We start from the raw sequence: 57,544 nt of genomic DNA, 5'->3' as shown, positions 1-57,544 counted from the left end.
GCGTTGGCGGCGGAGAGGATCGTCTGCGAGGAGCGGTAGTTCTGCTCCAGCAGAATCGTCGTCGCGTCCGGGTAGTCCTCCTCGAACTGGAGGATGTTGCGGATCGTGGCGCCGCGGAAGGCGTAGATCGACTGGTCGGCGTCACCGACGACGCACAGCTCGGCGGCGGATTCGGCGGGGCCGACCAGCTCGCGGACGAGGGTGTACTGGGCGTGGTTGGTGTCCTGGTACTCGTCGACGAGGACGTGGCGGAAGCGGCGGCGGTAGTGGTCGGCGACATCGGGGAAGGCCTGGAGCAGGTTGACCGTCGTCATGATGATGTCGTCGAAGTCCAGGGCGTTGGCCTCGCGCAGCCGCGCCTGGTACATGGCATACGCCTCGGCCAAGGTCTTCTCGAAACCGTCGGCGGCCGTCCCGGCGAAGGTCTCCTCGTCGATGAGCTCGTTCTTGAGGTTGGAGATCTTCGCGCTGAAGGACTTGGGCGGGTAGCGCTTGGGGTCCAGATCCAGATCACGGCAGACCAGGGCCATCAGGCGCTTGGAGTCGGCGGCGTCGTAGATCGAGAAGGAGGACGTGAAGCCCAGCTTCTTGGACTCGCGGCGCAGGATGCGGACGCAGGCGCTGTGGAAGGTGGAGACCCACATGGCGTTGGCGCGCGGGCCGACGAGCTCCTCGACACGCTCCTTCATCTCACCGGCGGCCTTGTTCGTGAACGTGATCGCGAGGATCTGGCCGGGGTGGACATGGCGCTCGGCGAGCAGATGCGCGATGCGGTGGGTCAGCACCCGGGTCTTGCCGGAGCCGGCGCCGGCGACGATCAGCAGCGGGCCGCCGGTATGCACCACGGCGGCCTTCTGCTCGTCGTTGAGCCCCTCCAGCAGCGTCGCCGGGTCGAGGGCGGGACGGGCGGCGCCGTCGCGGTAGAACGCCTCTCTGGGGGCGGGCGCGTCGAACCGCCCGCCGAAGAGGTCGGCGGGGATCTCCTCCGGGGCCGGGCCGTGCTCGTCCTCGGGAGGCGGCTGGTGCTCCTCCTCGCCCTTGTGGCCGAGGTCCGCCAGGAAGCTGTCGTCAAAGAGGCTGCTCATCGCCCACCGAGTCTAGGCTGCCGCACTGACAGCCCGCCGCGGAGTAGGCAATTGCGGGACGCATACGGAGCGGGCCGTGGCGCCGCGGCAGGTCAGGAGGCCGGGCCCTTCACAGACCGGGCACCGCGTCGTCTACCCGAATCCGACATCTGCCACAACAACCCCCGCATCGCGTTCAGGTCACGAAAAGGTTTCGGGCATATCGAACATCAGCCTTCACAGGAGCCACACGAGTTGGCTAACGTCCTCGCTCAGGCAGCCCGCCTCCCCGTGGACGACAGCGTCCGCACGGGCCGCCCACGCCGAGTCCGGCCCTGCCCTGAGGCATCCGGAGCCGGGGACCCACCAGCACCACCGGGGTGAATCGATCCGGGCAGCCGCCGTCGGCGGAGGTCCGGACCGTAGGGCAAGCCTTCCGTCAGCGACACCGCCCGAACCCGACAGCTAACCCGGTAGGCGGTCCACGGAAGGAGTCGCCGGCCTTGGCGTCGCATCGCAAGCCGCGCACCAGCATTCTCGCCTCACCCGGAGGCCGTCGTACGGCGGTCGGACTCACCACCGCCGCCCTCGCCTCGGCCACGCTGCTCTCGCAGTCCGCCAACGCGGCACCCCGGGCGCCCAAGCCCGGCATCGAAGAGGTCAAGCAGAAGGTCGACGGCCTCTACCACGAGGCCGAGGTGGCCACCCAGAAGTACAACGCCGTCAAGGAGCGCGCCGACGCCCAGCGCGACACCGTGGACGGCCTGCTCGACGCCGCCGCCAAGCGCGCCGAGAAGATGAACGAGTCCCGGCGCATGCTGGGCACCTTCGCCTCCGCGCAGTACCGCACCGGCGGCCTGAACCCGACGGCGCAGCTGATGCTCGCCAAGGACCCGCAGCAGTTCTTCGACCGCAGCCACCTCATGGAGCGGATGACCGGCCGGCAGAAGCAGGCCGTCTCCGACTACCAGGAGCAGCAGGCGGCGGCCGCCCGGCAGCGCGCGGAGGCGTCCCGCAGCCTGGAGCGGCTCCAGACGTCGCAGGCCTCCCTCAAGGAGTCCAAGCGGTCCGTGCAGGGCAAGCTGGCCGAGGCCCGGCAGCTGCTGTCCCGGCTGACCGCCCAGGAGAAGGCGCGGATGGCGGAGCTGGAGCGCCGCAAGGAGGCGGCTGCCAAGCGCAAGGCCGAGGAGGAGGCGCGCAAGCAGCAGGAGCGGGAGCGACAGCGGCAGCACGACGGCGGTGGCCCGTCCGGCGGGCAGACCGGTGGCGGCACCGACGACGGCTCCACCGGAGGTTCGTCCTCCGCCAAGGCCGAGAAGGCGCTCGCCTTCGCCCGCGCCCAGACGGGCAAGCCGTACGTCTGGGGCGCCACCGGCCCCAGCTCCTACGACTGCTCGGGGCTGACCCAGGCGGCGTGGAAGGCGGCCGGCGTCGATCTGCCGCGGACCACCTGGGACCAGGTCAAGGTCGGCCAGCGGATCGCCACCAAGGATCTCAAGCCCGGTGACCTGGTCTTCTTCTACGACGACATCAGCCACGTGGGCATGTACATAGGCGGCGGCAAGATGATCCACGCCCCGCACCCGGGCGCCAACGTCCGGGAGGAGTCGATCTACTACATGCCGATCTACGGGAGCGTCCGCCCGGGCTGAGGCCCCGCTCCCCCTCAGGCCACCCCCCACGGTCACCCCCCACACGCCACCGCGCGGCCGTCGCCTCCCGAAACGGAGTGCGAGGACCGCGCGGTGTGCTGTGGAGGGGCGTTCTTCCCGGGTGCCGCGGAGGGGTGTTCATCCCGGAGCGCGGGGCCCTGTTACCGCGCCGCCGGCCGCTCCGCTCAGGTCCAGAGCACCGCGATGAAGATGTTGGCCACCGTCAGCGCGCCGACCGCGCCGAAGACCGGCTTGGCGACGCTCTCCTCGTCCCGCTTGACGTAGACCAGCGCCAGGATGACCACCAGAACGGCCATCTTGATGCCGAGCTTGATGTTGTTGAGGCTGTGGTCCTGGGCCTGGTTGAGGCCGACCAGCACGATGCCGGTGACCAGCATCGTCAGCGCACCGTGCAGCATCGCGGGCACAAAGCGGGCGGTGCCCGCGCTCATCGCCTTCATCTGGGTCAGAAAGCCGCCCAGCAGGGAGGCGATGCCGATGATGTGCAGGCCGACGAAGATATTGATTACTACGTCCATAGTGCTGGATCGTAGCCGCCGCATAGCACGGCCCTTCCGGCAGGGCGCCCACAATCGCCGCTTCGGTCAGGCCGGGCCCGGTCCCGGCCGTGCGGCCTCGGTGCCATGGTCACCCGTGCACCGGTCACGGTCGAAAGCGAACAATCCCGGGCAAGCGGACTCCTTGCCGTGACGCACAGGCTTAGCGTCCTCCTCCAGGCGGCCGACTCCCCGCCATCGCCGGCCTCCCACCGGCGTCCTGTCGGCCGTCCCGCCGAGAGGTGCGGCGGCGGTCCGTTCCCTCGTTACGGACCGCCGCCGGGCCCGCGGCTCGAAGGGAAGGAAGTGACGGCCACCGTGGCCTCGCACCGCAAGCCGCGGCAGCATCCGCTCGCCGCGCTCACCGGCGGCTCGCGCAGCGCGCGCACCGCCCGTACGGCCGCCACCCTGGCCCTGGCCGGTGCGGCCACCGCCGCCGGCCTCGACGGCACCGGCCAGGCCGCACCCCAGCCCACCCCCGCCCAGGTCAAGAACCGGGTCGACGTGCTGTACCAGGAGGCAGAGGTGGCCACGCAGAGCTACAACGGCGCGAAGGAAGCCGCCGAGAAGGCACGCGAGGAGCTGAGCAGGCTTCAGGACGAGGCCGCCCGCAGGACCGAGAACCTGAACGCCGCCCGCAGCGAACTGGGCACCATGGCCGCGAGCCAGTACCGCTCCGGCGGCATCGACCCGACCGTACGGCTGCTGCTGTCCGCGGACCCGCAGCGCTACCTGGACGGCGCCGCGGTCCTCCAGCGCACGGGCAGCCACCAGGCGACCGCGGTGGCCGGCTACGCGCGCCGGCTCGGCAGCGTACGGCAGATCCAGCGGCGGGCCGAGGAGACCGCGGAGCGGCTGGCGGACACCGAGGCGGCGCTGAAGAAGCACCGGGTCACGGTCGTCCACAAGCTGGGCGCCGCCGAGCAGTTGCTCAGCCGGCTGACCGCGGAGCAGCGGCAGCGGATGGCGGGCCGGGGCGGTGCGCACGCCGGCGCCGGCGAGGGCCGCGCGGACCGCGGGACCGGGCGCGGGGACGGCCTTCGCGCCGACACCGGCCCGGAAGCCGCCGCGGCCGCGGCGCGGGCCGCCGACCCCCGTGCCGCGCGGGCCGTCGCCTTCGCCTACGCCGCCCTCGGCAAGCCGTACGTCTGGGGCGCGACGGGACCCTCCGCGTTCGACTGCTCGGGGCTGACCCAGGCCGCCTGGAAGGCCGGCGGGGTCGCGCTGCCCCGTACGACCTACACCCAGATCAGCTCCGGACCACGCATCGACAGGTCCCAACTCGCCCCTGGTGACCTGGTGTTCTTCTACTCCGGGATCAGCCATGTGGGGCTCTACGTCGGGGACGGCAAGATGATCCACGCGCCGCACCCGGGGGCGCCGGTGCGGATCGCGCCGATTGACCAGATGCCGTTCGCGGCGGCGACCCGGCCGGCGTAGGGGCGACGAGGGCGGTGCCGCCCGCTCACGCCCTGAGCTGCGTCCCCAGCCACTGGAAGATCCGCGGTACCTGGTTCTTCCACACCACCGTGGTGTGGCCGCCCGCGCCCGACGAGATCTGCTGCACGGTCACCGTGGTCGGAAGCTGCGCGAACTGCCGCAGCCCGAGACCGGCCTGGTAGCCGTCGCCCGCGGCGCCCGACACATACAGGGCCGTACGCGGCGGCTTCCCCGCCGCGTTGGCGGCCTTGAGGATGTGGATCGGGTTGGAATCGACGCGCAGCTTGGGGTCCTTGCCGGCGAGGGAGTCGCGTTCGAGCGCCGGGTCGTTGTAGCCGGACATGGCGACCGCGGCGCGGTAGCGGTCCGGGTGGGCCAGGGCGAGCTTGGTGGCGCAGTGCGCGCCCGCCGAGTAACCGGCCAGGGCCCAGGAGTCCGGCTTGTCGCCGGCCCGGAAGTTGTCGACGACCATCTTGCGGACATCGACGGTCAGCCAGCTGTCGGCGTTGACCTTCCCGGGGATGTTGACGCAGCCGGTGTCCGCGCCGGGGAGGAGATTGGTACGGGGCGCCACCAGGATGGCCGGCTTGACCTGGCCGGACTGCATCAGCGGCCGGAGCTGCTCGGCCACGCGCAGCGAGCCCAGCCAGGACTTCGCCGAGCCCGGGTAGCCGGGCAGCAGCTCGACCACCGGGAACTTCTTGTTCCGGTAGGCCGGGTCGTCGTACTGCGGCGGCAGCCAGACGTACACCTCGCCCTGGACGCCCGAGATGCGGCCCTTGAGGTCGGTCATCCGGACGCCGGGGCCCACCCTGGGGTCGTCGGCCGGGCGGAACTGCTGGAGCTGCTTGGGCTCGTGCTTGATCTGCCGGCCGCCCATGCCGTCGGGGCCGAGGTCCCGGGCCGCCTCGACATGGCTGCCGGTGCCGAGCAGGTCGTCCCAGGTGTCGTAGAGGCTGTTGGCGTTGTTGACCAGGACGAAGACCACGGTGATGGCCGTTATCTGGGCGAACAGCAGCATCAGCAGCCGGGCGAGGCCGCGCGCGAGGGGCGGCCCGGCTATTCGGCCCCACAGGGCGAGCGGCAGCACAAAGGCGACGATCAACAGCGTGACCGAGGTGAGGAAGAAGGGCGTGCCCGTCAGGCTCATCGGGATCTCGCTTCCAGGACAACTACGCGAAGGACGTGGGGGTGGTTCCGGCCCCGCCTTCGGCAGTGAGCCTCTCCGCGCCTTTAGATGGTGATCAGCGTGGTCCTGGTTGCCCGTCTTTGGTGCTTCTTTACGACCCGGCTCTCCGGCGGCCCGTCACGGCCCCGGAGACGGTTGTGCAGGTCAGACCAGCCGCCGGGCCGCCGCCCAGCGGGTCAGCTCATGGCGGTTGGAGAGCTGGAGCTTGCGCAGCACCGCGGAGACATGGGATTCGACGGTCTTCACGGAGATGAACAGCTGCTTGGCGATCTCCTTGTACGCATAGCCGCGGGCGATCAGCCGCAGGACCTCGCGCTCGCGCTGGGTGAGGCGGTCCAGGTCCTCGTCGACCGGCGGGGCGTCCGTCGAGGCGAAGGCGTCCAGGACGAAGCCGGCCAGCCGCGGGGAGAAGACGGCATCGCCGTCGGCGACCCGGAAGACCGCGTTGACCAGGTCCGTGCCGGTGATCGTCTTGGTGACATAGCCGCGGGCACCGCCGCGGATGACGCCGATGACGTCCTCGGCCGCATCGGAGACGGAGAGCGCGAGGAAGCGGACCGGGCGCTCCGGATCGGCCATCATCGCGGCGCTGCGGCGCAGCACCTCCACGCCTCCGCCCCCGGGGAGATGGACGTCCAGCAGGACGACCTCGGGGCGGGTGGCGGTGATGACCGTGAGCGCCTGGTCGACGTCGGCGGCCTCACCGACCACCTCGACGCCGGTGCGCCCGGTTTCGCCGATCTCGGCCTGGACCCCCGTACGGAACATCCGGTGGTCGTCGACCAGCACGACCCGTACGGTGCGGCCCTCGGCCGCCGCGCCGGTCCCGCCCTGCTGTGCGCCCTCGCTGCTCATCTCTTCCGCCCGTCCCTCGATGTCTGCCCCGCCATCATCCCGTGCTCCGGCCCACGGTGTCGCCACCGGCCGCCCCTCGCCCGTCCCGGTCATGTCTCGCGCTCCTTCGCCGGGCGCTCCATCTCCAGCTCGACGACCGTGCCGCCCTCGGGGGCGGAACGCAGCCGGGCCGTACCGCCGTTGCGCTCCATGCGGCCGATGATGGACTCCCGTACGCCCATCCGGTCCTCGGGGACCGCGTCCAGGTCGAAGCCGGGGCCGCGGTCGCGCACCGAGACAAAGACCGTGAGGCCCTCCACCTCGGCGAACACCTGCACCGCGCCGCCCTCGCCACCGTACTTGGCGGCGTTGACCATCGCCTCGCGTGCGGCCTGCATCTGGGCGCCCAGCGCCTCGTCCAGCGGGCAGTCTCCGACGACCACGACCTCGAGGGGGACACCGTGGTCGTCCTCCACCTCGGCGGCGGACTTGCGGACCGCCTCCGCGACGGTGGCGGGCTCCTCGTCCTCCTCCTTGCCGCGGCCCTCGGGTTTGTAGAGCCAGGCGCGCAGTTCCCGCTCCTGGGCGCGGGCCAGCCGCGCCACCTCCCGGGGGTCCTCGGCGTTGCGCTGGATCAGGGTGAGGGTGTGCAGGACGGAGTCATGGACATGGGCGGCCACTTCGGCGCGCTCCTGGGCGCGGATGCGCATCAGCCGCTCCTCGGAGAGGTCCTGGGTGATCCGCACCAGATAGGGACCCGCCAGCAGCGCGATGCCGACGACGACGGCGAGCGAGGCCTGGAGCACCGAGCCGAGATGACGCACCGATCCCTGGAGCACGACGATGCCGGTCACCCCGATGCCGACCAGCAGCACCCCGGCCGCGCCGCGCAGCACCGGCAGCACGCCCTTGCGGCGGCCGAGTTCGAGCCATTGCGCACGGCGGGAGTTGTCCGCCTGACGCCACACCAGGGCGACACCGGCGCCGATGAGCAGCACCGGCCAGACATAGCCCTTGGCCTGGCCCAGCTGAAATCTGGAGGCGACGATCGCGGTGCCGATGAGCAGCGCGATCAGCGCGAAGACCTGGCCCTTATCGGGCTTGTGCCGCCGCAGCCGCCGTTTCCCGTCGGCCGGGGCGGGGTGCCGGTGGTCCACGCCGCCGACGCCCAGGGGCACGAAGAACCAGAACGCGGCATACAGCAGGGCGCCCATGCCGTCGGCCATGAACAGGGCCACGAACACGATCCGCACCCAGGAGACCGGCAGCCCGAGATGCCCCGCCAGACCGCGCGCGACACCACCGAGCAACCGCCCGTCGGCGCTGCGGTACAGCTTGCGCACGGGCGGCTCGTCAGGGTCCGGCGCCGGGGAGAAGCTCGTCTCGGCGCGGGGCGGAGCGGTGGTCATGCCGTCGATCGTCACACGGCACCCGGGCCCGGGACATCAGGGTCGTCCCTGAACCTGCCCCTGACGTTTCCGAGGGGGCAGCCCGGGGCCGTGCCTCAGCTCTTCGGGTCGGTGCGGCGGAAGCCGTCCTTCAGCACCGAGAAGACCTTCTCGAACTTGGCCCAGTCGGCTTGCGGCGCGGCGACATAGAGCGCGTACTCCTTCGCGCCCTCACGACCGAACCCGAGGTCGACCCCCCGGAAGGTACGGGCCCGGCCTCCGAAGGTGAACTCCCAGATCGCGGCGGGATCGCCCTGGAAGGTCGTCGGCTGCATCCGCAGCCGCGAGTAGACGGGGTAGATCTTCTTGAAGTCTGCCTCGACGGCCTTGAAGTGCTGCACCTGATCGGGCGAGGAGAAGTCCAGAACGCTCAGGGTCAGCTGGGCGCGCTGGGTGTCCTCCGCCTCGCTGGCCCCCGAGGCGTAGATGAGCTGCCGGCCGCCGTCCCTGACAATGCGCCTCCACCCCTTGGGTACGGGGAAGGTCACGCCGAGCGCGTCCTCCTTCACCGTCCGGTAGCCGTCGGGGAGCGGCGGCGGCGGTCCGATGCTGCTGGCGGGGCGGTTGGGAACCGGGGCGCCCTTGCCAGAGGCCTGCTGGGACGCGCCGTCGGCATCGCGGTGCATCAGGTACCAGGCCGCGCCGGCACCGCCGCCGGCGACCAGCACCCCGGTGACGCTCCAGACCATGACCCGCACCGCACGCCGCCCACGGGGCTTGGCCCCGCCCTGCGCCTCCGTACGGTCCCCCACGGCCCGCCCGCCACCGGCCGTGTCCGAGGCAGACATGGGACCGGTCACGGCGCCGATGTCCGTCCCCGAGCCCGTACCCGAGCCGGTGTCGGAGTCCGTGCCCGCGGGAGTCCCGGCACCGGTCCCGGTGCTCGTCGAAGGGCCGCCCGACGCGGTTCCCGTCCCCGTGGTGCGCGGCACCGCTCGGGTCGGCGCCTCCGTCTGCCCGTTCGTGCCGGTCGATTCCGGGTCGCCGTGTCCGACCGTGCCCAGTGCCAGCGTCGGCCAGCCGTACAGCGCCGTCTCCGCCTCGGCCTCGGCGGACCGCAGCGCCTGTTCGACGACCTCGGCCGTCGGGCGGTCGGCCGGTTCCTTGGCGAGCAGCGCCTCGATCAGCGGGGTCAGCACCCCGGCGTTGCGCGGCGCTTCGAGCGGGTCCATGGCGATCGAGTACGCCGTCTCGACCGCGGTGTCCTTCCGGAACGGGGGCCGTCCCTCGACCGCTTGATAGAGCGTCGCGCCCAGCGCCCACAGATCGGAGGCGGGACCCGGTTTGCCGCTTCTGACCCGCTCCGGCGCCAAGTAGTCGATGGAGCCCACCAGCTCGCCCGTCTTGGTGAGCGTGGACGTACCGCTGGCAACCGCGATGCCGAAGTCGGTGAGCACCACCCGGCCGTCCTCACCGAGCAGCACATTGCCCGGCTTGACGTCACGGTGCAGCACACCGGCGGAGTGCGCGGCACGCAGCGCCGCCACCATGCCGCGTCCGATACGGGCGGCCTCGCGCGGCGTGACCGAACTGTCCTTCCGCGCGGCTTCCTTGATGACGTCGCCGAGCGTCAGGGAGGGGACGTACTCCATGACGATGCACGGCATCCCGGCGTCGTCCACGACGTCGTGCACCCCCACCACATTGGGGTGGTTGATGCGTGCGGCGGCCTGCGCCTCGCGGGTGGTGCGCTCGTAACGCCTCGCCAGTTCGTCCGCTTCGAGATGCGGCGCCACATGCAGGCGCTTGACCGCGACCTGACGCCCAAGGACTTCGTCCCGGGCCCGCCAGACGGTTCCCATACCGCCCTGGCCTATCCGCTCGACCAGGCGATACCGCCCGGCGACCAGTCGCCCCTCGTCCACCGACGCCGCCTCCGTCACCGCACGCCCCTCCGGAAACCCGTACGTATTCAAGGCGCAACGATAGTCGCCCACGCCGGCGGAGAACCCTTCGGCCACCACCTGTCCGCACCCGTGTTCCCGCTGGGACCAAAGGGGCGGGGGCATATGCGAACCCACGAGGGGTTTCGGGACCCCCCTGGGGCATATCAGGGCCGCCATCGACAGATCTCAGGGATCTGCCAGGGTTCTCACGGATGCCGGTGCTCGTCCGCCCTTGTCACCATGGCTCCATGAACGATGCAGCCCCCGTCGAGGAGCCGGCGCCCGCCGACCCCGCCGGCCCCACCCCGCCGTCCGTCCCGCTGCGCCGCAGCCGGCGGCACAAGGTCATCGGCGGCGTGTGCGGCGGGCTGGGCCGGCAGTGGGATCTCGACCCGGTGATCTTCCGGATCGTGCTCGCCGTGCTCGCCGTCGGCGGCCTCGGCCTCATCGCCTACGGCTTCGCATGGCTGCTCATCCCCCTCGACGGCGAGGACGAGAACGAGGGCCGCAGGCTGCTCTCCGGCCGCGTCGAGGGCCCCGCGCTGACGGCGCTGCTCTTCGCGCTGGTGGGCTGCGGACTGTTCCTGACGACCCTCGCCAAGGGCAGCATGATGTCGTTCGCCATCATGCTGACGCTGGCGGCGGCCGGTTCCGCCTACTGGTCGCGGCGGCGCCGGGAGGTGGAGACCAAGGGCCCGGAGTCGGTGGACGCCGCCACCGCCCAGGCGGTGGCCGACGCCCCGCCCGAGACCACGGCGCCCCCGGTGCCGACCAGCCCCTCCTGGTGGCGCAACCAGCGCTCCAGGGAGGCAGGTGGTCCGGGCTATCTGTGGGGCCCCGAGAACACCCCGCTCCCGCTCGACATCACCTACCGCTCCGAGCACGGCGCCGCCGCGACGGCTGCCGGCCGGCCTCGCCCCTGGTCCGACGCGGGCGGCCCGCCCCCGCCACCGCACGGCGCCCCTCCCGCCCCCGTCCCGCGCCGAACTCGGCGCACCGGCCGCCCGATCGGCGGCTGGACGTTCCTGCTCGCGCTGCTCGCCGGCGGCGCCACCGCCCTCGCGGTCTCCCGTCACGACGGCTTCGCACCGGCCCTCCAGGCAGGGCTGGCGGGCGCGCTGGTCGTCTTCGGCCTGGGGCTCGTCCTCAGCGCCTGGTTCGGGCGGACGGGCGGCGGCACGGTCTTCATGGTGGTGCTGACGGCGCTGCTGCTGGCGGCCGCGACGGCGCTGCCCGACACCCTCACCACCGACTGGCAGAAGCGCACCTGGACCCCCACCACCCTCGGCGAGGTCCGGCCGCATTACGAGATCGGTTCGGGAGAAGGGAGGTTGGACCTCGGCGCGCTGCCCCTCAAGGGCGGCCGTACGGTCCACACCGGCGCGGAAGTGGGCTTCGGCCGCCTCCAAGTGACGCTGCCCCAGGGCGTCACGACCCGGCTCCATATCTCGCTCGGCCTCGGGGACATCCAGCTGCCCGGTGAATCGCCGCGGGATGTGAGCCTCTCGGGGGGCGGTGAGCGGATCCTCACGCTGCCCGCCGACGGCCTCAAGAAGGGCGAGAAGCCCCGCGGATCGCTGGACCTGGATCTCGAACTCGGCGCGGGACAGGTCGTCATCGAGCGCTCGGCACCGGCCTCCGGCCCGACGCCCTCCGCCCCGGCGCCCCCGGCCCCGCCGTCGCCCGTAGCGCCGACCGCCCCGACCCCTGAGGGAGCCCCCGAGTGAAGCGCCATCGGTTCGTACCGGCCCGTCTGATCGCGGGCCTCACCGCCCTCACCCTCGGCACGGGCTACGGTCTCGACGCCCTCGGCCTCTGGCAGGCCCCCGGCCTCTGGCTCTTCCTCGCCCTCCCTGCCGGTCTGCTGCTCTCCGGTGTCACCGCCGCCGTCTGGGCCACGATCCGCCGCCACCGCGCCCCGGACACAGACGCACCGCCCCTGACGCACTCCTGACCCGGCGCGGTCCTCGCGGCCCAGCGGACCAACGACCGTCCACAAGCCCCGGTCCGAGCCGGCCGGAGTGAACCACTGCTGGGGTGCATCACCGCAGCAGCGAGCACTCACAGCGGCGCACCGCCCCTCGACGTCACGGCGGGAGGGGCCGGTCACGCGCCGACGCGCAATTCAACGGACCCGCACCCGTCTCGTGAGGTTCTCCGCAGGCCAGAGGTGCGAACGGGCACCGCATTACTCAGCAGCCACCGCAAGCGATAAACCATCACTAACCACATTTATTCCCTGAAAGAGTGAAATATTAGCAAATTCTCTCAGCATCAGGCGCTACGCGCCGAAAGAGAGAGGAGAGGAAGCGGCAGTGAGCCGCTTTGGATCGATCGGGAGATTGTTATGTCACGGATCACGCGGGTGACTGCTATGGCAGCTCTTGCGGTAAGTACTGCCCTGGGAGGCGTGTCGGCAGCGTTCGCGGACAGCGGCGCGGGCGGCGGCGCGGCCAATTCACCGGGTGTGGTGTCGGGCAATGCGATTCAGGTCCCGGTCCACATTCCGGTCAATCTGTGCGGCAACACCATTAACGTCGTGGGGCTGCTGAACCCGGCCTTCGGCAACACCTGCTTCAACGGCAACGTGGTGCGCCGGGTGGAGGTCCACCGCGTCGTCAGGCACCACCACCACCACGTCGAGCACAAGCAGAAGCCCGTCAAGAAGAAGCACCACAAGAAGAAGCACCACCACCACTGGCCGTCCGGCGGCGTGCACACCGGCGGCGGCGGCATGCGCTAGGCCGTTTCGTCCGGATCAGCTGACCGTTGGTCCGGACGTGCCGTTTCCTGAAACGCACTGCACGGATCGAGACGGTGGGTCCACCACCTGCCCGAGAAGCAGGGAAGCTGGAGAGGGCCCGCAACCGGCTGCGGATGTGGGCCGCCGGCGGCACCTGGGAGCGCGTGTTCACCGCGCTGATGGCCCGGGCCGACGCCGACCAGGACCTGAACCGGGCGGTTCCGGTGGACGCCACGATCCTCCGCGCTCACCAGCGCCCGGCCGGGGCCCGCACACAAGGGGCCCCGGCCGACGCACGTGGCAGACCAGGCCCTCGGCCGGTCCCGCGACGAAGCGGCCCCTGCTGCCCGGCCGGACCGCGCATCGCAGGCAGCCGCCACTACTGCCCCACCGGTGATCCCCACGCCCCGCCCTAGCCGAACAGCTGCGTCCCATGACGCTTGCGGCGGTGGGCCAGGGCGGCGTCCAGGGAGAACATCGGCGTACCGGCCAGGACGAGCGGGACCCAGGCCATCAGATAGGCGAGGTCGTTGCCGTAGTAGTACGGCGTGGTCGCCCAGCTCACGGTGAGCCACAGGGTCAGCGAGATCAGCGCACCGCCCAGGGCCGCCAGCCGCCCCAGCAGCCCCACGAGAGTCCCGAGGCCCACGGCCAGTTCACCGCCCGCGATGGCATAGCCGAGCCCCACCGGATTCTGCTGAGCGAGCTCCACGAGCTGCGGCAACGCCGCCGCGTCATGCACCTGACGCAGCATCTCACCGAGCGACCCCGGGCCACCGGCCGCCAGGAACGCCGGATCGGTCAGCTTGTCGATCCCCGCGTAGAGGAAAGTGGCCCCCAGAAAGAGCCGCAACGGGAGCAGCGCATGGCGCGCCAGCTGCCCCCGCAACCCGGCGCCGGAGCCCTCAACGGCCACCCCTCCCAATTCGGCACCGATCGTACGATTCGCGTGAACCATGACGTCCGCCTCTCCATTGCCTCCGGGCGCAGACGATTGTGCCCCCGCCCGCGCCTCGTGGGGAGATACGTACGGGCGTGTGCGAGAGGTTCAACGCGGCGACGCACTTCGGGCGACTGTGGCACACAGAATCCTCACGCGACGGCGGCAGGCCGTGCCGCGGCGCTCGCAGTCACCCCTCCGTCGCCCGCTGTGCCGCGGCGCCCATGGCCACCCCGGCGCCGCCCGCCGGGCCCTCAGTCCAGGACGTCGATCGGGTAGCCGTTCGTCTCCACGCCCGCGGCCGTGATCACCCGGACCGTCACCCGGCCCGGCTCGACATCGACCGGCACCGGGACGGTCAGCACCCCGTCCGTCGGATTGGCGAAGCCACCGGCCACCGGAACCAGGGGGACGGGGACGTGAACATCGCCGATCCGTACGACGGTCCGGGCCAGCCGGTCGGGCGTCCCGGCCCCCGGTGGGACGAAGCCGGCGCCGCGGATCTCGATGTCATCGCCGGTACGGACCGGCGCGGCGAGATCGCCCAGCTCACGGGAGCGGACCACCGACAGGATCACCGGGCGCCCGCCCGTCACCGCCTTCCCCCACAGATAGGTCGCCCCGGAGAGCGCGAGGAGCACCACCAACCCCCAGGGCAGCTGCGGAAGGTGTGCCGGCCGGCCGGCCAGCCGCACCAGGGCGCACACCAGCACGGCCGCGTTCACCAGGACGTACTGCACGTCGAGGAAATTGCCCCGCCCCGCGTCGTCCGCCAGCAGATCGGCGGCCCGTGGCCGCTCCGCGGGAACCTTCTGCAACCGCCCCGACCGCACCCGCGCGGTCACCAGCCCGTATGCCAGCACGGCCACGCCGCAACCGACGGCGAGCATCGCCAACAGCGCGCCGGACCGGTCGAGTTCCAGACCCTGGAGCAGACGGCGCCGCTCGTCCGGGCCGGCGGCCACCGCCAGCTGCACGGCCATCGTCAGCACGGCGTACAGCACCGCGCCCGCCCAGCCCGCCGCCACCGTCCGCGAGGTGGACAGCCGCCCGTCCTCGCCGATCAGCGGTGCCAGCGCCCCGCCGTGTGCGCGATGCCACCAGGCGGCCGCCGTCAGCCCCAGCGCCAGGACGACGGCCGCGAGCAGCCCCGCCGTACGGGCCACCGTCCAGCCCGCGCCGATGGCGGTCAGCGCCTGTCCGAGCAGCAGAGCGGTCACCGCGCCCCACACGAGGAGCAGGCTGCGCCACCGTACGGACGCCAGCCAGGCGACCCGTTCCGCGGCGCACCGGTTGGCCACCTCCCGTGCGGACAGCGTCAGTTCGTCGGAGACCCACTGCCGGGCCGCGCCGGCGGAGCGGGCGAGCCCGGCCGGCACCCCGTGCCCGGCCGCGAAGTCCTCGCGCAGCGCGACGAACGCGGCGACCGCCTGCCGGTGCCCCGTACGGGCGCCGTGCGGGCACCGTCCACATCGGCACTCGCCGCCGGTGGCGCGCTCCGCGCCGTCCCCCGGCTCGCCCGTCCCGGCCATCTTGCCCGCCGCATCAACCGACACGTCCGTTACCGCCCCGCCGCCGCTCGCCGCCAACTTGTTGCGTACAGAGGCGAATTGTGCCCCAGATGACCGGGGCGGATGCCAAACGTCCAGCTGGTGGCGGGTGGCGGGCGCATCGGCGCGTTGACGTACGACAAGCGGTGGGTCCGGGCGTCGCACGCGCCCCGCCCATCCGTACCGATGCAACCGGAATCCGCACACCTGACCAGCGGCCGCCCGCGCACCCCCGGCGCGTCCCCTATTCGGGCGAACCGGGGCACGGCGACGGCTGAGGGGTCCGCGCGCTGCGCAAGCTCTCGCCGTGTGCCAAATACACGGACCTCATGGATCGCGCAGCCGCAATGACCTGGACGGACAGGAGGGGGCGAACGGACCGGACGGAAGGGGTGGAGCGGGGGGAGAGGGTGGAGAGGGTGGAGCAGGAGGCCCGGGTGGCCGGCTCGGAACGAGTTGCCGGGACCGGCCCGGCGGACCACCGGAAGCCGGCGGACCACCGGAGGCCGGCGGACCGCCACCCCGCCACCTCACCCACCGGCGCCGAGCCCGGCGCGCCCGCCCTCTCGGCGGCATCCGGCGCCTGGTGGCCGGGCTCCTGGCCGCCACCGCGTTCCTCCTGCTGACCGGGGCCGCCGCGCTGCTCGTCACCGCGCCGTCGGCGACCGCTCACGGCCGGCAGCAACGCCCGGCCGACGGCGACAACTGCGCCTATGCCGGGACGGCGCCGCCCGTGGACGTGCCGACCGACTTCCCCATGCCCCCCGGCTGGCACTTTCCCTGCACCGCGACCAAGCCCCCGCCCACGCCCTCCCGCGCACCGGCGCCGCGCCCGCAGAGCCCCAAGCCCGCGCCGCCACCACCGCCCGCCCCCAAGCCACGGCCGACACCACCCCTGCCGCCGCCGCCACCGCCTCCGCCCCCGACTCCCCGTGCCCGCCCCGCGGCCCCGCCGCCCGAGCCCGCACCCACGCCCGAACCGCGCGTCAGCCGCCCGGCGTCCTCACCGCCCGCCCTGCCCCGCAGCTATGCGCCGGTGTCCCACAAGCCGCGCGCCGGGCGCTCCGTGGTGACCACGACCCTGCTGATCACCGCCCCGGCCGTGCTGGCCGGCGCCGCCCTGCGTCCCCGTTCGAGCTCCTCGTCCGGTTCCGCCGGGCGCCGTTCCTCGTAGGAGGTCTCCATGTCGCAATGGCTGGTACTGACCCTCGCCATGGTCGCTGCCTGTGGCGTCGTCCTGACCATCACCGTCCTCAAGGAGCGCCGGATCAGTGAGGACGACGACCCGAGCGAAACACCCGATGTGATCGAGTATCTGACGATGATGGTGGGGGTGGTCTACGCAATCGTGCTGGGCCTGGCCATCGCCGGAGTCTGGGAGGCCAGAAGCGCGGCCGAGGACACCGTACGGACCGAGGCGCAGGCGCTGCACGAGGTCAGCGCGCGGGCCCGGGCCTACCCGGCGCCGGTGCGGGACCGTATCCGCGCGGACGTCGACGCGTATGTGTCGTACGTGGTGCACAAGGAGTGGCCGGTGATGGCCGAGAAGGGGGAGCTGACCCGCAAGGGCACCGATCTGCTGACGAAGGTCCGGGCGGATGTCACCGACTACCACCCGGGCAACGACTTCCAGGGGCAGTCCTACCAGCCCCTCGTCGACCAGGTCGCGGTGGCCGACGGGGCCCGTACCGCCCGTGCGGACGCGGCCGATTCGACGCTGCCGGGTGTGGTGTGGTTCGGGCTGATCATCGGGGGTGCCATTTCCATCGGCGTGATGTTCACCCTCCAGATCCGGCGTTCGGGGCGGGAGTTGCTGATGGCCGGGCTCTTCAGCGCGTTGATCGCCTTCCTGCTGTTCCTCGTCTGGGACTTCGACGCGCCGTTCAGCCGCGGCATCGCCGCCACCGCCTCACCGTTCTTCGATCTGTTCCCGCATCCCTGAGGCGGGGGGCGGGGCTCTGCGGGACGACCGTCCGTCCCGCGGGGCCCCGCGCCCGCAGCGGCCCCGTCAGTCGAAGAGATCCGGCTCGCTGCGCACGATCTGCTGGTACAGCGGCTGGTAGTTGATCCAGGCCACCAGGTCGTTCCCCAGCTGTTCGCGGGTGCGGACGGCGTTGTGGTGGTCGATCCGGACCGGCTTTCCGGCGGCCTTCGCGGTCAGCTGGACCTGGCAGGAGCGCTCCATCGTGATGAACCACCACGCCGCCGCGTCCACCGAGTCGCCGACCGTCAACAGGCCGTGGTTGCGCAGGATCACGGCCTTGTGCGGCCCGAGCGCGGCCGCGATCCGCCGGCCTTCCGCCTCGTCCACCACCACGCCCGTGTAGTCGTCGAAGAGCGCATGGTCCTCGTAGAACGCACAGACATCCTGGGTGATCGGGTCCAGCAGCTCCCCCAGCGAGGACAGCGCCCTGCCGTACGTGGAGTGGCTGTGGGCCGCCGCGACGACGTCGGGACGGGCCCGGTGGACCTGGGCATGGATGGCGAATGCCGCCTGGTTGACGTGGTGGCGGCCCTCGACGACCTTCCCCTCCGCGTTCACCATGAGCAGGTCGCCGACCGTGATGTGCCGGAACGACATCCCGAACGGGTTGACCCAGAAGCAGTGCGGGAACTCCGGGTCGCGCGCGGTGATGTGGCCCGCGACGCCCTCCTCGAAACCGAGGCGTCCGAAGAGGCGCAGCGCCGCGACCAGGCGCTCCTTGCGATGGCGCCGCTCGTCCTCGATGGTCTGGTGCGCCGGCGGCATCGCGAAATGCAGTTGTTCGGTGGGTATGGGGGTCGGCTCGGGCATCGCGGCTCCTCCTGGCACGTACGGCACTTGATGCTCGATGCGGAAGCTACCTTCCACTACCCGAGGTAACCAGGGGCGTGACCGGCGCGAATGGCCCGGGCTGCATGATGAGGGCTCCAGGAACGGCAGCAGAGGGGGCACCATGAGGGCCATATCGGTCAGCAAGGACATCGAGGCCACACCGCGGCAGCTCTTCGCCGTCCTCCGGGACCCGGCCAGGCACGCCGAGCTGGACGGCTCGGGCATGCTGCGCGGCCGCCCGGAGGGCCCGTCGCTGCTGGGCCCCGGCGACCGGTTCAGCATGGGGATGGCGCAGGGGCGCCTCGCGTACCGGTCGGTGAACGTCGTGGTGGAGTACGAGAAGGACCGGCTGATCGCCTGGGAGACCTGGGGTGAGTTCCGCGGCCGGCGGCTCGTCGGCGGCCAGCGCTGGCGCTACGAGCTGACGCCCGTGGACGGCCCGGACGACGCTGACGGCACGGGCGGCACGGTGGGCATGGACGGCACCGGGAGCGGGGGCACCACCCGGGTCACCCACACCTACGACTGGGCGCGCGCCCGGCTCCCCCGCCTCGTCGTCGAGCTGCCCGGCTTCCCGAAGCGGATGGGCCCGGCCATGGCCACGTCGCTGGAGCGGCTGGCCTCGGCCGTACGGGTCTGACGGCAGGCCTGAGGACGCGGCTCCTGTGCGCCGCCGTTCCCGCGGGCCACGACGGAGGCGGGGAGCGGCGGCCGCGGCGAAGCGGTGGTCTCCGGGCGTTCACTCCCGAAGCCGGCTGAGGACGGCCGAGGCGAGCGCCGCGTCCAGTGCTCCGACACCGGTGAGGTCGGCGACCGTGATCGCGGTGTCCGGCCGGTCGACGGGCGCCTTGAGCAGCAGCCCGGCCGCGATGTCGCCGTCCTCGGCGGCGGACCCGGCGCGGACGGCGTGGCCGAAGTCTCCGTGGTCGAGGCACTGGGCGTGGTCGTCGGTGGCGATGAGCCGTGCGCGGTGAAAGAGCGCGGGCGGCAGCTCGTTCTTGTGCGGCATGTCCGTGCCGATGCCGGTCACATGGGCGCCCGGGCGCACCATGGCGGCGTCCAGAACGGGGGCCGTGGCCGGCGTCGCGGTGATGATCATGTCGGCCCGGGCCGCCTCCGCCGCCGTGGCGGGCCGGGCGGCCAGACCGTGTGCAGCGAGTGCCTCGCACAGGGCGCGGGCCTTGTCCGGGGTGCGGCCGTGGACCAGGACCGGGCCGAGCGGCCGGAGTCCGGCCAGCCAGAGCGCCTGGAGACGGGCCTGTTCGCCGGTGCCGAAGACGGCCAGCGTGCCGGCGGCGGGCCGGGCCATGGCATGGGTGATCAGCGCGCCCGCGGCGGCGGTGCGCCAAGCGGTCAGCAGACCGCGGTCGTCGAGGAGGGCGCGCGGCGCTCCGGTGCGGGCGCTGACGACGCAGACCAGACCGTGGTGGGCGGGGAGGCCACGCGCCGGGTTGCCGTAGAAGCCGGTCGCGATCTTGACGGTGAAGTCGGCGGCCCCGGTGATCCGGCCCGCTTTGACGTGACAGTCCCCGTCGGCTTCGGGGAAGTCCAGGTGCAGCGGCGGCGGCACGCTGGTGCGGCCTTCCGCGTGTGCGATCAGCGCCGCACGGACGGTGTCGAGGACCAGTCGCGAGGTGACGGCCCGTTCGATGGCGGCCGCGTCGAAGACCGGGAGCGTCATCGGCGCGCCCGCATCCAGTCTGCGAAGGCCGCCAGGCCCTCTTCCGGGTTGCGGCGGCCGATGCCGATGCGGAAACGGTCGGCGGGGGTGGCGGTGAGTTCGGAGCGGTAGATGCTCGCGGGCAGCAGCAGGACGCCGGCCTCCTCGACCAGACGGGTGCAGAACTCCTCCACTCCGTCGGCACCGAGGTAGCGGGGGTAGGCGACGCATCCGCCGTCCGGCCGCCGCCACGCGAAGTCGTCCGCGAACTCCGCGAAGAACGCCTCGAAGGCCGGCAGATTGGCGGCGATCAGGGCCCGGTTACGGTGCAGGATCGTCTCGCGGGCCTTCAGGGCGATACGGGCCAGGACCTCGCTGGGCGCGGAGTTGCAGATGGTGGTGTAGTGCTTGGCCCGCTCCAGACGGGTGCGCAGCGCGCGGTCGCGGCAGGTGATCCAGCCGATGCGCAGCCCGGGAAGCCCCAGGGACTTCGAGGTCACGTTCAACGACAGCGCGCGCTCGGACAGATCGGCGGCCTGCGGCAGGGTGCGGGCCTGGTCGCGTTCCAGCCCGCGGTAGACCTCGTCGCTGAACAGGTGGATGCCGCGCTCGTCGCACAGGCGGGCCAGTGCGCGGAAGTCGGCGGCGTCGAGGACCTTGCCGGTCGGGTTGTTGGGGAAGTTCACCGACACGACCCGGGTGTTCGGCCGGAGCGCCGCCGCCACCTCGTCGAGGTCCAGGGCCCAGTCCCGGTCCGCGTCGAGGGCCACGCCGGTGACCTCGCACAGCGCCAGCGGCACGGTCTCGGCGGCCTGGTAGTTCGGGGTCACCACCACCGCGTGGTCACCGGCGCCGAGCAGCACGTTCATCGCCAGATACAGGGCTTCCTCGGCGCCCGCGAAGCAGATGACGTCGTCCGCGCCGGCCTGCTCGTACGTCCGGGCGATCACTTCCCGCAGGGCCGGGTCGCCGAAGGTCTCGGTGTAGCCCAGGGACAGATTCCCGAAGGCCTCCCGGTCCTCGTCGTCGGCCAGCCCGAGCAGCTCGGCGAGCGTCATGGTCTGGACGTCGGAGGCGGTCAGATGATGGCGGGCGGTGAACTCCCAGCGGGAGAAGTACGTTTCGAGCCGGAAGTCGGGCAGCCGGGTCATGGTGGTCAGTCCTTTGCGCTGGATGCTCTGAGTTCGGCCAGCAGGCCGTAGACGGTGGACCGGGACACCCGCAGGGCCCCGGCGACGACCGGCGCGGCGCGGCGCACCGCGAACACCCGGGCCTCGTCGAGCCGGCCGAGGACGGCCAGGCGGTCCTGGCGGGTCATGCGCTCGACGGGACGGCCCGTTTCGCGGACGTGGCTGCCGATGATGTGCTGGATGCGCTCGGACCAGTCCTGCTCGAACAGCGGCTCGGGGCGCTGCACGGCCGGGGCGCCGAACGCGGACAGCACCGCCGCGGCCTGTTCCAGCGGGGTGCGGTCGAGGTTGATGCACAGCACGGCCGACGGCCGGTCGTGCGCATCCCGCAGGACCGCGCTCACCGACGAAAGCCGGCGGCCGTCCGCGAGCAGCTTCTCGTACGGCCCGTACACGTCCTGCGCCGACGGGTCGAGCCCGTCCAGTTCGCCGAGCAGGGAGGGGTCCCCCGGGCCACGGGAACTCATCGGATTCCAGATCTCCAGGACCCGGTCGGTGTCCGGGTCGTGCAGCACCACCTCGGCGTACGGACCGAGCAACCGCGCGACGGCCTGGCACACCGGCGCCCACATCCGCACACGGGGGTCCCGGGCCTCTTCTGCTTGTCCCATGCTTGGACTGTAAGTCCAGACTGGACAGAAAGTCCATACGCGGCGTCGTCAGGCGGTCGGTGGGATCACTCCGACCCTGCGGGTGGGGTCACTCCCACTCGATGGTGCCCGGGGGCTTGCTGGTGACATCGAGGACGACGCGGTTGACGTCGGCGACCTCGTTGGTGATGCGGGTGGAGATCCGCGCCAGCACGTCGTACGGCATCCGGGTCCAGTCCGCGGTCATCGCGTCCTCGGAGGAGACCGGGCGCAGCACGATCGGGTGGCCGTACGTACGGCCGTCGCCCTGGACGCCGACCGAGCGGACATCGGCGAGCAGGACCACCGGGCACTGCCAGATCTCGCGGTCCAGACCGGCCGCGGTCAGCTCCTCGCGGGCGATGGCGTCGGCCTCGCGCAGCAGGTCCAGGCGCTCCTTGGTGACCTCGCCGACGATGCGGATGCCCAGGCCGGGGCCGGGGAACGGCTGGCGGTGGACGATCTCGTCCGGCAGGCCGAGCTCGGAGCCGACCATCCGGACCTCGTCCTTGAACAGCTGGCGCAGCGGCTCGACGAGCTGGAACTCGATGTCGTCGGGGAGCCCGCCGACGTTGTGGTGCGACTTGATGTTGGCGGTGCCCGTGCCGCCGCCGGACTCGACGATGTCCGGGTAGAGCGTGCCCTGGACCAGGAACGCGACTTCCTCGCCCTCGGCGCCGGCCTCGGCGACCAGCTCGGCCTGGGCCTGCTCGAAGACGCGGATGAACTCGCGTCCGATGATCTTCCGCTTCTGCTCGGGGTCGCTGACCCCGGACAGCGCGGTCAGGAAGCGCTCCTCGGCGTCGACGACCTTCAGCTGGACGCCGGTGGCGGCCACGAAGTCCTTCTCGACCTGCTCGGACTCGCCCTTGCGCTGGAGGCCGTGGTCGACGTAGACGCAGGTCAGCTGGTCGCCGATGGCCTTCTGCACGATGGCAGCGGCCACCGAGGAGTCCACGCCGCCGGACAGCGCGCAGATGGCGCGCTTGGTGCCGACCTGGGCGCGGATCGCGGCGACCTGCTCCTCGACCACGCTGGTGGTGGTCCAGCTCGGCTCGATGCCCGCGCCGCGGTAGAGGAAGTGCTCCAGGACCTGCTGGCCGTGCGTGGAGTGCATGACCTCGGGGTGGTACTGGACGCCGTAGAGCTTCTTCTCGTCGTTCTCGAAGGCGGCGACCGGCACCACGTCCGTGGACGCGGTGACCGTGAAGCCCTCGGGGGCGGCGGAGCAGGCGTCGCCGTGCGACATCCACACCGGCTGCTCGGCGGGCGTGCCCTCGAAGAGCGTGGAGCCGGGGCGGGAGACGGTCAGGGGGGTACGGCCGTACTCACGGGCGCCGGTGTTGTCGACGGTGCCACCGAGGGTGGTGGCCATGAGCTGGAATCCGTAGCACATTCCGAAGACCGGGACACCGGCCTCGAAGAGCGAGCGGTCGAGACTGGGGGCGTCTTCGGCGTAGACCGACGAGGGGCCGCCGGAGAGGATGATCGCCTTCGGGTTCTTGGCGAGCATCTCCGCCACCGGCATGGTGGACGGCACGATCTCGCTGTAGACCCGGGCCTCACGGACCCGTCGGGCGATGAGCTGGGCGTACTGTGCGCCGAAGTCGACTACGAGGACGACGTCCGGGGCAGCGGCAGGGGGCGCTGATGGCACTTCGGCGGCCTTCCGGCGGTGTGGAGCAGGGGTTGGACTTTCGATTCTAACGGGCTCATACTGAGCCCCATGTCCAAGCAGCTGACCTTCGTCTTTACCTATGGCACCGGCCCGTCCGGCTGCCATGGTCGTGCTGCTTGATCCACTGACAAGCAACTTCCCAGGCGCCCCGGGCCGAAATGGTCCGGGGCGCCTGCGTCTGTCGGGACCGATCAGCGGCTCCGGGGCCACTCACCCCAGGAGAGACGACATGAGCACCGAGACCCGCACCACCACCGCACCCGCCCCCGGCACCGGCGCCCACACGCCCGAGGCCGCCGGGATCATCAGCGACGCCCGGCAGCGGATCGACGATCTCGACGGCCGGATCATCGGCCTCGTACAGGAACGGATGGCCGTCTCGGCCGTCATCCAGCGCGAGCGCCTCACCTCCGGCGGACGCCGGGTGAACCTCTCCCGCGAGATGGAGATCCTCGACCACTACCGCGGCCAGCTCGGCAAGCCGGGCACCGCGCTGGCCATGACCCTGCTGGAGCTGTCCCGGGGCCAGATCTGAGGCGGGCGGGAAGCGGGGAGCCGGGGGCGCCCCCCGGGAGCGCGGGCGCCTCAGGAGCGCACCACGCCCCGGGCGCACGGCGGCCGGGCGGAGGCGGTCGGCACGTCGCTGCCGGATGCCGGATAACGGATGGCTGGATCCGGACGGTGTTCGGGCGGCTCCGGGGTCGGCGGGCCCGGGGCCCTGCGTGGCTGGATCTGGACGGCATGCGGTCGGTTTCCGGGCCACCGGGGCGCGTGGTCAGGGTGCATGCGCCCCGGCGCAGCTGCCGGATCTGCGTTCGGTTGCCGACTCACCCGTACGGCGCGTGACCGGCCGCTGCGAGGCTTCGTTGTTCCCGGTGCCACGCCAGCCAGGCGCGGCCTTGCAGGACTACGCGTAGACGCCGCCCCACGGGCGGAAACCCGGAGCGATGAGACGCCGGCCGCTTGCCGCGGCCCGCGTCGTGGGACCTCACTCCGGTGCCGTGGCCGGTCAGCAGGGGACAGCAGCCCGGTCACATCCGATGGGGTGGTCGGTCCTGGGGACGCCCGGGACCGACCGCATCCGGTCGAAACGGTTGCGCCAGGTGAGGCGTATCCAGGACGATGCTTGACGAACGACCTACCGCATCCGGTATGGACTTTTGCACTGCCATGGGTCCGGCCGGCGCGGTATCCGCACCCTCACGCACCACCCCAAGAGCCAGCGGCGCTACCCCCCCCCCCAGCGCCGCCCGTCGGTGCCGGCGCTGCCCTGACGCCGGCACCGAAAGCAAAGGGCCCCGTGGCCGTCCGCAACCCCCCTCGCGGACGGTGTCCGGGGCCCTTCGCTGTGCCGGGAGTGCGCCCGGCGCACGGCCCCTCGCGGGGCCCGTCCTGTGCACCGCCTGTGCGTTTCCTGTGAGGCTGCTGTGACAGGTGTGACGGTCATCACTGGCGCATTTTTATTTGAGTGGACAACCTTTTTTGGCCATGGCCGGTCATGTACCTGCAATCGCACGGCCCTACCGCGCCCCACCGCGACGGCCCGCCACCCACGTGTCCCCACGGCACTTTGGACCCGAGAGGTCTTCTCGATGAAGCTTCGCCGTGCCCTGACGGCTGCCGCCGCGACGGCCGTCATAGCCCCCGCCGCCCTGCTGGCGGCCCCTGCCGCGTTCGCGACCGGCCCCGACACCGAGGCCGGCGTGAGCGCCGAGCCGACCCCGGGCACCCCCGGCTCGGACCCGTCCGACGACACCACCACGCAGCCGGAGACCCCGGGCACCGGTGACGAGACCGCGCCGGGCGACGACACCCCGGGCGACGACACCGCTTCCGGCGGCGAGACCGGGAACGCGGACGACACCGGGAACGGGGACGGCACCGGGCCGGCCACCCCGGCCACCCCGGGCGGCGGCACCGGGCCCAGCGACTCCGCCGAGCCCACCACCCCGGCCGAGCCCACCGAGCCCACCGAGCCGGGCGAGCCCGGGGACGAGCCCGACTGCACGGTCGACGACGCCGCCATCAAGGTGACCGTCGCCGGCCTGCCCTCCGAGCTCGTCGCGGGCGGCGGCTGGAAGGGCTTCAGCGTGCACCTCGCCAACACCACGGACCACACGCTGGACGAGGTCTACCCGGTCATCTACGCGGTGCCGACCGGGAACTTCGAGCACCCCACGTCGCAGCTCGACCTGGAGTACCAGAACCCGGACACCGGCAAGTGGACCTCGTTCGACGAGTGGACCGACGGCCAGTACTTCGGCTGGTTCCAGCTCGACGCGCACCGGACCGCGCAGCTCAAGCTGCGGATCCGCGCCGACAGGGGCGCCGCGGCCGGTGACGGCTTCGCGCTGGTGGCGGGCGACTACCAGAACAAGGACGGCTCCTGCGGCTGGTCCGAGGAGCAGTGGTACGACTTCACGATCCTGCCCGCCGGCAGCAAGCCGGGCGAGATCCCGCCGGCCAAGCCCGGCAAGCCCGCCAAGCCCGGCAACAAGCCCGGTACGCAGGGCGGCGGAAAGCCGGTCGGCACCACCGAGCCGAAGGACGGCATGGACAAGCTGCCGGTGACCGGCAACCTCGCCGAGACCGGTGCCTCCTCCGCGCTGCCCACCATCGGCATCGTGGGCGGTGTCGCCATGGTCGTGGGTGCGGGCGCCCTTTTCGTGGTCCGGCGTCGTAAGACGGACGGTGCCGTCGCCGCGTAAGGCGGGCGCATCCGAGGAGGGCCGCACCCGGGCCGGGTGCGGCCCTCCGTCGTGCGCGGGCAACCGCCCTACGTCAGGGACTTCTTCGGCGGTACCGGCGGGACGGCCACGAACGGCAGGGTCAGCGCGCCGAACGCCTCTCGGGGGACGGCGGGGCGGACCGGCTCGACGGGGGCCAGCCGCTGGTAGGCCCGGCCCTGGGCGGGGCGCGGGTCGGGCTCGCCCTTGTTGGGCCACAGCGACATCGCGCGCTCGGCCTGCGCGGTGATCGTCAGGGACGGGTTGACGCCGAGGTTGGCGGAGACCGCGGCGCCGTCGACGACCGAGATGCCCGGGTGGCCGTAGAGGCGGTGGTAGGGGTCGATGACGCCGGAGTCGCCCGAGTCGCCGATCGGGCAGCCGCCGAGGAAGTGCGCGGTGAGCGGAGTGCCCATCAGCTCCCCGATGTTGGAGCCCGCGAAGCCGTTGATCTCCTCGGACAGCAGCGTCGCCGCCTGGGTGGCCTCGGGGATCTGGTTCGGGTTCGGGGCCCCGTGGCCCTGGCGTGCGGTGAGCAGGCCCTTGCCCAGACCCTTCGGCTTCCGGTACGTCGTCAGGGAGTTGTCGAGGGACTGCATGACCAGGCCGATGATGGTCCGCTCCGACCAGCGGCGGTTGGAGAGCGAGCGGAGCGCCAGCCAGGGGTGGCGGGCCACGTTGCCCAGCCAGCCCGCGACGCGTCCGGTGGGCCGGTAGGGAACCTGGAGGATCGTCATGCCCCCCATCGCGTTGGAGCCCTTGCCGTAGCGCACCGGTTCGATGTGGGTGTTCTCGTCGGGGTGGATCGACGACGTGATCGCCACGCCCTTGGTGAAGTCGGCCTTCTGGGCACCGTGCCGCTTGCGGTAGCGGCGGTTGTCGGTCTGCGCGCCCACCAGCGCCTCGGAGTTGGTACGGGTCAGCGAGCCGAGGCGGCCGGAGAGGTACGGGAGCCGTCCGCTGTCCTTCATACGGTGCAGCAGGCTCTGTGTGCCGTAGGTGCCGGCCGCGATGATCACGCGCCGGGCCGTGAACGTACGGCCCTGGCCCTTCTTCTTGTTGTCGGTCGGCAGCGTGCTGACGGCGAAGCCGCCGCGGGAGTCCTCGGTGAGCGCGACGACGGAGGTCATCGGGTGGATGACGGCTCCCGCCCGCTCGGCGAGGTAGAGGTAGTTCTCGTTGAGGGTGTTCTTCGCGCCGTGGCGGCAGCCCGTCATGCACTCGCCGCACTCGGTGCACGCCTTGCGGGAGGGGCCCGCACCACCGAAGTACGGGTCCGCGACCTCTTCTCCGGGCGCCGCCTTCGCGGCTTCGGCCCCCTCCTCGCCGACGGCGTCCCGGCCGTCCCCGAAGAACACCCCGACCGGCGCCATGTGGAAGGAGTCGCCGACGCCCATGGCCTGTGCGGTCGCCTTCAGGTGCACATCGGACGGCGTCATCGTGGGGTTGAGCCGTACGCCCAGCATCCGCTGGGCCTGGTCGTAGTACGGCTTCAGCTCCGCCTGCCAGTCGGTGATGTGCTTCCACTGCGGGTCGTCGAAGAACGGCTTGGGCGGTACGTAGAGGGTGTTGGCGTAGTTCAGCGAACCCCCGCCGACCCCGGCACCCGCCAGGACCATGACATTCCCGAGCAGGTGGATGCGCTGGATGCCGTAGAGGCCGAGGGCGGGGGCCCACAGATAGCTCTTGAGGTCCCAGGAGTTCTTCGGGAGCGTCTCGCGGGTGAAGCGGCGGCCGGCTTCGAGGACGCCGACGCGGTAGCCCTTCTCGGTCAGCCGGAGCGCGGAGACCGAGCCGCCGAAACCGGAGCCGACGACGAGCACGTCGTAGTCGTACCCGTCGTCCTGGCAGCCGTCGGCATCAGGGGCGTCGATGGCGTCAGGGGCATCGTGGGTGTCATGGGCGTCCCGGTCGCCGTTCCGGTCCTGATTCCGGGCAGAGTTCTCCTGGGGCACTGGCTCTCCCTGCTGAATGGTTAGCGGAGTCGGAACGCCTTCATCGCGCGCAAGCTGCGGGTCATGAACTGTGCGTACTTCTCGTCGGTCATCCCGAAGGACGGCGCGAGCGGCATCAGCCGCTGCTGGGCGACGGTCTGCGCCTCGGTGTACTTGAGGATGCCCTCGGAGCCGTGCCGGCGGCCCAGGCCCGAGTCCCCCATGCCGCCCATCGGCGCCTGCACACTGCCGTAGCCGGCCGCGTAGGACTCGTTGACGTTGACCGTGCCCGTCCGCAGCCTGGCGGCGACCGCGCGGCCGCGGCGGCCGTCCTTGGTCCAGACGCTGGAATTCAGGCCGTACGGCGTGGCGTTGGCGAGCGCCACCGCCTCGTCCTCGTCGCTGAAGCGGTAGATCGAGACGACCGGGCCGAAGGTCTCCTCGCCGCAGACCGCCATCGGGGCCTGGACGCCGTCGAGGATCGTCGGCTCGTAGAAGAGCGGGCCGATGTCGGGGCGGGGGCGGCCGCCGGCGACCAGCTCGGCGCCCTTGGCGACGGCCTCCTCGACATGGCGGGTGACGGTCTCCAGCTGGCGCTCACCGACCAGCGAGCCCATGTCGGCGCCGTAGGCGAGGGAGTTGCCCAGCCGCATCGCCTTCGTACGGGCGGCGAACCGCTGGAGGAAGTCGTCGGCGATGGACTCGTGGACGTACAGCCGCTCGATGGAGATGCACAGCTGGCCCGCGGAGGAGAAGCAGCCGCGGACGGCGCCGGACGCGGCCTTCTCCACATCGGCGTCCTGGAGCACCAGCATGGCGTTCTTGCCACCGAGTTCGAGGGAGACGCCGACCAGGCGGGCGGCCGCGCCCTGGGCGACCTCGCGGCCCGTACGGGTCGAGCCGGTGAAGGAGACATAGTCGGCGTGCTCGACGACGGCGGGGCCGACGACCGGGCCCTCGCCGAGCACGACCTGCCAGACGTCCTCCGGCAGCCCGGCCTCGATGAGCTGCTCACGGGCCCACAGCGCGGTCAGCGCGGTCTCCGTGTCGGGCTTCATGACGACGGCGTTGCCCGCGACGAAGGCCGGCAGGGCGTCGCCCACGGACAGCTCGAAGGGGTAGTTCCAGGGGGCGATCTGCCCGACGACGCCCCGGGGCTGGCGGAGTTCGGTGACCTTGGTGAGGGTCGGTACGACGCCGGTGCGGGCCTTGGGCTTGAGGTAGGCGTGGGCCTTGCGGCCGTAGTGGCGGGCGGTGACGGTGACCGCCTGCACCTCCTCATGGGCGTGCAGCCGCGCCTTGCCGGTCTCCAGCTGGATCAGGTCGAGCACCTCGGCCTGGCGGCGCAGCACCAGGTCGTGGAAGCGGAGCAGGACCGCGGCGCGCTGCTTGACCGGGACCTTGGCCCAGCGCTCCTGGGCGGCACGGGCCCGCTCGAAGGCGGTGGCGACGTCCTCGGGGGTGGACTCCGGCAGGTCGGCCAGCTTCTCCCCGGTGAACGGGGTGTGGTTGGCGGTGCGGCCACCGCCCACCACCCCGCGGGTGAGCCGGGCGACGACCTCGGGCGTGACCACGTCCGCCGCCGTACGGGCACCTGCCGGGGCGGGGGCGACCGGGTTGCCCTCGACGGGCGCGGCGGCGGTGGCCGCGTCGGTGGCGGTTGCGGCGGGGGCTGCGGGAGCCTCGGCGGGGGCCTCGTCGGCGGCGGTGGGGGCGGTTCCGGTGTCCTGCGAGTCCGTCATGTCGGCGAGCGTATTCCTCCCCGGACGCTTTGTGTACCCGGGAGTAATGAGTTTTCACGCCGTACGCACAATCGTGCCAGTGTTCGCTGGCCGCAAGGGGGCCGGCCTGGGACGACCGGGAGGCCGGGGTCAGGCCCCGGGCAGCCGGAACGCGTCGAGCGCGGTGTCGAAGTGCCGCTCGGCCTCGGTGCGCGAGCCGACCGGGGAGGAGATCCACACGTCGATCATCTTGCCGCCCTCGTCCCAGCTGAGGTCGTAGGTGTACCGGGGGCCGCCGTCCTGGGCGCCGCCGTCCCAGACGAACTCCCAGCGTCCGGCCCGGAGTCCGTTGTGGGTGGTCTCGGTGACCTGCCCCTGACGGTAGCCGGGGTAGTGGACGGGGCCCTCCGCGTCCGCCGTGCGCATCGCGCCCAGCGGCCCCTCCGGCACCCGCTTCTGCAACTGGATGCCGATGCGGAACCGCTTGCCCTGGGAGGAGTAGTAGACGCGCTCGTTCTCGTACGAGCGCGTGAAGCCGTCCGGTACGGCGAGCACGAAGCCGGCCGGGTCGTTGACGAGGCGGTAGCCGGCCGGGACCTTGCCGGTGGCACCGGGGGACGGCGACGAGGTGGCCGGGGCGGTGGGCTTCGCCGTGCCGGGGCCGGTGGGCCGGGTCGGCCCGGCGTCCGAGGCCTGCTGGGAGCGGCTGGGCCGGCCGCGCCCGTCGGAGCCGTCGCCGGTCCCGCTCCGCTGCATCAGCAGGACGGCGATGCCCGCGCCCGCGCCGCCGATCAGCACCGCCGCGAGCGCCACCAGCAGGACGATGCGGGTGCGGCCGGTGTGCGGGCGGGCGGCCGCGGCCAGCGCCCGGTCGTCGAGCGCCGCACGGATCGGCGCGGCCGGGCCGCGGCCGCCCGCCCGTCGTCCCGTGCGCCCGGCGCCGTCTCCGTCTCCGTCGGACGCCCGAGCCGGGCCGGCGGGGGCAGGCGGCGTATCGGCGGTGAGGGGGGCCTCGCTGGGCGGGTCCTCGCCGGACGGGTGCTCGCCGGGCCGGTGTTCGTGGGTCGGGCGCTGGTCGGGACGGTGCTGGTCGGGACGGTGTTCGTGGGGCGGGTGCTCGTTGGGCGGGTACTCGCCGGGCAGGCCGTCGCCGGGGCCGTCGTACGGGGAGGCGTGGGCGTCGGGGCCGGGGTGGTGCGGAGCCGCCGGGGCGCCGGGGCGGGGCCCGCTCGGTGTCGGGGGGCAGCTCGGGGTCGGGGAGCCGCTCGGGGTCGGGGAGCCACTCGGGGTCGGGGAGCCGCTCGGGGTCGGCGATTCGCCCGCTCCCGGCGGTCCGCCCGGTCTCGTCGAGCTGCCCGCTCCTGCCGAGCCGCCCGCTACCGGCGATCCCCCGGCCCCCTTCGGCCCCGCCGGTCCGCTCGTTCCCGCTTCCGCTTCCGCCCCCGCCACCGCCTCCGCGGCCTCCGCGGCCAGGCCCGTTGCCCCGCCGCCGAGACCGTGACCCGGGAAGCGGCCGGGGTCGGGGCTGGGCCCGTGCCCCCCATGTCCGCCCGTTCCGCGCTCCGGCGCGCGGCCCGACTGGAGATAGCCGCGCAGCAGCCGCTCCGTTTCGCCCGCCCCCAGGCGGCGCCCCGTGTCCCGCTCCAGCAACCCGTGCACGACGGCGTGCAACGGGCGGGCGGCCTCGGGGAGTTCGATCTCGTCGTACACGACGGCATGCAGCACACCGCCCAACGAGTCGCGGCGGAACGGCGATTCGCCGCTGAGCGCGACACACAGCAGCACCCCGAGCGACCAGAGATCGGCCTCGGGCCCGGCGACGCGGCCTGCCATCCGCTCCGGCGCGGTGTATTCGGGTGAGCCGACAAAACCGCCGGCGTCGGTCAGGGTCGTGACGCCGGGGACCTGGGCGATGCCGAAGTCGGTGAGCACGACGCGGCCGCTGCCCGACTCCATCAGGACGTTCGCGGGCTTGATGTCGCGGTGCAGCACTCCGAGGGCGTGCGCGGCGTGCAGCGCGCCCAGCAGCGCGACGCCGATCCGGGCCGCCTCGCGCGGTGCGACCGGTCCGCCGCTCTGGAGCCGGTCGGCCAGCGACGGGCCCTCCACCAGCTCCATCACGATCCACGGCCGGCCGTCCTGCTCGACGACGTCATGGACGACAATCACATTGGGGTGCTTGATCCGGGCGACCGTCCGTGCCTCGCGCATCGCCCGCTCGCGCTGCACCCGCGCCTCGGCCTCGGTCGTCCCCTCGTCCAAGTGCAGCTCCTTGACTGCCACTTGGCGGCCCAGGATCTCGTCGGTGGCACGCCAGACCGTGCCCATTCCGCCGCGTCCCAGCCGTATTCCCAGGCGGTAGCGGCCCCCGATCAGCCGACCCTCGCCCCCGATGATCCCCATGGCTCCATCTTGCCGCACCGGCACCCCACCGGAAGGGCGCGCCCCAGGGACCGGCCATGGTCGGCCATGGCCTGACGCCGGAGCGGACCGCTGTGGTCCACTGCCCCCATGGAGGCAGTTGTTGCGAGCGTTGTGGCCGTCATCGGCACCCTGCTGGGTTCCGGCATCACCCATTTCTTCCAGAGCCGGGCGGCCGGGCGCAGCGAGCAGTTCGCCCGCGCGGAGCGGCTGCGGCAGGAACGTATCGATGCGTACTGCGCCTACGCCGGGGCGCTGCTGGACTACCGGCGGGTCCTCGTCCACCGCTGGTTCGTGCTCCACGAGGAGGGCCGCTGCGACGAGGACTCCCCGGAGCTGCGCGAGGAGGTGTACAAGACGCGCTACACCGCCCAAGAGGCCATGTTCCGGGCCCAGATGGTGACCGACGACGCCGAGATACTGGAGCGCAGCGAGCAGGTGATGTCGGCGACGACCGAGCTGCACTGGGCCCGCGACCAGGAGGCCCTCACCGCCCTGCGGACCACCACCCGCCAGGGCATACGGGACTTCATCGCGGCCACTGCCCGGCATGTGCGCTGACCATCCGGAACCCGGGCCCCCCGGCACACCTGACCGCACGTCACACGGGCCACCCGGCAAACCGACCACACGACACACGGGGTGGAACCTCCACCTGCTCCACCACCGTCCTTGACACAGTGAGGCTGTCGTACGGGAACGACCTGTAGGGCGGCTACGAGAGGCGGATCGGGGGTCGGTCGTGGTGATGCAGGACGGTGGAACGGTGGACGTCCGCCCGAATCCCGATCCGGGCCGGGCCGCCCCGGAGCACAGCGGCGCCTACCTCGCGACCGCCCTGTCCCTGGCCGTCTACTCCGGCGTGCTGACCGCCTGGACGGTCTACGGAATCCGCCAGGGGGACGGCAACGCCTGGGACTTCCTGGAGGGCATGTTCAACCCGGGCGCCTCCCTCACGACCCAGGTCCTCGGCCCGCACGAGTGGGCCTTCACCGTCGCGTGCCTGGTGATCGCCGGGCTGGCACTGGCCCAGCGGCGGGTGGCGCGCTCCGCCGCGCTGCTGTCCGGTTTCGTACTGCTCGCCGTCTCCCTGCGGGAGGGCCTGGGCCTCTTCGACGCCGCCTACCGCGACCAGTACCGCCACGACCCGCTGGGCGGCTGGGCGCTCGCCACCCGCGGGCTGGGGCTGGTGGTGGCGCTGGTGGTGCTGCTCGCGATGTTCCCGGCCACCGAGCGGCGCCGCGGGGTGCACCCGAGCGCTCCGGGGGCGGCGGACGACCCGGAAGCGTGGTGGCGCCGCTCGTCCCGGATCTGCGGTGTGCTGTTCCTGCTGATGGGCCTGGCACGGATCGGCTGGGCCGTCCGCGATCTGACCGGGATGGGCACGGGCCACTACCTGCGCGCGGTGGTCGACGGTTCGGTCCTCGGCACGCTCGACCTGGCCGCGCCCACCGAGTTCACCACCGTCGGATCGGTGCTCGTGCTCTTCGTCCTCGGCGTGCTGGCCCTCCCGGGGCGACGCGAAGTGCGCGGTGCCCTCCTGGTGTTCGCGGCCCTGGAGCTGTATGTGACCGTGCGGATGGTCGTCTGGCTGACCGTGACGGACTTCTTCAACCGCTCCTTCGAGACCCCCGGGGGCGCCCTGTCACTCGCCACGACGGCCTACGCCCTGGCGGCCATGACCTCGGTGGTCGTCCTGGCCGGCGGACGCGGCTCCGGCCCGTACGGCGGAATGCGGACGGAGGGCTTCCGGACGGCGGCGGTGGGGCGCAACGGGGGGCTGTAGGGGCGGCGGGCCGCGCCGTGCGCGGGCGTGGCGCGGCCGGTGACTCGGGATGGGTGCCGCGCTGCTGGACCACACGCGGGTGCTGATCGACGATCCGGCGGTGGACACGCGGCAGTTGCGGCTTTTGCCGGAGCGACCCAGTGCGGCGCCCCGGGATGCCGTACGGGTCCGCCCAGAGCCCCGGCGCCCGCTCACTGAGCGATGAAACCCCTCTTGACCAGGGGTTTTAAGGGCATGCCCGGACGCGTGCCAGGCGTGCGGGGGAGATCCCCCTCCGAACCGCCCCCGCACGCGCGCAGCGGCCGCCGCGTGTGGGGGTCGCGGCGGCCGCCAATGTGAACTGCAACGCGTCCTGGGCTTGTGGCCTCTTCAGTGGTGCAGCATGAGAACCACTCTGCCCGTGGGGACCTCCCCGCGGCATCCTCCAGAGGTCGCGGGCTCACCCCCGCCGCTCGGCGGGGGTGCGGGGCCGCCGCAGGGCGGTCCCGGGTGACGGGGAAACGGAACCGCGCAGCGCGGGGTGGTTCCGCGAGCTCGGTGGTGCGAAGGAGAAAGGGGCGGCCGGTGATCCGTGTCGCTGTGGTGGACGACGAGCGGTTGGTCAGATCCGGACTGCGGATGATTCTGGGGACCGCCCCGGACATCGAGATGGTCGCGGACTGTAGTGGGGCCGAGGCCGTGGAGACCGTGCTGCGGTGCGCGGCCGACGTCGTGCTGCTGGACATCCGGATGCCGGACGTGGACGGGCTGACCGTCCTGCGCCGGCTGCGCGCCGCACCGGAGCCGCCGACGGTGGCGATGCTGACCACCTTCGACGCCCAGGAGTATCTGACGGCGGCGCTGCGCGAGGGCGCGGCCGGGTTTCTGCTCAAGGACTCCGATCCGGAACAACTCGTACGGGCCGTACGGACGCTGGCGGAGGGTGGCAGTGTGCTCGATCCGGGTGTCACCCGCGCGGTGATCGGGGGCTATCTGACCGCCGAGGACCAGGCCGCCGCGAACCGGGCGGTGAGCGGGCTGACGCCGCGGGAGTCACAGGTGCTGGCCCTGCTCGGGGAGGGGCTGGGCAACGCCCAGATAGCCGACCGGATGGGGCTCGCCCCCAGTACGGTCAAGGACCATGTGCGCGCCCTGCTGGGCAAATTGGGCGGGATCAACCGCATCCAGGCGGCCATCGTCGCCGACCGCGCCGGTCTCGTGACGGGCGATCCGCGGGGTGCGTGGTGAGAGCCGGGAGCGGGAGCGGCAGACGGGGCGGCAGACGGGGCGGCGGCCCGCGGACGGCCGTCCCGGGGGCGGCGGCGCGCGGTACCGCGGTGTGGCAGGCCCTGGCGCGCGGGGCGGTGGGGCGGCGGCTGCGCAAGGTCGCGCCGCTGGCGGTCCCGTTGCTGCTCGCGATCGCCGACGCGATGCTGGTCAACGGCGTCGACTTCGACCTGGAAGTGGGCGTCTCGATGGTGGCCGCGGCGGCCCTGCTGCTGCGCCGGCGCTTCCCGTTGCTGGTCTTCCTCTTCACCCTCCCCGGGCTCTACATCGGCTACATCTGGTTCGCGCCGATGATCGCGCTCTACACACTGGCCGCCCTCCGGCCCGGCCGGGCCCGGCTCGGCATCTGTGCGCTGCTGCTGATCGCCGCGCACTTCTTCCCGTATCCGATCTCCGACCTCGAACTCACCGCGTACCGCGAGAACACCCTGGTGCTGATCGACGCGAGCGTCACCTCGGCCGCGCCCATCGCCCTGGGACTGCTGGTGCGCACCCGCCGGGAACTGGCCTCCCGGGTCGAGGATCTGACCCGCAGCCTGCGCCGTGAGGACCGGCTGCTCGCGGACCGGGTCAAGACCACCGAACGCGCCCGGCTGGCCCGCGAGATGCACGACGTGGTGGCCCATCAGGTCAGCCTGATCAGCCTTCAGGCGGGGGCGGTGCAGGTCAGCACGGACGACGCGGAGGCGCGCGCGGGCGCCAGGACCATCCGGGAGCTGTCCGTACGGACGCTGGAGGAACTGCGGCACATGGTGGGCGTGCTGCGGGCGGACGGCGGCGAGGCGGCGGAGGCGCGGAGCCTGGCGCCCCAGCCCGATCTGGAGGAGCTGCCGCGGCTGATCGAGATGAGCGCGCTGGATGTGACGTACGAGGGAGGTGTGGTGGCCGGCGGCGCGAACGGGGCGAAGACGGTGGAGCGCGCGGCCTTCCGCACGGTCCAGGAGGCGCTCACCAACGTCCGCAAGCATGCACCGGGGGCGCACGTGCGGGTGCGGGTGGATCCGGTGGACGCGGTGCGGGGCGAGGGTTCGGACGGGGCGCAGGCGGCCGACGAGAACCGTGCGGCGCACGGGCTGCGGGTGGAGATACGGAACGGGCCGCCGGACGCGACGGCGACGGTCCCCGCGCTTCCCGGGGGCGGGCACGGTCTGGTGGGGCTGCGCGAGCGCGCCCAGAGCCTCGGCGGGACGCTGGAGGCGCGGCGGACCTCCGACGGCGGCTTCGTCGTACGGGCGGAATTCCCGTACGGAGCGGCGTGAATCGGGCCGGCGCGGGCAGAGCGGAGCAGCGGAAGGGCGTGTGTGCGGCGGCTGGGCCGCGTGAGCCGTAAGGCCCGCGAGGCGGAAGCCCGTGAGCCCGGAGGCCCGTTGAGCCGGAAGGCCCGTGAGCCCGGAGGCCCGTGAGGCGAGGGGCTCGTGTGGGCAGGAGGGGCGCGTCCCGGGAGGGGCATCCCGGCAGGGGCGCGTCCCGGAGGTGTCAGGCGGAGAGCGGTGCGGCCGCCTCGTCGACGGCGGTGCGCAGGTCCGGGTAGACCTCGAAGAGCCGCCGTACGCCCAGCGCGGCCAGCACACGGTTGACGTGCGAGCCGTCCACGGCGCCCTGCGCGGGGAGGATCAGCCGCAGCCGCCCCTGACAGGAGCGCATCAGACGGCGGGCGGCGATCAGCACGCCGACACCGCTGGAATCGCAGAACCGCACCTCGGAGAGATCGAGCACCAGCGATCTCCGGCCGTCCGCCACCGCGTCGTGCACATGCTGGCGCACCGCCGGTGACGTGACCAGGTCCATCTCCCCGGACACTTGGAGTACGGCCCAGGGGCCCTTTTCGTCCTCTGCCACCTTCAACGACACGCGCTCGAAGCCTTTCGCTCGCTTTCGTACCGGATGAACCGGACTGCATCCGGAATTCATCCTTCCCCGCTCGACTGCCCGGCCCCTCTCCCCTGAAACTCTTCCGAATGCTTGGCGCAACAGGCCGTCCGCCTAAGGCTATGCCCCGACACCCTCAGCTTTTCGCCGACATCCGGTCACACACGGATAACACATCGCCCTATACGGACACGAACGATCAGCATCGATCCGCTGCGATCGGGCATTATCGCCACAAAGGGAGGGCGCCGACCGTCAGGGCTTTACCATCCCCGTACCTCTCAGGGCTCGGTTTGCCGCAAAGGAGCGTGCGTTGTCGGACCCGCGCATTACATTCGTTGGCACGGCGGATTCTGTGACGGCGCCCACAGGTCCGGGCAGGTGCGGGTGCAGGAGTGACGGCTGAGGTGTGAGCCCGGAGGTGACGGGCAGGGATGGGGATCCGATGGGACACGACGCCCCACCACGGTGGGACAGGCGGATGCAGCAGCGGCTCGCGCACGGCGAGGCGGCGGCGCTCGGTGAGCTCTACGACCGCTTCGCCTCTCTGGTGCACAGCCTCGCCTACCGCGTCCTGGACGACGAGGACGCCGCCGACCGCGTCACCCGCGAGGTGTTCGCCTACGTCTGGGAGCACCCGGATTCGTACGACCCCAAGCAGGGCCCGCTGCGCTCCTGGGTCGCCGGTGTCACCCGCCATCAGGCCGTCCAGCGGCTGCGCCAGACCGAGGCGGCCTCGGCGCGCGACTGCGGGGCCGACGCCCCCGCGCCCGCCGAGATAGAGCAGAAGATCCGCGAGGCCTCCACCGCCGCCCGCGCCGACTTCATCGTCACGTCCATGCCCGCGCCCCTGCGGGCCGCCCTGGAGCTGGCGTACTTCCAGCGCCGCGACTACCGCCAGACCGCCGCCGACCTCGGCGTCACGGAGGACGAGGCCCGGCGCAGGCTCCGCCTGGGCCTCCAGCTGCTGTCCACCGCCCACAACCACCAGGCCCTGCCGCCCGCCCATCGCACCGCACCCACCCCGCGCTCCGCCCCTGCCTCGCCTCATGCACCCCATTCACCGCATGCATCGCAGACGCCCCACAGCCCCCGCGGACCGCGCCCGCCGCACACCCAGCACACCGGCCCGGGGAACTCCGCACCACCCGGCCCGGGCCGCGGACGGTCCCTGTGAACGGCCCGGACGAGTGGGACGGCCGCGAACTGCCCGGCAGCCCCGGTGAACGGCCGCGGATACCCTCACCGCGCCCCGCTGCCGAGGACCACGGCCCGCTCCCCGACGCCCCGCCGGCCCCCGTCCGCGAGACGGTGGACGACACCGCCGGCGGCCCCCGCGCACCGGAAGCCGAGCCCGTGACCGAGCCGCCCGCCCCCTTGCCGCTCCCCCTGCCGGCGCCCGCCCCGCCGCACCGGGTCCTCAAGTCGCTGCTCGGCGCCTGGGCCCTGTCGGCCTGCTCGACCGAGGAGACGACCGCCGTCGAGGCGCATCTGACCGACTGCGCCTCCTGCGCGGACGAAGCGTTGCGGCTGCGCGACGCCGTCGGACTGCTGCACCCCGCCGACAGCCTCGACCTCGATCCGCTGCTGCGCTCCCGCGTGCTGGAGGGCTGTCTGGGCCGCCGGCCGGCCCGTATCCCGGTGCCCGAGTGGGCTTCGCCGTACGACGCGGAGACCGCCAAACTGGACGCCCTGCTGCGTGACATGGGCGAGGCGGAGTGGCGTGCTCCGGTGCGGCTGCGCTGGTTCGAGGGTGAGCGCCCGGTCGAGCGGGAGACCACCGTCGGCGGTGTCATGGGGCATCTGATGGCGGTGGACGGCCTGGTCGCGACGGCACTCGGGCTGCCCGACCCGCTCGGGACGACCGCCCCGCCGGGCACCCCGGACCCCCTCATCCGTACGGAAACGTTCTGGCGGACGCCGGACGAGGAGCGCAGCCCGCTGGCCCTGCACGCACCATGGCGCGACCAGAGCTATGCGCTGATACGGCAGGTGTCGTTCGCCGGTGACAAGGTCGCCGAACTCGCCGTGCCCTACGGGGATTTCCGGCTCACGCTGCGCGACTCGTTCCTGGACCGCGCCTTCGAGTGCTGGGTGCATGCCGGGGATATCGCGGAGGCCGTGGACTATCCGTACCAGCCCCCGGCCTCCGGGCATCTCCACCGGATGGTCGACCTCGCCGCCCGGCTGCTGCCCAGCGCGCTGGCCGACCGGCGGCGGGCCGGGCTCGCCGCGCCGCCGCGGCGGCTGGTCGAGGCGGGTGCCCCGGGCCGTACGCTCCATCTGGAGGTCGAGGGCAACGGCGGCGGCCACTGGTACATAGCGCTGGATTCACCGGCCGCCCTCGGCACCCCGGACCGCACGGTCGCGCATATCGCCCTGGACAGCGCCGAGTTCTGCCAGCTGGCCGCCGGTCATATCTCCCCCGAGGAGGCCGCCGCCGGCCAGCACGGCGAACGCGACGCGATCCGCGACGTCCTCTTCGCGACGGCGTCGCTGTCCCGGCTCTAGACGCTCGCCACTAAGGGGCGGTCGAACGCAGCCCGTAGGGGGTCCGAGCGCCCCCTCGGGGCCACAACGTGCTGGGTGGGGAGGGTATTCCGCGGCGGCGGAAGGGCGCGCTCAGGTGCAAGGCGCGCTCCGGCGGAAGCCGCGCTCAGACGGAAGCCGCGCTCAAGCGGAAGGCGCACTCCAGCGGAAGTCGCGCACAGGCGGAAAGGCCCGCTCAGGCGAAGACGACCGTCCGGCTGCCGTTGAGCAGTACCCGGCGCTCGCTGTGCCACTTGACCGCCCGTGCCAGCGCCTGGCACTCGACGTCCCGGCCGATCGCCACGAGCTGGTCGGGCGTGACCTCATGGCCGACGCGCTCGACCTCCTGCTCGATGATCGGGCCCTCGTCGAGGTCGGCGGTCACATAGTGCGCGGTGGCACCGATGAGCTTCACACCGCGGGCGTGCGCCTGGTGGTACGGCTTGGCGCCCTTGAAGCTCGGGAGGAAGGAGTGGTGGATGTTGATGATCCGGCCGGACAGCGCCTTGCACAGATCGTCGGAGAGCACCTGCATATAGCGGGCGAGCACCACCAGCTCGACGTTCTCCGCCTCCACCAGCTCCAGCAGCTGCGCCTCGGCCTGGGCCTTGGTGTCGCGGGTGACCGGAATGTGATGGAAGGGGATGTCGTACGAGCCGACCAGCTCGGCGAAGTCCGTGTGGTTGGAGACCACGGCCGCGATCTCGACCGGCAGCGCGCCGATCCGGGAGCGGAAGAGCAGGTCGTTGAGGCAGTGCCCGAACTTGGACACCATCAGGACGATGCGCATCTTCTCGTCGGCCCGGTGGATCTGCCAGTCCATGCCGAACGAGTCGCCCACCGCCGCGAAGCTGGCCCGCAGCTTGTCGACGCTCACCGAGGTGTCCGCGCTGAAGTGGACCCGCATGAAGAACAGCCCGGTGTCGTGGTCGCCGAACTGCTGACTGTCCTCGATGTTGCAGCCGGTGATGAAGAGGTAGCTGGACACGGCGTGCACGATCCCCTGCTTGTCCGGGCAGGACAGGGTGAGGACGTACTGATCGTTCCGATCGTGCTGACCGGGCTGGGTGGGCTGCGACTCGCTCATGACCTCATAGGGTCGCACACCTGCCGAGCAGGTCAGGCCGGGGCATCCGCCTGACCGGTCATGATGGCCAGCACCTCCAGCGAGCGCGGCGCGGCATCGGGGTCCTCGCCGTCCGCGACCGCCAGCTGCACATGGGCCTCACGGGCCGCGCGTACGGCCTCCGGCCAGCCCTGGTGCTCCATGTAGGCGGTCACCGGGGCGTCCGCGCCGACCTGGTGCATGATCCGCAGCACGCGGAGTACGGCGACATCGACGAGCTGGGCCTCCTGGGAGTCCCGGAAGATCGTGCCGACGTATTTCTCCGCGGACCAGTTGTCCAGCCAGGTGTCCTCGACGAGCCGGTAGACGGCGTCGGTGACATCTCCGTACCCGGGCAGGCCGGCCAGCCACGCCTCCTGCTGGAAGGCGGGGTCGGAGAGCATGTGCAGCGCGGAGCGCACATTGCTGCGCCAGCGCCACCACGGCATGTCGTTGAGTGGCATACCGCCCATGGTGGTCGAGCGGCGGCCTCGACGGGAAGACTTCTCCGAACCTTGCACAGCAATCGATCGTACGTTCTTCACGGATGATCTCAAGCGGCCCCCTGGAGTTCACCTCTACGTCACCGGTCATTGCCTCGTCGTCACCAACCCGTTCCGGGCAGGACGGAAGGGTGCTGTGACATGACCGGACGGCGACGCTCCCTCCCCCGCCCCTTCTCCTCCGCTCCCACGGTCGCGACCGCTTCGGCGGTGGTGTGCACGGCGGCCATCGCGTCGCTGCTCTCGGGCTGCGGCTCCCTCGCCGGGGCCTCGGAGGATGCCGGAGGCAAGGCACCGATCACGGTGATGACCTGGGCACCCGACGGCACCAAAGCGACCAATATGCCGGGAATGCCCGCCATGGCACAGGCCTACGCCCGCTGGGTCAACTCCCGGGGCGGCGTCCGGGGCCACCATCTGAAGGTGCTGACCTGCAACGAGCACAACGACTCGGTGACCGCGGCGCACTGCGCCCAGCGCGCGGTGGACGAGGGCGCGGTCGCCGTCGTCGGCTCGTACAGCCAGTTCGGCCGTTCGTTCATGTCGCCGCTGGAGGTCAAGGGCATCCCCTTCATCGGCGGCTACGGCGCCTCGGACGAGGAGTTCGAGAGCCCGCTGTCCTACCCCGTCAACGGCGGCCAGGCCGCACTGCTGGCCGGCAACGGCCGCCAGCTGGCGCGCGACTGCAAGCGCGTCGCGCTGGTCCGGCCGGACACCATCCAGGGCGACCAGATGCCGTCCCTGCTCAACTCCGGTCTGGAGAGCGGCCATCGGCACCCGGCCAAGGACATCAAGGCGCCCGAGGACGGCACCGACTACTCGTCCGAGGTGAACCGCGCGCTGGACGGGGTGGGCGCCGACCCGGTCCTCTACGGCACGGCGGCGGCCGGCGGAAAGGCACCGGGCTCCTGTGTGACCGCCTCGCTCGGCGACCACACGGACGCGTTCTTCGACTCGTTCCGGCGGCTCCAGGAGGACAGCCCCAAGGTGCAGGTCGCCTCCGTCCTGGGCAGCGTCGGCCAGTCGCTGCTGAACCGTACGGGCGGCAGGTCCGGGCCGCTGGAGGACGCGGACATCACCGGCTGGTACCCGGTCGCCCATGATCCGCGCTGGGATCCGATGCGCAAGGTCATCAACGACTTCGCCTTCGGCGACAACCGCATCGACGCGGCCGACCAGGGCGTCCAGACGACCTGGATCGCCTACACCGTGCTGCGCTCCCTGATCGAGCAGCTCGACGACGCGGGCGTCGAGGACATCACGCCGCACGCCTTCCAGACGACCCTGGACCGCGGTGACCGGGCCGTCGACACCGGCGGGCTGACCCCGAAGCTGCGCTGGCGGGACGACGACATGCTCGCCGTCCAGGACTTCCCGCGCATAGTGAACGGGATGGTGACCTACCAGGTCGTCAGGGACGGCGAGTTGACCTCCGCCAAGGACGGCTTTGTGAACGTCACCAAGACGCTGGAGCGGCGGCGCACGGACAGCTGAGCGGGAGGGCCCCTGAGCGGGCGGGGCGAGGCCGGGCGGGCCAGTGGCGCCCGCCCCGGACACCGCTCAGAGCTGTTCGGGGCGGCGCTCCGTCAGCCCGTACTTCTGGGCGAGCGGGTTCCAGATCTGCGCCGCCTGCTTCTTGGCCGTGGTCGCCTGGCCGCTGGCCGCATTGCCCTGGGCGGTCTGCCTGCTCAGCCGGGCCTTGCCCTTGTGGCAGCCCTTCTTGCTGCCGACCTGGCCGGCCCAGGCCGCGTAATGGTTGTCCGCGGCCGCCGAGGACTGCCAGGCCTTGCTCAGCGCGGCGGTCAACTGCGCATGGTTGGGAATCTTGTCGACGGGCAGCTGCTGGAGCCGCTTCACCAGGTCGTTGCGCTGGCCGGCCGCGGCCCGCAGGTCCTTGGCCGCGCCGCCGAGGTTGCTACAGGTCTTGATGCTGTTGACGGCGCCGATCACCGAGGAACGGCTGTTGTTGCTGTCGCCCAGCAGCGCGTCCAGGCCCTTGGCCTGGGCCTCGGCCGGGTCGGCGGACGGCTTCGGCTTCTCCGGGTCCTTGGCCGCCTTCGTCGTGCCGGCTCCGGAGTCCTCCTTCTTGGCGGTGTCCTCGCCGCTCCCGCCGCTCAGCGCCCAGCCGAGGCCGAGACCGGCCCCCGCGAGCGCCACGATGACGATGCCGACGATCGCGATCGGGGCGAGCCGGCGGCGGCGCCCGCCACCGTCGTCGTCGTACGAGGCCTGCTGGTCGTAGCCGCCGCCGGGCGGGAACTGCTGCCCGGGGCCCTGGCCCTGGTGGCCGTACGGGGGACGGCCCGGGTCCTCGAAGCGCGGCAGCTGTGCGGTGGAGTCCGGGGCGCCGGTCTGTCCGGGCGTGCCGGGACCGTCGCGGAACAGGCCGTCGAACTCGGCGGGGGTGGGACGGTCGCCGGGCGCGCCGGGGCGCACGCCGTACGGCGCACCGGGCGGCGGGGGCGGCGCAGCGGCGCCCACCGGCGGGATGAGCTGGGTGGCCTCGGCATCGCCCGCGCCGCCCGGTGCGCCGGGCATCGGCTGCGGCATCGGCCGACCCTGGCCCTGGCCCTGGGGCCGTTGCCCGTTCGGCTTGATCGCGCGCAGCATCGTGGTGGATTCGTCGCGCGTCTCGGGCCGGCTGGACGCCTCGGGCGGCAGCGGCGCGGCACCGGGGCCGCCGGGCTGGGCACCGACGGGGGGAATGAGTGCGGTGGCCTCCGCGTCGCCCGCGGCGGGCGGCAGCGGCGCGCCGGTCTGCGGGGTCGCCCGCACCAGCTCTCCGGACGGGCCCTGGGGCTGCCCGTACTGCTGCTGCGTCTGCTGCGGCTGCTGGGCCTGCTGGCCGTACGGCTGCTGCGGGGGCTGCTGGCCGGAGCCGTACTGGCCCTCGGGCGGCAGTGCGCCGGGCGCACCCTGGCCATGCTGGGCGCCGTTGGGTACGCCGTGCGGCATGAGCGCCGTCGCCTCGGCGGCCGAGTCGGCCGGAGGCAGCGGCCCGCCTGCCTGCTGCGGCATCGAGGGCGGCAGGGGCGGTGCCGGCGGCGGCCCCTGGGGCGGCTCCGGGAAGCCCTGGCCGCCCTGCGGCTGCGGCGGCATGGCGCCCTGGGGGTGCTGCGGCTGCGCCTGAGCCGGGCCGTAGCCCTGCTGGTCCTGGCCGTAACCCTGCTGCTGGTCCTGCCCGTAGCCCTGCTGCTGGCCTTGGCCGTAGCCCTGCTGCTGACCCTGGCCCTGGCCGTACGTCTGCGGCTGGCCCTGGTCATAGCCCTGCTGCGGGGCGGACGGCTGGCCCTGGGCGGGCGCCTCTCCGTACGGCTGCGGGGCGGCGGCCTGCCGGTCCGGGCCCCAGGGCTGGCCCCACGGCTGTCCGGCCGGCGGTGCGGCCTGCTGGTCGGGCACCCACGGCTCACCGTTGGCGGGCAGCACAATGCCCTCTCGCGCGGGACCGGCCGCAGAATTCTGCGGGTCGTGACCCTGTCCGCTCTGCGTCACCGTGACTCCTACCAACATGCAGACCTACGGAATCGTCGGCTGCACGCTACCGGGTCGCAGCAACGTTCGACCACGTCGCCTGGTCACCACCCCCGCCCGCCCCGGGAACGCGGCGGGCGGGACCCACCCGCCGGCCCGCCCGGCGCCGTACGACAAACCCGGCGCCGCGTGACAAAGCAGCCCCCTGCCGCCGCCACCCCGCCGCCGCCCCGTCCCAGGCGTGCCGCAGGCCCCTCGGGCGTTGTTCAGGCCGCCGTGGCCCGCAGCTCCAGCCGGGCGCTGAATTCCCGCACCACCGGTTCGTCCCTGAAGGGCTCCAAACGCAGCTGGAAGTCCTCCAGATACTCCGCACCGCGGTCCGAACGCAGCCCGCTCAGCAGCTGCACCGCCTGGGTGCCCGTATGGCAGGCCTGCTCCACCTCCCGCTGCTGCGCCTGGGCCCCGGCCAGCAGCAGCAGACCGATGGCCCGCCGCCGCGCCCGGCCTTCGGGGTGCCCGTCCAGCGCCTCCTGCGCGCGCTGCCCGGCGGGCCCCGGCTGCCCCAGATCCCGGTGGCAGTGGGCGAGTTCATCGGCCAGATAGGCCTGGTCGAAGTGGGCGATCCAGACGGGGTCGTCGCCCGCGTCGGCGGCCGCTTCGGCGCGCTCCATCGCGGCGGCCGCCCGGCCGGCCACGACCTGGAAGGCCCGGCCGTCGCCCATCAGGGCATGTCCGCGCGCCTCCGCCGCGCAGAACATCGCCTCCGCCCGCGGGGTGACATGGCCGCGGGCGCCTTCCTGGGCGGCGCGCGCGAGTTGGGCGATCTCCCGGGGATTGCCTAGCGAGGCGGCCAGATGACTCATGCTCGCGGCCAGGACATAGCCGCCGTAGCCGCGGTCACCGGCCGCCTGGGCCAGCCGCAGCGCCTGGATGTAGTAGCGCTGGGCGAGGCCGGGCTGACCGGTGTCGACGGCCATGTAGCCGCCCAGTTCCGTCAACCGCGCGACGGCGGCGAAGAGTTCCCGCCCGACGGACTCGCGGTACGAACCGGCCAGCAGGCCCGACACCACGCTGTTGAGGTAGTGCACGACGACCGGCCTGACATGCCCGGCGCCGAAACGGTGGTCGAGTTCGCCGAGCGCCGTGGTCATGGCGCGTACCGCCTCGACGTCCGAGATCCCGACCCGGGCGCCGGCGTTCCGCGCGACCTGGCTGTCCGCGCCGGTGATCAGCCAGTCGCGGCTGGGCTCGACCAGCGCCGAGGCCGCGACCGTGGACCCGCTGAGGAAGTCGCGCCGCCCGACATCGCTGCGCCACAGCTCACAGACCTGCTCGATCGCCCCGAGGACGGTCGGTGAGAACTGGAGCCCCACCCCGGACGCGAGGTTCTTGCCGTCGGCCATCCCGATCTCGTCGATGGTGACCGTGCGCCCCAGCTTGCGCCCCAGCGCCTCGGCGATGACGGCCGGAGCGCGGCCGCGCGGTTGCTGTCCGCGCAGCCATCTGGCCACCGAGGTCTTGTCGTAGCGGAGGTCGAGACCGTGTTCCGCACCGCACATGTTGACGCGGCGGGCAAGCCCCGCGTTGGAACAGGCGGCTTCCTGGATCAGCGCCTGGAGCCGTTCGTTGGGCTGCCGTGCGACGAGTGGCCTGGCGGCCATGCTTGTACCCCCTGTGTACTGCTGCGCGTTCACCGGCGAACGCCGTTCCTCGTGATCGATTCCCCGTGAATATGCCGGATATCCGAGAGATCCGGGATATGCGCGATAGGAGAGATCGGAGCGATACGCACTTTGCATCGGATGCTCAGTTCTGAGCGTTTTGAGCCCTGTCCGGAGCATCCTCGGTGCGCTGCGCTCGTTCACGAGTAGGGAGGTGCGCGGTGCCGTGCACAGCTCGCGGCGCCGCCGTGCCGGGCTCCCCCCGGGTGCACTTCGGTCTGCCGCCGGGCGGCCTCTCCGCCCGTCACGCAGGTGGCTACCCGCTCCTCGGGCCCCGCCCGCATATGCGCCCCCACCGGTGCACCCATGCGCCCCACGTGCGAGAACGATGCGCCGGGGGGTCAGCCATTTGGCCGTAACCCTTGGTGACACCGGGAGTTGTCCTCTGCGTGGAAGAGACCATCCAAGTCACAGGAGCCCCGCAGATCCCCAAGCAGCGCGGCGAGCAGATGCTGGACACTGCGGTGCGTTACGCGGAAGAACGGCATTGGGACGTGTTCCCCGGCGCATGGCTGGAGCACGACGGCGAGACGCCGCGCTGCTCGTGCGGCGCCGGCGACTGCGCAGCGCCCGGCGCGCACCCCACCGCCCCCGGCTGGGCCGGACAGGCCAGCGGCAGCGCCACCGCCGTCCGCCGGATGTGGAGCAAGCAGCCGCGGGCCTCGATCCTGTTGCCGACGGGCCGGACGTTCGAGGCGCTGGACGTCCCGGAGACCGCGGGCTGCCTGGCGCTGGCCCGTATGGAGCGGATGGCCCTGCCGCTCGGCCCGGTGACCCGCACCCCCGACCGCCGGATGCTCTTCCTCGTCCTGCCCGGCGCCTCGGTGAAGGTCCCGAAGCTCGTACGGAGCCTGGGCTGGGCGCCGGCCGCGCTCGATCTGGTCTGCCGCGGCGAGGGCGAGTACATCGCCGCACCGCCGACCCGGGTGGGGGCGCACGGCTCGGTGCAGTGGGCGCGCCGCCCCACCCCCGCCAACCGCTGGCTGCCGGACGCCGAGGAGCTGATCAGCCCGCTCGCGTACGCCTGCGCACGGGACGCGGTCGCGGTCCGCGGCCGCTGACCCCGGACCGGCCCGCTCCCCTTGTCCCCGGCGGCGTCCGCCACCCGGACGCCGTCGGCACCCGCCCGTATCGTGGGATGCCGGACGGGGGCCAGGACGGCCCCTGCGGGGACGTCGAAGGGCAGGACCGGTGGCGAACGAGCCGGAACACATCGATCAGCGGGCCGCATCGGCACCGCCGCAGCGCACCACGGCTGCCTCTCCGGGCGGGCCGGCCGCGGCCCCCGGGGGCGGCGTGGCCGGCCCGCCCGCCGTACGCGTCCAGGGTCTGTGGAAGAAGTTCGGCGAGCAGATCGCCGTCAACGGCATCGACCTGACGCTGCCGGCCGGACGCTTCATCGGACTGGTCGGCCCCAACGGCGCCGGCAAGACCACCACCCTCTCCATGGTGACGGGCCTGCTGCGGCCGGACGCCGGCGTGGTCGAGATCGGCGGGCAGGACGTCTGGCAGGACCCGGTGTCCGTCAAGTCGCGTATCGGGGTGCTGCCCGAGGGGCTGCGGCTCTTCGAGCGGCTGTCCGGACGTGAACTCCTCGGCTACATAGGCCGGTTGCGCGGCCTGCCGGGCGACGAGGTCGACAAGCGGGCCGCACAGCTGCTGGACGTGCTCGATCTGGCGGGCGCACAGAACAAGCTGGTGGTGGACTACTCCACCGGTATGCGCAAGAAGATCGGGCTGGCGGCGGCGCTGCTGCACAACCCCGAGATCCTCTTCCTCGACGAGCCCTTCGAGGGCGTCGACCCGGTCTCGGCGCAGACCATCCGCGGCGTACTGGAGCGCTACACCGCCTCCGGGGCGACCGTGATCTTCTCCAGCCATGTGATGGAGCTGGTCGAGTCGCTGTGCGACTGGGTCGCGGTGATCGCCGCCGGGCGGATCCGTGCGGACGGCCCGCTCGCGGAGGTGCGCGGCACGGCGCCCTCGCTCCAGGACGCGTTCCTCGAACTCGTCGGCGCACGGGAGCGCGGCGCGGGGCAGAACCTGGACTGGCTGGGCGGTGGCGGCGCCCGATGAGCACCGAATCCGCCGTGCCGGCTGCCCGCCCCGCCGCACCGTCCCTGACCGGCGTCTTCGTCCGGCTGAAGCTGTCGCTGCTGCGCAACGGGCTGCGCCAGTCCACCGGGCGCGCGCTGGCGTACATCGGGTCCGTCATCGTCGGTCTGCTGTTCACCGCCGGTGTCGTGCTGGGGCTGATCGCGCTGCGCGGCACCCCGCATGCCGGTGCGCTGGTCGTGCTGCTCACCGGGATCCTCACCCTGGGCTGGGCGGTGATGCCGCTGTTCTTCCCCACGGGCGACGAGACGCTCGATCCGACCCGGCTGGTCATGCTGCCGCTGCGGCCGCGGCCGCTGATCGTCTCGCTGCTGGTGGCCTCGCTGGTCGGCATCGGCCCGGTCGTCACCCTCGCGCTGGTGACCGGCTCGGTGATCGCGGTCGCGGACGGGGCGGTCGCCGCGGCCGTGGGCGTGGTGGCCGTCGTGCTGGTGGTGCTGGTGTGCGTGTCGCTGGCGCGTGCGGTCGCCACCGCCTCGGTGCGGCTGCTGACCAGCCGCCGCGGCCGGGATCTCGCCGTGCTGAGCGGCCTGTTCATCGCCATCGGCGCGCAGGGCGTCAATATCGCCGCGCAGAAGCTGGGCCGGCCGGACGGACTGTCCGTACTGGAGCCGCTGGGCACGGTGCTGCGCTGGGTGCCGCCGGCCTCGGCGGTCAGCGCCGTCGAGGACGCCGGACACGGGGCGTGGGGGCGGACGCTGGCCGGCCTGGCGCTGACGGCGCTGGCGCTGGTCCTGCTGCTGTGGTGGTGGCAGCGCACGCTGACCACCCTGATGACGTCCCCGGACTCCTCCACCCTCCAGGCGGTGGAGAAGGACAGCGCGCGCCGGGCCGGCAGCGGGGAGCGGGGGCTCGCGCGGCTGCTGCCGGACGGGCGGACCGGCACGGTCATGCTCCGTACGCTGCGCTACGCCTGGCGCGACCCCAAGTCGAAGATGGGGTGGGCGACCTCGATCGGCGTCGGCCTGCTGCTGCCGGTCGTCTCGGCCGTGCAGGACAACGGCAGCATCTATATGTCGTTCTCGGCAGCCGCGCTGCTCGGCACGCAGATGTACAACCAGTTCGGGCAGGACACCTCGGCGTTCTGGATGGTCGCCTCGACGATCTCCACCCCACGGGACGCCTATCAGGAGCTACGGGCGCGCGCCTTCGCGCTGGCGCTGGTGGCCGTCCCGTACGTCACGCTGGTGGTCGCCGGCACCGCCGCCGTCATCGGGCCGTGGTCGGACTTCGTGGAGGTCTACGGGCTCTCGCTGGCCGTGCTGGGTGCGCTGCTCGCGACCGGGGCGCTGTCGTCGGCGCTCTTCCCGTACTCGATCCCCGCGGAGAGCAACAAGAACGTCGCGCCGGGACAGGGCGCGATCGCGTGGTTCAGCCTCTTCGGCGGGGTGCTGGTGGGCGCCGTGCTGTGCTCGCCGCTGCTGGGCCTGACCATCTGGCTGCATGTGGCGGGTCTGCACCATCTGTTGTGGGTGCTGCTGCCGATCGGTGCGGTCTACGGCACGGGCATCGCGGAGCTGGGGCTGCGCCTTGCGGCGCCCCGCGTGACGCGGCGGCTGCCGGAGATTCTGGCAGCGGTCAGCAAGGGCTGAGGGCCCCGGGCGGGGCAGGACCGGCCGGTTCGACGGGCCGGGTCCGCCCCGCCGCGAAGTCTTCCCCAGGCTGCACCGGCCGCTCGCGCGGTGGACGTGGTGATGGCAGTGGTGGTGGCGGTGGCGTCATTGCCGCGGCCCGGGTCGCGGGCTCTCAGCTGGGCACCGTGGCCGTACGGAGAAAGGGTTCGATGGCGGCGCACCATGCGTCGGGCTGTTCCCACGGGAGCAGATGCCCGGCGTCCGGGATCTCGGCGTAGGCGCCGCGGGGCAGCACCCGGACCATCTCCTGGGCCTCGGCGCGGCCCAGTTCGGCATCGAGGCCGCGGACGACGAGGGCCGGGCACGACACCTGGGCGAGCTCTTCCCAATGAGCGTCATGCACCCAGGTCTCGCGGGCCGTGAGCATCTGCCGGCGGGAGAAGACGGGGCGCCAGCCGTCGGCGCGCTCGGCCATCACCTCCGCGAAGAACTCGCCTCGGGTGGGTCTGGGCCGCTCCAGGGTCGGGTCGTCCTCGCCGAACCACTTACGGACATCCGCGAGGGTGGCGAACGGCAGCGGCCAGGACCGGAACCACTCGGTCCACTCATGCTGGGAGGCCGCCCCGAGCGCCGAGGCCCGCATATCGCAGATGACCAGCGCACTGACCAGATCAGGTCTTCGGGCCGCTAACTGCCACGCCGTCAGGGCGCCCATGGCATGCCCGACAAGGGCGACCGGGGCGAGGCCGAGCTGCTCGATGGCCGCGATGGCGTCGTCGACATAGGCCTCGCGGTCGTACGGCCCCTCGGAGGGCTTCTCGCTGCGGCCGTGGCCCCGCTGATCCAGCGCGACGGGGCGGTGGCGTGCGCTCAAGCGGCGCGCGGTGGCCGCCCAGTGCGAGGCGCGGCCCATCAGGCCATGGAGGAGGAGTACGCCCGGCCGCTGTTCGCTCTCCTCCAGGCCGCCGCCGATCTTGGGCGGGTCGGCGAATTCCCAGGCGGCGAGGCGTACACCGCCCATCCCTGTCACATCGATGCGCTGAACCATGTGCCCTGGCACCCCCAATCGTCCCTTGAGCAGCTCCACACTATCGAACCCCTATTCGAACGCACCGTTCCGGCGCGCAATACCCCTCGTTCGAGTGACCTCGGTCAGGGATTGGCCGCGGCCGCCACGGGGAGACATCTGCCGGGAGGCGGGCCCTACCGGGAAGGGGGCCCGTGGGGGAAGACCCTGGGAGCTCGGGGCTCCGGGTCTTGGGTGGGGGACATGGGGAGGCAGGGCCCCGGCTGCTCGCAGCGCCGGGGCCCTGACTGTCTCCGTTGTGCATGGATGCATCCGAACCCCCTCCCCGGCCAGGACAGGCCGATGCATGGCCATGCGTCAGCGTGACACGAGCCCGGCCGTATCGCACGGATTCGCACAAGTCCGTTCAACCGGAAAGAACTTGCCTGGCCCTCTGAGGGGGCGTCGGCGCAGCTCAGCGGGTTCGCGGGGGAGGCCGGGAGGAAAGTGCGGAAAAGAAAGAGGCTGAAACTGATTTCAGCGCTTGGCGACAAACACGTGGGAGGCGATCTCGGAGTCCAGCTCGGCGGCCTCGCCGCTGCTGCCGACCAGCACCCCGGCCGGCGACTCCGTCACGCTCACCACCGCGCCCGGCTGCACGCCCGCCCGCCGGAGGGTGTACATCAGCTGGGCGTCCGCCTGGATCGGCTCGCCGATCCGGCGCACCACGGCGGTCTTGCCTTCGGCCCCGGCGTCCAGATCCATCAGGCTCACCATGCCGGCGTCCAGGAACGGGTCGACCTCGGACTTCTCGCCGAGCTCCGCCAGCCCCGGGATGGGGTTGCCGTACGGCGACTCCGTGGGATGCCGCAGCAGTTCCAGGACGCGGCGCTCGACCGCCTCGCTCATCACGTGCTCCCAGCGACACGCCTCGGCGTGCACCTGCTCCCATTCGAGCCCGATGACGTCGACGAGCAAGCACTCGGCAAGGCGGTGCTTGCGCATCACCCGCGTCGCCAGCCGCCGGCCCTCCTCCGTCAGCTCCAGATGCCGGTCGCCCGCGACCGTCAGGAGTCCGTCGCGCTCCATGCGCGCCACCGTCTGGCTCACCGTCGGGCCGCTCTGTTCGAGCCGCTCCGCGATGCGGGCGCGCATGGGCACCACACCCTCCTCTTCCAGCTCGAGGACGGTGCGGAGATACATCTCCGTGGTGTCGATCAGTCCGGACATGCGTGCCCCTCGATGTGTGGTGCGGTGGCCCTGGACTCAATTCTGACGCATCTCACTGACAACGGTGCCGCCTCGTCCGTGCACCGGACCCTCACGGCCGTATTGACAGGGCACTGGTCCAGACCGCAACGTGATCCGCGCCACTGATCAGATACGACGAGATCCCACGAGATCCGACGAGAGGGGCCCGCGGCCATGGCTGAGAGCGACCGGAGCGACCGGCTGGCCGGGAAGTACTTCGACGCCGCGATCGACCTGCTGCGGCAGGTCCGCGACGAAGAGGGCGACCGGATCACCGCGGCCGGGCGGCTCATCGCGGACACCGTTGCGGCGGGCGGCCGGGTCTTCTCCTTCGGCGCCGGGCACTCCTCGCTCCCCGCGCAGGACACCGTCTACCGGGCGGGCGGTCTGGCCGTCATGAATCTGCTGTCCGTCCCGGGCGTGGTCGGCGTGGATGTACGGCCCGCGACGCTCGGCAGCGCGCTGGAGCGGGTCGACGGGCTGGCCGGGGCCGTCCTGGACACCAGCCCGCTGGAGGCGGGCGATGTGCTGGTGATCATCTCGCTCTCCGGGCGGAACGCGCTGCCCGTCGAAATGGCGATGAACGCCCGCGCCCTCGGCATCAAGGTCATCGGCGTGACGTCGGTGGCCTACGCGGACGCGACCAAGTCCCGGCATGTCTCCGGCAGCTTCCTCAAGGACCACTGCGACCTGGTGCTGGACAGCCGGATCACGGTGGGCGACGCGGAGTTGACGCTGCCGGGCATCGACGCGCCGTTCGCCCCCGCCTCCACGGTCGTCACCAGCACGATCATGCAGGCCATGGTGGCGACGGCCGCGGGCACGCTCGCCGAACGGGGCATCGACCCGCCGCTGCTGCGCTCCGGGAACGTCGACGGCGGGCACGACTGGAACGCCCGGGTGATGAACGAGTACGCGGACCGGATCTTCTACCGGCAGTGAGGCGGGCGGGTGACCCCAACGAGGGCAGCTCTCCCCCGGAGCGCAGGGATCTTCTCCCGGCAGTGAACGGGCGGCCCGTTCAGAGCGACGCCGCGCCGGCGAGGTCCAGGGCCGTGGCGATCCGGGCCGCGACCTCCTCCGCGTAGTCCGCGTCCGCGCGGTCGAAGGGGCGGCGCGCGGGCGCCCGCAGAAACGTGGCGACGCCGAGGGTGCGGCCGCGGCTGCGCAGCACCACGCACAGACCGTGCACGGTGCCGTCCGGCCAGTTACGGGCGGCCGCCCAGCCGGCGGGCGAGGCGGGACCGGCGCTGGTACGCACCGAACCACGCCGCTCGTACGCCTGGAACGCCGGATGGCCCGGCACGTACGGCGTGGGAATGCCGGTCGCCGACAGCCTCTCCGAGGGGCCGGGCGAACCGGCCGGGGAGGCCAGCGTGCGGACCAGCCGGGGCGTGCCCCGCCGGGCGCGCCGGCCACGGTCCGCGCCGGTGACGCCGGCCTCCGGAGCGCCGGACGGCGGCGCGGCACCGCCCGCCGCGCCCGCCCCCTCGGACCCGCCGGACGCCCCGGCCGCCTCTCCTGCCGTGTCATACGCGCCGTCGTCCGCGTCCGTGTCGTACGCGTCGTACGCATCGCCCTCGGCGAGGGCACCGTACGGCCGCGGCGCAGGTGTCGCGGCGAGGTCGACCAGGCCGTGGTCGGCGAAGCCCGCCAGGGCGAAGTCGAGGTGGACCGCGGCGGCTTCGGCCGGGTCCGGGCACTCCGCGGCCGCCCGTCCCGCACGGTGCAGCTGATGGGCGCGGAAGCGCAGCAGCGAGCCCTCCGTTTCGGCCCGCTTGGCGTCCGTGACGTCCTGGAAGAGCCAGGCCACGCCCAGCGGCACCGGCTCCTCCGCCAGCGGGGAGGACAGCCGGACGAAACCGCTGCGCCAGCACCGGCGCGGCAGCTCGGCCTCCTCGGAGCGCAGCGTCACCCACAGGTCGGCGACGGCCTGCGGCGCGCCCTCGGCGAGGACGTGCTGGAGGGCGCACTCCAGCTCCTCGACGCCCTGCGCCAGCAGCTCGCCCAGGGGACGGCCCAGCAGGGCCGTGCGCCCCACGCCCAGGGCGCGGGCGGCATGCGCGTTGACGACGGCGGGCCGCAGATCGGCGTCGATCAGCACCACGCCCCAGGACGCGTCCTCGAACAGCGCCTCGCTGAGCGCGATGGACCGCTCCAGGTCCATCTGGGTGTGCACCTCGCTGAAGGCGCAGTACACGCCCGCGACCCGGCCGCCGGGGGCGCGGACTGCGGAGGACTGGGTGCGGACGAGAACGCGGTGGCCGTCCTTGGTCAGCAGGGCGAACTCGTGCACCTGGCGGCCCGGGGAGCGCATGGCGGCCGCGAGCGCGGCCTCGATCGCGTCGGCGTCCTCCTTGCGGACCGCCCAGCCCGCCAGGCCCGTACGGCCGACGGCTTCGGTGGTGGTCCAGCCCAGGATGCGTTCGGCCTCGTGGTTCCAGTGCGTGACGGTGCCGTCCGCGCCGAAGGCGACCAGGGCGGCGTCCATGCCGTCGAGGAGGGCGGCCAGCAGACCGGAGTCATCGGTCTCGTCGGCGGAGCAGCGCGCCGCCGACGAGGCAGAAGAAGCTGACGAAGCAGTCACTGGCACCCCTTACGAACGCGGCCACACGTGCTCCACCTGGGAACATTCAACTGGAACGTGACACACCCCACAGCCGATTCGCGGAATTCGTTGCTAACGGGAAATTCCCTTGTGTGCGGCCGGACGGCTTCCTAATGTGTGGAGCACACGAGAAGGGAGGTGGTTCGGCCAATGATTTCGCACCGGACGCGTGAGGTGGCTGCGGGCTAGCGGCCCGTCGCTTCACCCGAAGTGCAGCGCCGGACCAGCGCATACGATGCGCAGCCGGCCAATCCCAAGCAGTCACCCGACCCGCGGGCTGCCGGTTCGTCCGACCGGCCCTCTGCGCCACCGAGCGCGGAGGAACGAGCCCGCGGGTCGTCTGCGTTTGCGCACCACGGGCAGCCGCGAAGGGCGACGGGCGCGCCGTCAGGCGAACGGGCCCGCGTCAGGGCGCCAGGCGCTCCACCCGCCAGGACCCGTCCTCGCGGACATACCGCAGCCGGTCGTGCAGCCGGTTGAGGCGGCCCTGCCAGAATTCGATCGTCTCGGCGGCGATCCGGTAGCCGCCCCAGTGCGGCGGCGCCGGCACCTGCTCGCCCTCCGGGTAGCGGGCCGCCAATTCCTCGTAGGCGCGCTCCAGTTCGTCGCGCGAGGCGACCGGCGCGGACTGGTCGCTGGCCCAGGCGCCCAGCTGGGAGCCGTGCGGGCGGCTACGGAAGTAGGCGGCGGTCTCGTCCCGGCCGATGCGTTCCGCGGTGCCGGTCACCACGACCTGACGGGCCAGCGGGTGCCAGGGGAACAGCAGCGACACGGCCGGATTTTCGGCCAGTTCACGACCCTTCCGGCTGTTGTAGTTGGTGAAGAACACAAAGCCGCGGTCGTCGAACGCCTTGAGCAGGACGGTCCGTGAGCTCGGCCGGCCGGCGGCGTCCGCCGTCGAGACGACCATGGCGTTCGGCTCGTGCAGGCCGGCCACGGTCGCGTCCTTGAACCAGCGCGCGAACTGGTCGTACGGGCTGGCGGCGAGGTCGGACTCGACGAGTCCCTCGGCGCGGTAATGCGCACGCATGGAGGAGGGATCGGGGGTCTCGGCATGAGGCGCGTCGGCGGGGTGCACGGCCTCATCTTGCAACATCGGGTCCGGCGCGGTCAGCCGGGAGGGGCGGAAGTCTGCCCCTCGTCGACCAGCCGTAACCCTCCCGTCGGCAGATCGACCATTGTGCCGAGTCTCACGCCTCCCCGCAGGTGGGAGACCCGCCAGAATGAGGGGGCGGAGCACTGTGGCCTCCGGACAGGGAGAGCTATCGTGTCCGTCCGGCCTGAAGGACGCACTACTCCGAACCTGCTTGCCCACGGTCCGACCCACCGCGGGCAAGACCGTCGCGTGACCCACGCCCTGGCGGGGCATCACCCGCGTGACCGGTACGGACCGCGAGCTGCCCGGCGCAGCCGCGTAACCGCACCGGGAACGCACCGCACACCTGAGACCCGACCGCACGGCAGCCGGTCACGGACCGTTTGCCGTCCCCATCTTGAGGAGCTGCCTGATGTCCGACTTCGTACCCGGACTCGAGGGAATCATCGCGTTCGAGACGGAGATCGCCGAACCGGATAAGGAGGGTGGCTCGCTCCGCTATCGCGGGGTCGACATCGAGGATCTCGTCGGGAAGGTGTCCTTCGGAAACGTCTGGGGGCTGCTGGTCGACGGGGCGTTCAATCCTGGTCTGCCGCCCGCCGAGCCGTTCCCGATTCCGGTGCACTCGGGCGACATCCGGGTCGATGTGCAGTCGGCGCTCGCCATGCTCGCGCCCGTATGGGGCCTGAAGCCGCTGCTGGACATCGACGAGGCGACGGCCCGTGACAACCTTGCCCGGGCCGCGGTCATGGCCCTGTCGTACGTGGCGCAGTCGGCGCGCGGGCCGGGCCTGCCGATGGTGCCGCAGAAGGAGATCGACACGGCGGAGACCGTCGTGGAGCGCTTCATGAAGCGCTGGCGCGGGGAGCCCGACCCCCAGCACGTCAAGGCCGTCGACGCCTACTGGACCTCGGCCGCCGAGCACGGCATGAACCCCTCCACCTTCACCGCCCGGTCCATCGCCTCCACGGGCGCGGATGTGGCGGCCGCGCTGTCCGGCGCGGTCGGTGCGATGTCCGGTCCGCTGCACGGCGGTGCGCCCTCCCGCGTGCTCGGCATGATCGAGGAGATCGAGCGGTCCGGCGACGCGTCCGCGTATGTCCGGCAGGCGCTGGACAAGGGCGAGCGGCTGATGGGCTTCGGCCACCGCGTCTACCGCGCCGAGGACCCGCGGGCGCGGGTGCTGCGACGCACCGCCAAGGAGCTGGGCGCCCCGCGCTTCGAGGTCGCCGAGGCACTGGAGAAGGCCGCGCTGGACGAGCTGCGCAGCCGCCGCCCCGACCGGGTGCTGGCCACCAACGTCGAGTTCTGGGCGGCCATCGTCCTGGACTTCGCCGAGGTCCCGGCGCACATGTTCACCTCGATGTTCACCTGCGCCCGCACGGCCGGCTGGAGCGCGCACATCCTGGAACAGAAGCGGACGGGCCGACTGGTCCGGCCGTCGGCCCGCTACGTGGGGCCTGCGGCGCGCGGCCCGGAGGAGATCGCGGGCTTCGAGGGCCTCGCCGCTCGCTGAGCGCTTAGCTTGCGTCCCCCCACGTTTTTGGCTGTCCCGCCGTGGTTCGTC

General features: G+C 72.4%; 45 protein-coding genes, 2 pseudogenes and 1 riboswitch (1 of these 48 cut by a window edge). Of the genes and pseudogenes, 22 read left to right on the top strand and 25 right to left on the bottom strand.

The window, feature by feature from the left end; translation table 11 throughout:
• Window positions 1-1,085: the beginning of a DNA helicase PcrA gene (gene pcrA / locus M8I34_RS28000; protein WP_250053849.1), read on the bottom strand. It extends 1,372 nt beyond the left edge of the window; the window shows 1,085 of its 2,457 coding nt (coding positions 1-1,085); its start codon is at window positions 1,083-1,085; its stop codon lies beyond the left edge, outside the window.
• A 290-nt stretch (window positions 1,086-1,375) separates the two neighbouring features.
• Window positions 1,376-1,560: riboswitch (cyclic di-AMP (ydaO/yuaA leader) on the top strand.
• Between the two features lie 7 nt (window positions 1,561-1,567).
• Here pcrA and M8I34_RS27995 point away from each other — a divergent pair.
• Entirely contained in the window at window positions 1,568-2,716 is a 1,149-nt protein-coding gene (locus M8I34_RS27995) for a C40 family peptidase (RefSeq protein ID WP_250053847.1), read from the top strand.
• 185 nt (window positions 2,717-2,901) lie between these two features.
• Here the strand turns inward: M8I34_RS27995 and M8I34_RS27990 are convergent, their stop codons facing one another.
• Window positions 2,902-3,255, bottom strand: a complete 354-nt coding sequence (locus M8I34_RS27990; RefSeq protein ID WP_030082926.1) for a hypothetical protein — start codon at window positions 3,253-3,255, stop codon at window positions 2,902-2,904.
• A 324-nt stretch (window positions 3,256-3,579) separates the two neighbouring features.
• On the opposite strand from M8I34_RS27990, the gene M8I34_RS27985 reads away from it, so the two are divergent.
• A complete protein-coding gene (locus M8I34_RS27985) occupies window positions 3,580-4,713 on the top strand; it encodes a C40 family peptidase (protein ID WP_250053845.1) in 1,134 nt (377 codons plus the stop codon).
• 25 nt (window positions 4,714-4,738) lie between these two features.
• Here the strand turns inward: M8I34_RS27985 and M8I34_RS27980 are convergent, their stop codons facing one another.
• The 4 genes from M8I34_RS27980 to M8I34_RS27965 all read right to left on the bottom strand — a co-directional run bounded on the left by M8I34_RS27980 (window position 4,739) and on the right by M8I34_RS27965 (window position 9,986).
• Window positions 4,739-5,863 carry an esterase family protein gene (locus M8I34_RS27980; protein ID WP_250053843.1) on the bottom strand — a complete coding sequence of 375 codons (1,125 nt, stop codon included), beginning with the start codon at window positions 5,861-5,863 and terminating at the stop codon, window positions 4,739-4,741.
• Window positions 5,864-6,046: 183 nt separating this feature from the next.
• Window positions 6,047-6,757 carry a response regulator transcription factor gene (locus M8I34_RS27975; RefSeq protein WP_250053898.1) on the bottom strand — a complete coding sequence of 237 codons (711 nt, stop codon included), beginning with the start codon at window positions 6,755-6,757 and terminating at the stop codon, window positions 6,047-6,049.
• An 89-nt stretch (window positions 6,758-6,846) separates the two neighbouring features.
• Window positions 6,847-8,145 (bottom strand): ATP-binding protein, encoded by a 1,299-nt coding sequence (locus M8I34_RS27970; RefSeq protein WP_250053841.1) that lies wholly within the window; start codon window positions 8,143-8,145, stop codon window positions 6,847-6,849.
• 95 nt (window positions 8,146-8,240) lie between these two features.
• On the bottom strand, window positions 8,241-9,986 hold the full coding sequence (locus M8I34_RS27965; protein WP_250053886.1) for a serine/threonine-protein kinase: 1,746 nt from the start codon (window positions 9,984-9,986) through the stop codon (window positions 8,241-8,243).
• 332 nt (window positions 9,987-10,318) lie between these two features.
• Here M8I34_RS27965 and M8I34_RS27960 point away from each other — a divergent pair, with 332 nt between their 5' ends.
• From M8I34_RS27960 to M8I34_RS27950, 3 genes and pseudogenes are all read left to right on the top strand, one after another.
• Window positions 10,319-11,797: a PspC domain-containing protein gene (locus tag M8I34_RS27960; protein WP_250053839.1), complete on the top strand. Its 1,479-nt coding sequence runs from the start codon at window positions 10,319-10,321 to the stop codon at window positions 11,795-11,797.
• On the top strand, window positions 11,794-12,024 hold the full coding sequence (locus tag M8I34_RS27955; protein WP_250053837.1) for a hypothetical protein: 231 nt from the start codon (window positions 11,794-11,796) through the stop codon (window positions 12,022-12,024). Before M8I34_RS27960 ends, M8I34_RS27955 begins: the two co-directional genes overlap by 4 nt.
• Window positions 12,025-12,444: 420 nt before the next feature.
• Window positions 12,445-12,651, top strand: a pseudogene (locus M8I34_RS27950) (chaplin); the annotation flags it as partial.
• A gap of 574 nt (window positions 12,652-13,225) precedes the next feature.
• Here M8I34_RS27950 and M8I34_RS27940 read toward each other — a convergent pair.
• Window positions 13,226-13,771, bottom strand: coding sequence for a TQO small subunit DoxD (locus M8I34_RS27940; protein WP_244419226.1), 546 nt, complete (start codon window positions 13,769-13,771; stop codon window positions 13,226-13,228).
• A 236-nt stretch (window positions 13,772-14,007) separates the two neighbouring features.
• Window positions 14,008-15,285 carry a hypothetical protein gene (locus M8I34_RS27935; RefSeq protein WP_250053885.1) on the bottom strand — a complete coding sequence of 426 codons (1,278 nt, stop codon included), beginning with the start codon at window positions 15,283-15,285 and terminating at the stop codon, window positions 14,008-14,010.
• A gap of 604 nt (window positions 15,286-15,889) precedes the next feature.
• On the opposite strand from M8I34_RS27935, the gene M8I34_RS27930 reads away from it, so the two are divergent.
• Window positions 15,890-16,477: a hypothetical protein gene (locus tag M8I34_RS27930; RefSeq protein WP_250053835.1), complete on the top strand. Its 588-nt coding sequence runs from the start codon at window positions 15,890-15,892 to the stop codon at window positions 16,475-16,477.
• 9 nt (window positions 16,478-16,486) lie between these two features.
• Window positions 16,487-17,245 carry a DUF4239 domain-containing protein gene (locus M8I34_RS27925; RefSeq protein WP_250053833.1) on the top strand — a complete coding sequence of 253 codons (759 nt, stop codon included), beginning with the start codon at window positions 16,487-16,489 and terminating at the stop codon, window positions 17,243-17,245.
• A gap of 66 nt (window positions 17,246-17,311) precedes the next feature.
• On the opposite strand, the gene M8I34_RS27920 is transcribed toward M8I34_RS27925, so the two are convergent.
• Window positions 17,312-18,097: a class II aldolase/adducin family protein gene (locus tag M8I34_RS27920; RefSeq protein WP_250053831.1), complete on the bottom strand. Its 786-nt coding sequence runs from the start codon at window positions 18,095-18,097 to the stop codon at window positions 17,312-17,314.
• Window positions 18,098-18,239: 142 nt separating this feature from the next.
• Between M8I34_RS27920 and M8I34_RS27915 the strand changes: the two genes are divergently transcribed.
• On the top strand, window positions 18,240-18,758 hold the full coding sequence (locus M8I34_RS27915; RefSeq protein ID WP_250053829.1) for an SRPBCC family protein: 519 nt from the start codon (window positions 18,240-18,242) through the stop codon (window positions 18,756-18,758).
• Window positions 18,759-18,857: 99 nt separating this feature from the next.
• On the opposite strand, the gene M8I34_RS27910 is transcribed toward M8I34_RS27915, so the two are convergent.
• The 4 genes from M8I34_RS27910 to guaA form a co-directional block, all read right to left on the bottom strand.
• On the bottom strand, window positions 18,858-19,799 hold the full coding sequence (locus M8I34_RS27910) for an ornithine cyclodeaminase family protein (protein ID WP_250053827.1): 942 nt from the start codon (window positions 19,797-19,799) through the stop codon (window positions 18,858-18,860).
• Window positions 19,796-20,929: an aminotransferase class I/II-fold pyridoxal phosphate-dependent enzyme gene (locus M8I34_RS27905; RefSeq protein WP_250053825.1), complete on the bottom strand. Its 1,134-nt coding sequence runs from the start codon at window positions 20,927-20,929 to the stop codon at window positions 19,796-19,798. The genes M8I34_RS27910 and M8I34_RS27905 overlap by 4 nt, the downstream gene beginning before the upstream one ends.
• Before the next feature lie 5 nt (window positions 20,930-20,934).
• Entirely contained in the window at window positions 20,935-21,579 is a 645-nt protein-coding gene (locus tag M8I34_RS27900) for a transcriptional regulator (RefSeq protein WP_250053823.1), read from the bottom strand.
• Window positions 21,580-21,667: 88 nt separating this feature from the next.
• Window positions 21,668-23,254 carry a glutamine-hydrolyzing GMP synthase gene (gene guaA / locus M8I34_RS27895; protein WP_250053821.1) on the bottom strand — a complete coding sequence of 529 codons (1,587 nt, stop codon included), beginning with the start codon at window positions 23,252-23,254 and terminating at the stop codon, window positions 21,668-21,670.
• A 250-nt stretch (window positions 23,255-23,504) separates the two neighbouring features.
• Here guaA and M8I34_RS27890 point away from each other — a divergent pair, with 250 nt between their 5' ends.
• Together M8I34_RS27890 and M8I34_RS27885 are read left to right on the top strand one after the other, a co-directional pair.
• Window positions 23,505-23,810 carry a chorismate mutase gene (locus tag M8I34_RS27890; protein WP_244419234.1) on the top strand — a complete coding sequence of 102 codons (306 nt, stop codon included), beginning with the start codon at window positions 23,505-23,507 and terminating at the stop codon, window positions 23,808-23,810.
• 1,057 nt (window positions 23,811-24,867) lie between these two features.
• Window positions 24,868-25,983, top strand: a complete 1,116-nt coding sequence (locus M8I34_RS27885; RefSeq protein ID WP_250053819.1) for an LAETG motif-containing sortase-dependent surface protein — start codon at window positions 24,868-24,870, stop codon at window positions 25,981-25,983.
• Window positions 25,984-26,051: 68 nt separating this feature from the next.
• On the opposite strand, the gene M8I34_RS27880 is transcribed toward M8I34_RS27885, so the two are convergent.
• From M8I34_RS27880 to M8I34_RS41700, 3 genes are all read right to left on the bottom strand, one after another.
• Window positions 26,052-27,956, bottom strand: a complete 1,905-nt coding sequence (locus M8I34_RS27880) for a GMC oxidoreductase (RefSeq protein WP_374211000.1) — start codon at window positions 27,954-27,956, stop codon at window positions 26,052-26,054.
• Between the two features lie 20 nt (window positions 27,957-27,976).
• Window positions 27,977-29,677: a succinic semialdehyde dehydrogenase gene (locus tag M8I34_RS27875; RefSeq protein ID WP_250053817.1), complete on the bottom strand. Its 1,701-nt coding sequence runs from the start codon at window positions 29,675-29,677 to the stop codon at window positions 27,977-27,979.
• Window positions 29,678-29,806: 129 nt separating this feature from the next.
• Window positions 29,807-32,059 (bottom strand): protein kinase, encoded by a 2,253-nt coding sequence (locus M8I34_RS41700; RefSeq protein ID WP_308372722.1) that lies wholly within the window; start codon window positions 32,057-32,059, stop codon window positions 29,807-29,809.
• A 108-nt stretch (window positions 32,060-32,167) separates the two neighbouring features.
• Between M8I34_RS41700 and M8I34_RS27865 the strand changes: the two genes are divergently transcribed.
• The 4 genes from M8I34_RS27865 (at window position 32,168) to M8I34_RS27850 (ending at window position 36,388) form a co-directional block, all read left to right on the top strand.
• On the top strand, window positions 32,168-32,638 hold the full coding sequence (locus M8I34_RS27865) for a hypothetical protein (protein ID WP_244419238.1): 471 nt from the start codon (window positions 32,168-32,170) through the stop codon (window positions 32,636-32,638).
• A 205-nt stretch (window positions 32,639-32,843) separates the two neighbouring features.
• Complete coding sequence (locus tag M8I34_RS27860) at window positions 32,844-33,863, top strand: hypothetical protein (RefSeq protein WP_250053815.1); 1,020 nt, start codon at window positions 32,844-32,846, stop codon at window positions 33,861-33,863.
• A gap of 564 nt (window positions 33,864-34,427) precedes the next feature.
• Window positions 34,428-35,090 carry a response regulator transcription factor gene (locus M8I34_RS27855; protein ID WP_030087368.1) on the top strand — a complete coding sequence of 221 codons (663 nt, stop codon included), beginning with the start codon at window positions 34,428-34,430 and terminating at the stop codon, window positions 35,088-35,090.
• Between the two features lie 89 nt (window positions 35,091-35,179).
• On the top strand, window positions 35,180-36,388 hold the full coding sequence (locus tag M8I34_RS27850) for a histidine kinase (protein WP_250053813.1): 1,209 nt from the start codon (window positions 35,180-35,182) through the stop codon (window positions 36,386-36,388).
• Between the two features lie 217 nt (window positions 36,389-36,605).
• Here the strand turns inward: M8I34_RS27850 and M8I34_RS27845 are convergent, their stop codons facing one another.
• Complete coding sequence (locus M8I34_RS27845) at window positions 36,606-36,980, bottom strand: STAS domain-containing protein (protein ID WP_030087372.1); 375 nt, start codon at window positions 36,978-36,980, stop codon at window positions 36,606-36,608.
• A gap of 463 nt (window positions 36,981-37,443) precedes the next feature.
• Here M8I34_RS27845 and M8I34_RS27840 point away from each other — a divergent pair.
• Together M8I34_RS27840 and M8I34_RS27835 are read left to right on the top strand one after the other, a co-directional pair.
• Window positions 37,444-38,004 (top strand): annotated as a pseudogene (locus M8I34_RS27840) (sigma-70 family RNA polymerase sigma factor); the annotation flags it as partial.
• 167 nt (window positions 38,005-38,171) lie between these two features.
• Window positions 38,172-39,509: a zf-HC2 domain-containing protein gene (locus M8I34_RS27835; RefSeq protein WP_250053811.1), complete on the top strand. Its 1,338-nt coding sequence runs from the start codon at window positions 38,172-38,174 to the stop codon at window positions 39,507-39,509.
• A gap of 214 nt (window positions 39,510-39,723) precedes the next feature.
• Here the strand turns inward: M8I34_RS27835 and purU are convergent, their stop codons facing one another.
• Both purU and M8I34_RS27825 read right to left on the bottom strand, forming a co-directional pair.
• A complete protein-coding gene (purU, locus tag M8I34_RS27830) occupies window positions 39,724-40,614 on the bottom strand; it encodes a formyltetrahydrofolate deformylase (protein WP_244419243.1) in 891 nt (296 codons plus the stop codon).
• A 32-nt stretch (window positions 40,615-40,646) separates the two neighbouring features.
• Window positions 40,647-41,159, bottom strand: coding sequence for a hypothetical protein (locus M8I34_RS27825; RefSeq protein ID WP_244420270.1), 513 nt, complete (start codon window positions 41,157-41,159; stop codon window positions 40,647-40,649).
• Window positions 41,160-41,276: 117 nt separating this feature from the next.
• Between M8I34_RS27825 and M8I34_RS27820 the strand changes: the two genes are divergently transcribed.
• Window positions 41,277-42,629 (top strand): ABC transporter substrate-binding protein, encoded by a 1,353-nt coding sequence (locus tag M8I34_RS27820; protein WP_250053809.1) that lies wholly within the window; start codon window positions 41,277-41,279, stop codon window positions 42,627-42,629.
• Window positions 42,630-42,695: 66 nt separating this feature from the next.
• On the opposite strand, the gene M8I34_RS27815 is transcribed toward M8I34_RS27820, so the two are convergent.
• Complete coding sequence (locus M8I34_RS27815) at window positions 42,696-44,627, bottom strand: hypothetical protein (RefSeq protein WP_308372721.1); 1,932 nt, start codon at window positions 44,625-44,627, stop codon at window positions 42,696-42,698.
• 245 nt (window positions 44,628-44,872) lie between these two features.
• A complete protein-coding gene (locus tag M8I34_RS27810) occupies window positions 44,873-46,267 on the bottom strand; it encodes a transcriptional regulator (RefSeq protein WP_250053807.1) in 1,395 nt (464 codons plus the stop codon).
• Window positions 46,268-46,716: 449 nt separating this feature from the next.
• On the opposite strand from M8I34_RS27810, the gene M8I34_RS27805 reads away from it, so the two are divergent.
• The 3 genes from M8I34_RS27805 to M8I34_RS27795 all read left to right on the top strand — a co-directional run bounded on the left by M8I34_RS27805 (window position 46,717) and on the right by M8I34_RS27795 (window position 50,034).
• A complete protein-coding gene (locus M8I34_RS27805; RefSeq protein ID WP_030981105.1) occupies window positions 46,717-47,388 on the top strand; it encodes a bifunctional DNA primase/polymerase in 672 nt (223 codons plus the stop codon).
• A 130-nt stretch (window positions 47,389-47,518) separates the two neighbouring features.
• Window positions 47,519-48,403 (top strand): ABC transporter ATP-binding protein, encoded by an 885-nt coding sequence (locus M8I34_RS27800; RefSeq protein WP_374210999.1) that lies wholly within the window; start codon window positions 47,519-47,521, stop codon window positions 48,401-48,403.
• Window positions 48,400-50,034 carry a transporter gene (locus M8I34_RS27795; RefSeq protein ID WP_250053805.1) on the top strand — a complete coding sequence of 545 codons (1,635 nt, stop codon included), beginning with the start codon at window positions 48,400-48,402 and terminating at the stop codon, window positions 50,032-50,034. The genes M8I34_RS27800 and M8I34_RS27795 overlap by 4 nt, the downstream gene beginning before the upstream one ends.
• 154 nt (window positions 50,035-50,188) lie before the next feature.
• On the opposite strand, the gene M8I34_RS27790 is transcribed toward M8I34_RS27795, so the two are convergent.
• Window positions 50,189-51,064, bottom strand: a complete 876-nt coding sequence (locus M8I34_RS27790; RefSeq protein ID WP_244419247.1) for an alpha/beta fold hydrolase — start codon at window positions 51,062-51,064, stop codon at window positions 50,189-50,191.
• Window positions 51,065-51,559: 495 nt separating this feature from the next.
• Window positions 51,560-52,252 (bottom strand): metal-dependent transcriptional regulator, encoded by a 693-nt coding sequence (locus tag M8I34_RS27785; protein ID WP_030981101.1) that lies wholly within the window; start codon window positions 52,250-52,252, stop codon window positions 51,560-51,562.
• Window positions 52,253-52,447: 195 nt separating this feature from the next.
• Between M8I34_RS27785 and M8I34_RS27780 the strand changes: the two genes are divergently transcribed.
• Window positions 52,448-53,215, top strand: a complete 768-nt coding sequence (locus tag M8I34_RS27780) for an SIS domain-containing protein (RefSeq protein ID WP_250053803.1) — start codon at window positions 52,448-52,450, stop codon at window positions 53,213-53,215.
• Between the two features lie 79 nt (window positions 53,216-53,294).
• Here the strand turns inward: M8I34_RS27780 and M8I34_RS27775 are convergent, their stop codons facing one another.
• Both M8I34_RS27775 and pdxH read right to left on the bottom strand, forming a co-directional pair.
• On the bottom strand, window positions 53,295-54,860 hold the full coding sequence (locus M8I34_RS27775; protein WP_250053801.1) for a PAS domain-containing protein: 1,566 nt from the start codon (window positions 54,858-54,860) through the stop codon (window positions 53,295-53,297).
• Window positions 54,861-55,287: 427 nt separating this feature from the next.
• Window positions 55,288-55,911: a pyridoxamine 5'-phosphate oxidase gene (pdxH, locus tag M8I34_RS27770; protein ID WP_308372723.1), complete on the bottom strand. Its 624-nt coding sequence runs from the start codon at window positions 55,909-55,911 to the stop codon at window positions 55,288-55,290.
• A 478-nt stretch (window positions 55,912-56,389) separates the two neighbouring features.
• Here pdxH and M8I34_RS27765 point away from each other — a divergent pair, with 478 nt between their 5' ends.
• Complete coding sequence (locus M8I34_RS27765; protein WP_244419252.1) at window positions 56,390-57,493, top strand: citrate synthase 2; 1,104 nt, start codon at window positions 56,390-56,392, stop codon at window positions 57,491-57,493.
• The last annotated feature ends 51 nt before the right edge of the window (window positions 57,494-57,544 follow it).

Source organism: Streptomyces sp. MCA2, assembly GCF_023544705.1.
Classification (GTDB): domain Bacteria; phylum Actinomycetota; class Actinomycetes; order Streptomycetales; family Streptomycetaceae; genus Streptomyces; species Streptomyces decoyicus.
The sequence above is the reverse complement of the archived record's forward strand: the minus strand, read 5'-3'. Positions and strand labels throughout refer to the sequence as shown.

What these genes read in the sequence shown, in the direction of transcription:
- M8I34_RS27990 (WP_030082926.1), bottom strand. Translation starts at nt 3,255, where the DNA reads ATGGACGTAGTAATCAATATCTTCGTCGGCCTGCACATCATCGGCATC.
- M8I34_RS27980 (WP_250053843.1), bottom strand. Translation starts at nt 5,863, where the DNA reads ATGAGCCTGACGGGCACGCCCTTCTTCCTCACCTCGGTCACGCTGTTG.
- M8I34_RS27975 (WP_250053898.1), bottom strand. Translation starts at nt 6,757, where the DNA reads ATGAGCAGCGAGGGCGCACAGCAGGGCGGGACCGGCGCGGCGGCCGAG.
- M8I34_RS27970 (WP_250053841.1), bottom strand. Translation starts at nt 8,145, where the DNA reads ATGACCACCGCTCCGCCCCGCGCCGAGACGAGCTTCTCCCCGGCGCCG.
- M8I34_RS27965 (WP_250053886.1), bottom strand. Translation starts at nt 9,986, where the DNA reads ATGGGAACCGTCTGGCGGGCCCGGGACGAAGTCCTTGGGCGTCAGGTC.
- M8I34_RS27960 (WP_250053839.1), top strand. Translation starts at nt 10,319, where the DNA reads ATGAACGATGCAGCCCCCGTCGAGGAGCCGGCGCCCGCCGACCCCGCC.
- M8I34_RS27940 (WP_244419226.1), bottom strand. Translation starts at nt 13,771, where the DNA reads ATGGTTCACGCGAATCGTACGATCGGTGCCGAATTGGGAGGGGTGGCC.
- M8I34_RS27935 (WP_250053885.1), bottom strand. Translation starts at nt 15,285, where the DNA reads ATGGCCGGGACGGGCGAGCCGGGGGACGGCGCGGAGCGCGCCACCGGC.
- M8I34_RS27925 (WP_250053833.1), top strand. Translation starts at nt 16,487, where the DNA reads ATGTCGCAATGGCTGGTACTGACCCTCGCCATGGTCGCTGCCTGTGGC.
- M8I34_RS27920 (WP_250053831.1), bottom strand. Translation starts at nt 18,097, where the DNA reads ATGCCCGAGCCGACCCCCATACCCACCGAACAACTGCATTTCGCGATG.
- M8I34_RS27915 (WP_250053829.1), top strand. Translation starts at nt 18,240, where the DNA reads ATGAGGGCCATATCGGTCAGCAAGGACATCGAGGCCACACCGCGGCAG.
- M8I34_RS27910 (WP_250053827.1), bottom strand. Translation starts at nt 19,799, where the DNA reads ATGACGCTCCCGGTCTTCGACGCGGCCGCCATCGAACGGGCCGTCACC.
- M8I34_RS27905 (WP_250053825.1), bottom strand. Translation starts at nt 20,929, where the DNA reads ATGACCCGGCTGCCCGACTTCCGGCTCGAAACGTACTTCTCCCGCTGG.
- M8I34_RS27900 (WP_250053823.1), bottom strand. Translation starts at nt 21,579, where the DNA reads ATGGGACAAGCAGAAGAGGCCCGGGACCCCCGTGTGCGGATGTGGGCG.
- M8I34_RS27890 (WP_244419234.1), top strand. Translation starts at nt 23,505, where the DNA reads ATGAGCACCGAGACCCGCACCACCACCGCACCCGCCCCCGGCACCGGC.
- M8I34_RS27885 (WP_250053819.1), top strand. Translation starts at nt 24,868, where the DNA reads ATGAAGCTTCGCCGTGCCCTGACGGCTGCCGCCGCGACGGCCGTCATA.
- M8I34_RS27875 (WP_250053817.1), bottom strand. Translation starts at nt 29,677, where the DNA reads ATGACGGACTCGCAGGACACCGGAACCGCCCCCACCGCCGCCGACGAG.
- M8I34_RS41700 (WP_308372722.1), bottom strand. Translation starts at nt 32,059, where the DNA reads ATGGGGATCATCGGGGGCGAGGGTCGGCTGATCGGGGGCCGCTACCGC.
- M8I34_RS27865 (WP_244419238.1), top strand. Translation starts at nt 32,168, where the DNA reads ATGGAGGCAGTTGTTGCGAGCGTTGTGGCCGTCATCGGCACCCTGCTG.
- purU (WP_244419243.1), bottom strand. Translation starts at nt 40,614, where the DNA reads ATGAGCGAGTCGCAGCCCACCCAGCCCGGTCAGCACGATCGGAACGAT.
- M8I34_RS27820 (WP_250053809.1), top strand. Translation starts at nt 41,277, where the DNA reads ATGACCGGACGGCGACGCTCCCTCCCCCGCCCCTTCTCCTCCGCTCCC.
- M8I34_RS27810 (WP_250053807.1), bottom strand. Translation starts at nt 46,267, where the DNA reads ATGGCCGCCAGGCCACTCGTCGCACGGCAGCCCAACGAACGGCTCCAG.
- M8I34_RS27795 (WP_250053805.1), top strand. Translation starts at nt 48,400, where the DNA reads ATGAGCACCGAATCCGCCGTGCCGGCTGCCCGCCCCGCCGCACCGTCC.
- M8I34_RS27790 (WP_244419247.1), bottom strand. Translation starts at nt 51,064, where the DNA reads ATGGTTCAGCGCATCGATGTGACAGGGATGGGCGGTGTACGCCTCGCC.
- M8I34_RS27785 (WP_030981101.1), bottom strand. Translation starts at nt 52,252, where the DNA reads ATGTCCGGACTGATCGACACCACGGAGATGTATCTCCGCACCGTCCTC.
- M8I34_RS27780 (WP_250053803.1), top strand. Translation starts at nt 52,448, where the DNA reads ATGGCTGAGAGCGACCGGAGCGACCGGCTGGCCGGGAAGTACTTCGAC.
- pdxH (WP_308372723.1), bottom strand. Translation starts at nt 55,911, where the DNA reads ATGCGTGCGCATTACCGCGCCGAGGGACTCGTCGAGTCCGACCTCGCC.
- M8I34_RS27765 (WP_244419252.1), top strand. Translation starts at nt 56,390, where the DNA reads ATGTCCGACTTCGTACCCGGACTCGAGGGAATCATCGCGTTCGAGACG.